The sequence below is a fragment of the Ponticaulis sp. genome (genome assembly GCF_029210165.1).
In the GTDB taxonomy this organism is placed as follows: Bacteria; Pseudomonadota; Alphaproteobacteria; order Caulobacterales; family Hyphomonadaceae; genus Ponticaulis.
Genome location: NZ_JARGNT010000003.1, coordinates 111,315 through 166,025, shown reverse-complemented (window position 1 = coordinate 166,025; position 54,711 = coordinate 111,315). Strand labels below are relative to the sequence as shown.

Sequence of the window (54,711 nt, the reverse complement as noted above, 5' to 3'; positions counted from 1 at the left end):
CTCCTTAGTGTTGCGACGCGGTGACTGCGCCTATGCCGAAAACAACCGCCGGAAAGGGCATCGGTTCCGATTTTTATTATTGGAACTTTCCTGAAGCTGCGGCGTTATTGCGAGCGTACACGTTTGTTTTAAAGGGAGAATTGTCCGGTCATTCGGAATCTCACATCCATGAAGTTCTCGGTCATTGTAAATACGCGCTCAGGTTCGGTTCCAGATAATGGAGATGTTCTGATCTCCGAGGAACTCACCGGTCTCGGGCATGAGTTCGATATGTATTCTGTCGAGGGCGCTGACCTCGAGGATGTATGGAGGCAGCAGGATTTGACGGGATGCGATGGCATCATCGTATGGGGCGGAGATGGTACGATCTCATTTGTCCTCTCGCATGCGTGCCGGGCAGACATTCCCGTATTGCCGCTGCCAGGCGGAACCATGAACCTTCTGCCGAAGCATATTCATGGCAATGACTGCGAATGGCGCGACTGCTTGAGTAATGCTCTGGAGAGCCGACAGACCAAGCCTCTCGCGGGCATGCAGATCGGGGATCAGATGTGTTATGTGGGAGTACTCATCGGTCGTCTGACGCGTCTTGCCCACTCTCGTGAACACTTGCGTACCGGAGCAGTTGGATCCGCCGTTGAAACACTTGTCGGGAATGACGTGCTAAATCTCAAAACCCGCCTCGAAGTGCAGGGTGAAGATGAAAACTGGGATGCGACAGCCCTCGGAATATTCGTTCCGGAAGATGATACGCCCGGTCTCGATGTAGCGAGTATTGATCCTGACAATCTCGCTCAACTCGTCGAGATGAGTGTCGAGAGTCTGATTGGAAACTGGAAGACGGCTAATGGCGTCGAGCATCGCACTGTCCGTGAAATCGATATTGCGACCAAAGACGATAAGCCGGTTTCTGTGACACTGGATGGCGAGCCGCGCGAACTGAAATCGCCGTTTTCTATCGCTTTTTGTCCGGAGGCTGCGACGGTCTGGAGCGCTCGAAGCTAATGATGAAGCTGATACAGGTCGCTGACCTTCACTTCGGCAGGGAGTGCAAGCCAGCTATCACAGCGGCCATCTCTGCAATCAATTCACTTCAGGCGGATGCTCTCATTGTCGCGGGTGATCTGACCCAGCGCGGCAAGACGAGTGAGTTTGAGGCTGCACGGGACTGGCTGTCTCAAATTTCGCTGCCGCAAATCGTAGTGCCTGGTAATCACGACACCCCCATGCTGAATTTGTATGCGCGGGCGCATGAGCCCTTTAAACGGTTCTGTGAACTGTTCGGCGAGGACATGCAGACGCTCAAATTCCCTGATTTGAAAATTGTGGGGCTGAACACGGCGCGTGGCTGGCAAGTGCGCAGAAACTGGGCCGAAGGCTCGGTGAATCTTGATGATCTTCAGGATGCACTCGGCGATACGCCAGAATTGAAAGCGCTTGTCTGCCATCACCCGTTTCGCCCGGTTCCGGGTGCGCCGCTCACGACACGCACAAAGCGCGGCGCGCGCGCCAGCCAGGCAATCGCGAAAAGTAACGTACGCATGTTGTTCACCGGGCATGTTCACCAGCCGGCGATCCAGAACTGGCGTGAAGAAGGTGGCCAATATCTTGCGATTGGCGCTGGCACACTCTCTGACAGGCTCCGCGAATGGCCACCGAGCTTTAATGAAATCCAGCTCAATAACGGGCAGGTACAGGTGATTGCCCATGCGTATGAGGGTACGCGATTTGCACCACGTAAATTAGGAACATTTACGCTCTGAAGCAGGGAACCATTGGCCCCCCTCCACGTTGATCAGATGCAACTTAAGAGGAGACATATCATGCTTTTACGCCCACTTCTTGTCGCTGGTCTTGCGCTTACAACAATTGCCGCATGCGACTCAAATGACGGTCCGCTCGAAGAAGCTGGTGAAAACCTTGATAACGCAGTTGAAGAAACAACTGACGAGATGGAAGAAGCAACAGACTAAGCTTTTTTCACTGCTTCAAACGCAAAAGATAACCCCGACGGCGATATGCCCTCGGGGTTTTTCTTTGGTCTGATGTCGTGCGTTTGAGACTTAAACCGCAGAGAATGGCTTCTTGGCTTCGGTTGGCTCCGGAATATCGAGCTGGACCACGTAATTTCCATTACCGTCCGGGCCACCCGACAGCTCTCCGCGAAGCTGTCGGGAGAATGCTGTCATGAGCTTGCTGCCAAGACCTGTAGAATTGGCCTCGTCTTCGTCTTCTCCGGCCGGGCGCGCAGTGTTCGTGATTTTCAAATTCAGCATGCGAGCTTCAGCATCACGCGTCATCTCGATATGAATTTTACCGCCATACCTCGGGCCGTGTTTGATGGCGTTGGTCACCGCTTCAAGGGCGAACAGCGCTAGCGGGATTGCATCATCGGCATCGCGATCTGCATCCTGTAAATCCCAGCTTGCTTCAAAACCAAGATCTTCAAAACCAAGCGCTTCAGACAGATGTTCCAGCAGGCCGCTCAGGAAGGGTTTCAGTGAAACCGCTTCCAGTCGTTCGTGCTGGTAAAGCGTCTGGTGCACAATCGACAGGGCGTCAATCCGGTGACGGGCTGATGCCAGCGCCGATTTTGCACCCTGGTCTGATACCTGGCGGCTTTGCAGATTGAGGAAACTTGTGACGATCTGAAGATTGTTCTTCACACGGTGATGGATTTCACGGACCGCGGCATCTCGCTTGCCGAGTGCTTCGCGTAGTGAGCCATCCCGGCTTTCGATTTTTTCAGCCATCTGATCGAGCGTCAGAGCGAGTTCGAGAATTTCTTCCGGTGCGCTGCTGAAGCTTTCGCCCGCACGAATTTTGTAACGCCCAGCACCATAAATGAAGGCAATCCGCTTCAGGCGTGCGAGCCATTTGAGCACGAGCCGGTCGACGGCGACCCATACGGCGGCAAGAACGAGAAGGAATGCCAGAAATGGCAGTCCGATTGCCGAAGCAGGTGCAATAGCGAATTCGCTGAACAGGCCAGGTGAGGAACGTGTAAGCAAAACATATACGCCGCCCTGACCAATACGTTCGATCACAACATCATAACGTTCGCTTCCAATCCGGACGTCCGGGAAGAGCGCATTACCATCATTTGCTTCGAGCTGGTTCAGCCAGTCCGGTTCAAACTGAGAAATGATGTCACTGCCAAAGACACGGCCATCACGAGAGGCGATCGATATGTCGATGTCCTCGTCACGTAGTTTTTCGTGAAGAAAATCACCCAGACGTTCGGCATTGATGCCGAAGCTCACAGAGCCGTCAAATGCGCCGAATGCTGTTTCAACGCGTGAGTGGATGGCAAAAAGCTGGGTGTGGCTGACCGGTCCCTCAAACGCGTCTGTGCGGACGACATCTGTCCCAAGCCTCAGGCGCTCGAACGCGGCTGGTCGGGTGACGGAAAATCCGGGCTCGCCAAGCGCGGTACATTCTGAAATCCCATCGATATTGAAGCGGACAACATTGTTCAGAGACGGGATAACCTCACGAAGCCTTTCAAATACCGTAGAGCAGCCGCCCTCCAGAATTTCAGGTTCGAAGAACTGGAGATAGCTTTCAGCGGTGGCAAGGTTTTGCGCAAGGTCGTCAATCGCGTCATCTGCTGTTTCCATCAGCTCGACGCGTCTTTGATCAAGGCTTTGCTCAGCGTTGATCCAGGCTTGAATCCCGCTGAGCAAAAAAATGGGTGTGAGTGCGACCGCAAGCGTAGCAAGAAGCCTCAGCCGGAGAGAACTCTTGGCTGTCCGTGGCTTTTCGCGTTGGTCGGTCACGCTGGTGTAGAACCTGACAGACTGTCTGCCTGAGCGATGAGGTCATCAAACGCTTCGCTGGCTGACATTGAGGAGTCTGAATTGAAGCCTACGGAATTGGATTCCATGATCACTGCCAGCGCAGTGCGTGCACGGTTTACGCGGCTTTTGATAGTGCCGACCGCACAGCCACAAATTTCCGCGACTTCTTCGTAAGGCAGACCGCCTGCACCAACGAGGATCAGTGCTTCTCGTTGGTCATCCGGTAGTTCGTTGAGCGCATTACGCAGAGCGAGCAGCTCCATTGAATCCGCCGGATTATCGTTAGATACCAGTGTGGCCTCTGCAACTTCAGGGTCCAAAGGCTGGCGACGCCAGCTTCTGCGTTTCTCTGAATAGAATGTGTTCCGCAGAATGGTGAAGCACCACGCTTTGAGATTTGTACCTTCCTGGTAGGACTCTCTGGCCTTCCAGGCGCGCATCAGGGTTTCCTGCGCCAGATCGTCTGCTTGCGTAGCATCAGAGCACAGGTTTCTCGCAAAAGCGCGAAGGTGAGGAATGAGCTCACTCAATTCGCGTTTGAAATTGTTATCGTCCACAATAATGCTCACTTCTCTGGCTGAGATGAAGAGGCATTAGCGCCACCAGCCCGGCCGGAAGTGGCCTCAGATGATTTGTCTGCTTCTTCGAGAAGGCGCAGAAAATCATCGGGGATTTCTTCAGAAATCACTTCGTCATAGAGCTGACGCAGCTGCAGACCAAGTCTACGCTGTCTTGCCCGTTGAGCGACTGAATCTTCCCGGGATTTTTCCATAATCATACCTATATAATGTTTCCCGTAAGGTGCGCCGCCAAAAAGAGCGGTGCGCGAATTACAAGAAGGAAATGCCCGTTCTGGCCATTGGTTCCAAAAAAATGACATTTATTATTTTTTTTCGGAACCAACTTCTTTCTGAGGAATTAATGCAGGACGTTTGGAGGGTATAAATGTCATTCGTAACTCAACTTGGTCCTCATCTCCCATTTCTCCGCCGGTATGCGCGTGCGCTTACCGGATCGCAGAGCAGCGGCGATGCTTATATTAAAGCATCACTGGCGGCGCTCGCGAGTGATACGGACGGTTTTGACAAAGGCGCTTCGCCGCGCCTCGCTCTATATAAATATTTCCACCTGATCTGGTCTCAGACGGGTGCGCAGCTTGAAGATAAGTTTGGCGGCGGTGATCAGGTCGCAGACTTCCGTCTGCAGGCGCTTGCGCCGATCCACCGACAGGCTTTCCTGCTGTCTTCTCTCGAAGGCTTCACGACTTCTGAAGTTGCTGAAATTCTCAACGCGTCGGCAGAACAGGTAGCGTCCTACCTTGCAGAAGCGCAGACAGAAATTGAAAGCGAACTTCGCACTCAGGTTCTTATTATTGAAGACGAGCCTGTGATTGCAGCGGATCTGGAAAGCCTCGTGACCGATTTGGGTCATGGCGTTACCGGTAATGCGACAACACATAAAGAAGCTGTTGAAATGGCGCGCAAGAACCCGCCAGGGCTCGTGCTGTGCGATATTCAGCTGGCTGATAATTCTTCAGGCATTGATGCGGCACACGACATCCTTCAGGACTTTGATGTGCCAATTATCTTTATCACGGCATTCCCGGAGCGCCTGCTGACAGGTGAGCGCCCTGAGCCGACATATCTGATCTCCAAACCATTCCAGGAATCTACAGTCAAAGCGGCAATCGCTCAGGCACTGTTCTTCCACCCGAATAAAGCGGAAGCAGCCGCGTAAGCGTTGCTTTCTCTCTGAGAGAGGCGAACCCGTCCGGATTTCCGGGCGGGTTTTTCTTTGTTGCGGACAGGGCCGGAACCGGCGCAATGTCGGTGCGTTAAAGCAGGCATGTCTAGCGCACCTCTACACGATATTCTCGATGATATTGAAGGCCTCGCCGAAGATGAAGGTAAGGTCGACGTCAAATCACTGCTCGAGTCTTTTCAGGCAAGATCATTCGGGCCGGTCCTCGTTCTTCTCGGCATACTTTCCATGTCGCCGCTTGGTGCTGTGCCTGGCATTCCGGTTGTGCTCGCTGGCATGGTGATCTTGTGGGCAGGGCAGATTCTCATCGGCCGGTCCCATCCGTGGACGCCCGAATTCTTGCACTCTATCGAAATTTCTGAAGATCAGGTCGGTAAGTTTCGCGACAAAGCCGAGCCTGCAACCGAGTTTGTAGACAGCTGGGTGAAGCCGCGTTTGAAATGGGCGGTAGGGAATGTTTCAGAATACCTTATCGCGGCGCTGTCTATCGCGCTTGCGCTTCTGATGATCCCGCTCGAACTCGTGCCTTTCGCGGTTGCTATTCCGGCAGGTGCACTGGTTCTCTTGGGGCTCGCGCTCATGGCGAAAGATGGAATCCTGACGCTGATTTCGATTGTCCTGGGCGGCATCGTTATAATCGGATCGGTCGCGGGATTTCTCTGAGAAAAAGCCGAAAAACTCGGAACTTCGACCGCTCCCCTTCGTTGGTTTGGTGTAGGCAATGAAGGAGACACACATGACACTGCACACTGTATCAAATCCCGCACCCGAAGCTGAAACAGAAGTCAAAGACGACGTTGAAAACCTGCGCAAGGACTTCGACTCGCTGAAAGACAATGTCAGCTCACTGATGTCTCACGTCGGCCAATTCGCTAGCGCTAAAGCTGGTGAAGTTCCGGAACAGACACGCGAACTCGCAGGTGAAGCGAAAGACAAAATCGAAGGCTACGGAAATGCTGTTTCAGACCGCATCCGTGAAAAGCCACTGGCAGCCGTAGGTATCGCCGCAGGTGTCGGCGTCCTGTTTGCAATGCTGACGCGTCGCTAATCACATGGAAAATGCCAAGCTCAGAATCATAGCTGGCGCAGGCGGAGTCCTTATGGGCTTCGCCGGCATTCTGTTCGTATCAGGTGCCTTGGCCGTATTTCTGGCCAGCGTCATGGGATGGGGTTTCGCCATCCTGACAATCGGCGCTCTGTTACTGCTCGGTGCCGGGCTTGGCATCGCGTATTTTGCGGAGCCGTTCCAGGATATTGATGAAGAGTTCCAGGAGCTGGAGGATGCTGCAGCCGATGCGCTCGCAGATCTGCCGTTCGATACATTAAAATCGATCGTAGACAAACGGCCGCTCACTTCGGTCAGCATAGCCGCAATTGCAGGCTACTCAGTTGCCAGTGATCCTTCAAATGCGACAAAGCATGCCCAGCGCCTGATGTTCGGACTGCTCTGACAGAAAACGCCATCTGAATCGATAAAAGCCGCCCGCCTCGGGTGGCTTTTTTGTTTTAAAACAGGTGGTTGATTGGTGCTCGTTCACACGTAAATGGGGGAACTTATGTGGCCGGTTAACGTTTTGTTTCCATAGAATTCAGGAGATCTGATAATGCGAAACCCACTTGTTTCCCTGCTCGTTGTGGCAGGTGTACTTTTCGTCGGAGCCATGGGCTTCTTCTACATTCAGCACGGCTCTATGGAGGGCGCTGGCGCAGAGATGGACGCAGTTCTTGCGGACGCCGCAGATGCAACAGCTGAAGCGGCTGACAATATCGGCGAAGCCACTGAGGACTTTGTTGAAGATGTCCGCGATGGCGAAGAGGCGTAAATCATGATCAGAACCAGCTTTATTGCCTGCGCGCTCGCAGCAGGCCTGTCGTTCAGCGCTGAGGCGCGCATCCAGTCCACACCGGAAGCGGTAATCGACTCTGTGTCATCAAGTGCGATGACGCACCTCGCGGACAACACTTTGTCTGAAAACGAAGCCAGCGACCTGCTGTCCAACGTCAATGTAGACGCGGTAAGCCGGTTTGCACTCGGGCGTTATGTTCGCACGGCAAGCGACGCGGAGCTGGAGAGCTATAACACGGCTTTTCGTGCCTATCTGGCAGACCAGCTGCAAACGCATCTGGGAAACTTCGCCGGCGGTAGCTTCGAGATCGTAGATACGGTTGAACGCGAGCCCGGTGATGTGGTTGTCGAAACATCTGTCACAAACGCTGACGGCGAACAGCTTCCTGTCAGCTGGCGCGTAAAGTCCTTTGACGGCGACTGGCAGATTATCGACGTCGAGTTCGAAGGTCTCTGGCTTGTCATTGAGCAGCGCGCTCAGTTCCAGGCAACGCTGGATGCAAATGGCGGTGACGTCGGAGCTCTCGCCGACAGCCTCTAAAACAGCTTTCAGCCTCAAAAGAAAAGCCTCGCAAATTGCGAGGCTTTTTTGTTGGGATCAGGATGTGGCCACTTCAGAGCTTCGCTTCTCCGCGAAGGCGCCAGCAGCATTCACAAACGCCCTGAAAATATCGCGCGCAAAGCGGCGGTAGAGTAAAAACTCGGGGTGGAACTGTATGCCCACGGCGAACTCATGGTCTGCGTGCTCAATGCCCTGTACCAGTCCGTTCGGTTCCAGAGCAGTGGCATGGAAGCCTTTGCCAAGATCATCGATTGCCTGAGTATGGATCGAGTTCACGCACAGCTCATCTCGCTCCACCATCTGGTACAGCTTAGACGAGGTGCGCACCTCAACGGGTTTGCGATAAAAGACCCGCTGCAGGAGGTCCGTCGGGTATTCCTTGTCATACGCGCTGAGGTCAGGATGCAGCGTGCCGCCCGCATACACATTCATCATCTGCATGCCGCGGCAGACACCCAGCATGGGGATCCCGTGCTCGAATGCCGCTTGTGCCCAGGAGGCTTCCATCTCGTCGCGTGCAAGATCATAGCGGACATGCTCTTTCGGCTTACCCTGATAGCGATCCGGATAGACATCAGACCCGCCGCCGAACAGCAGACCGTCGATTGAGTGAGGATCACGCGGCGCCGACGATGTGATGGCGACAGGTCGCCCGCCAGCCATCCAGACGGCAAGCTTCATGGCCTGGAAAGCAAAGAAGTCGCCCTTGTCGGGACGTGTAATGCCGATCACCGGACGTACATCCTCATTATTTTCGTGTACTGTTGGCTCTTCCGGTTCGTCTGCATCGAACTTCAGCTCAGGCGGGAGTTCGCCGTGCCGTACGAGCGAGCTAAGCGCGAACAGTATGCCGAGACCGGTTGCCGGATCGTGGTCCGCGGTAAATTCTGAGGGCAGCTCTTCATGGCGTTTCAGTTCGGCCCGCAGCTTTTTGATCGTGCCGGCGCTAAGTGCTGACTGGGAAAGCGCTTCAGGGAAATGGCGCAATGCCTGAAGGACATCGCCCTTCGAGGCGTCGGCCTTCAATGATTTCCAGGCTGAAGACGCGCTCTCCATATGCTCGTCAGAACCTGCAATCTCCTGCGCGACAGACAGGATCCATGCTGCGGGTGTGCGCGAGCGGAAACCAACATGGTCGTCTTCCAGCTGTTCGTCTTTCAGTGGGAGGCCTGCCGCAATGGCAAAGGCCAGCCACGGATAATCAATGCCGGACTCGGTTGAGTGGAACAGGCCCGCCCAGAAGCGTGGATTGATTTCGATCAGTTTTGCAGGCTGGCCAGAGTTTTCATCCCAGCGGAAATCGACCTCTGCAACGCCGTGCCAGCCAGAGGCCGCGACGAGCTTACGTGCGGTCTCTTCAAACGGTTCTGCGGATACGGTCTCGCGGATCGCGCCAGCTCCGGATTCTACAGGGAACTGCTTGATATTCTTATAGGCTGAAATGGCAATCAGATCGCCGCGACGTGCGGCGATAGCGACGCAATAGTCCTCACCATCAATGGCTTCCTGAAGAAGCAGGTTCTGCTTGCCTTTCAGTTCGTCGCGGTAATGGCTGACATCACTTTCATCTTTCAGAAGGCTTACGCCTCGACCGCCCACGCCATCCACAGGCTTCACGATGCGTGGAAGACTCATCTCCTCAATGCTCAGATCACGGAATTCATCCGGCGTCAGTATGCGTGTTTCAGGGGCCTGAAGCGCGTTATCTGTCGCGAACTCTGCGAAATTGTCTTTCGGGTGGATGAGGTCGATACACTCGGCCGGCGGTGCCGCTATTTTGATAAGCGGCTCGAACCGGTCGCGATTGCGGGAGAATAGCTTGGCGTCCCTGAAGCCTGGGATGAGCACATATGGTCGGTCATCTTCAGGCGCGTATTTGCGGATAGCTTCTTCAAACGCATTGAGGGCAGCTTCCGGCTCACGCTCGAAATGGGGATGGGTGAACGAGTCTTTGGTGTGTTTGGAGAATGAAAGCACAGTAAGGTCGACATCGTCACATCCGATCACCTCAATCCCGCGTTCGCTCAGTGAGCGTGCGATGACGAGGGACATGAGGCTTCGCCCATATGTAACAATAGCCCGACCTCTGATTTTCTGTTCAGAGCGGGCCTCAGGGGTTTGGTGATCCGAATTATCAGGCTTCGGACTAACGCCATGCGAGAGTGTGTCTGTCATGTTGTGAGAGTGCCACCCTGTACTGAGTACAGAGTGGCAAATCTATCCTACCAGCGTGAAGGGTCTGTTGGGTAGCGGTCGCTTACGTCAGCAACGCCATCATTGTCATAGTCACGCTCGTCAGCCTGGTCGTCTACGCCCGGCATGTCGCAGTCTTCAGCGTTCGTGCAACCACGTGCTGCGCCTGCCGCGCCGCCAACTGCCGCGCCAACTGCTGCGCCTGTCGCAGCATCACCGTCGCCGGTGTTGTTGCCGATGATGGCACCGGCTGCTGCGCCAATTGCCGCGCCGCCAAGTGCGTTGCGTTCTGTTTCGCCCGTGCTTGTGCAGGCTGCTGCACCAAGTGCGAGCGCGGGGATGATATACATCATGTGCTTTTTCATGGTCAGATCTCCGTTGTTGTGCCGAACTAACGTGACCCTTGTGATGAAGTTCCAAGATCGGGGGAGATTGGTGATTTGTCGTTGATCGGAAGACCTGTCGTGAAAATGTTACACGCTGTCATTGCGAGGAGACGGAAGTTTCAGGGCTTTTGGCTGCCGATGACAAAAATTTGTCGCGCTTATTCTGTTTTGCGGGGTTGCTTGTCTAAAAAGTTTCATACAGTTCGGGTAGCGAAGGGCTACGTAGAGTCCAGACGCCATCGGGAAGTACCATGAGCTTTTTCGGAATTGAGATGTTCGCCGCGATCGGCTTCCTGTTTGCGGCCTATGCCGTCGTCGGAAACGATGCGCTTCAGACTCTCGGTACTTTTATTAATTCTAATAAGCGCCTGCACTGGACCGTTCTATTCGGATTTGCAGTCACCGTGCTGGTGGTGACATTCGCCTACGGCTGGATCGTGAACGGCGGTGACCCATCTTACGGGCGTCTTTCGAATGAGAGCAAATATCCGCCTATGGATGTGCAGTGGTATCACGTGCTGCCGCCACTGGTTCTCCTGGTTATTACCCGTCTCGGTATTCCGGTTTCGACATCATTCATGGTTCTGACCATTTTCGCCTCTATTGGCGGCCTTGGCTCCATGATTGAAAAGTCGCTTTTCGGCTATGCGCTGGCTTTCGTCACAGGCGGTGTGGTTTACCTGATTATCGCGCGCACGCTGGAGCGCTGGTTCGAGCATAATCCGGTCGATGCGTTTATTCCGTACGGCATCATTGCGGCGGTCGGTTCTGCATTCTTCCTGTCGCAATACTATGTGTTTGGTACGACAAGCGACATGCAGTCTGTGCTGGTCGGTGTCGGTCTGTCTTTCTTCGCAGAAGCTGTTGCTCTGGCATTTTGCTTTAAGCACTCGCGGTCCATGTACTGGGTGGTCCTGCAATGGGTGACCACGGGCTATCTATGGGCTGTCTGGCTCATTCAGGATTTCGCGAACATTTTCGTCTTCCTGCCACGCGAGCTGACGGCGATTCAAGGCGTCCTCGCTATGGGCGCGATCGCGCTTCTGCTGGCATACACATTTGCTAACCGCGGTGGTCCGGTACAGCGTATCCTCAACACAAAGTCCAACGTCACCGATATTCGCTCGGCAACGATTGTCGACTTCCTTTACGCGTCACTTCTGTTCTTCTTCAAAGAGCTTAATGACCTGCCAATGAGCACAACCTGGGTCTTCCTCGGTCTCATTGCGGGTCGCGAGTATGCCTTTGCCCTGACGCATAAAGTCGTCACGATTGGCGCTGCGGTTCTCGATACTTTCGGTGATCTTGGCAAAGCCTTTATCGGCCTCGTTATCTCGATCGACCTTGCTGTCGGTCTGCCGCTTCTGGCGCGTATCGCCATCGGCGAGAATGTCGATCTGTCCATGATCTTCGCCACAGACATCTTCCTGTGGTTTGTCGTCCTGTCGAACCTGATGCTGGCCGTCACACTGTGGTTCCTCATGCGCAAGGATAAGCCTGCGACGACCGTGTTCGCGATTGTCATGGCACTGGGTGCGGCTGGATTCTTTGCGTCAGTCGATCAGCTGACAGCCTGAGTGATCAGCTATCGGCTGCGTGGCGCAAGCGGGCCATAAATCGGTAGCCGGCCTGCAGGTCGTCCTGACTGAGCTCTTCTTCGACACGTGATTGTGCGGCCTGCCAGAGCGGGTAGGCGGCCACCAGCTTTGCCTGACCTGCTGCTGTGAGACGGTGTGTGATAGCACGACTGACATTCGCTTTCTCCCGCTCGATCAAACCTGCATCAATCAGCGGTTTGAGGTTGCGAGAGAGCGTTGATTTTTCGATGTTAAGGGCATCACCCAGTTCGGAGATCGAATTGAAATTGTGAGAGCCGATCGCGACCAACAGGGAAAACTGCGTTCCTGTGATCCCGGCATTCTTAAGTGCCTGGTCGTAAAGTCGCGTGATCGAGCGGGCTGTCATCAGCGTTCGAACGCTGGCGCAACGGCTCGCTATGTCTGTGATCTTTTCTTTTTCAACCGTCATGGATTCCACAGGTAATGTTATTGCCCGAATGTGCAAGTAACTCTCAATCACGATCTCGGTTCCCTCCTACTGGCCAAATTCGCTCAGCTGATTTACAAGCCACGCCGGATCAGATGGCCGGGCGGCCGCTGGCGTGCTTGCATGCTGGAGGAAAGTCCGGGCTCCATGAGGACAGGGCGGCGGGTAACTCCCGCCCGGCGTGAGCCGAGGGAAAGTGCCACAGAAAGCAAACCGCCCCGATACGTCGGGGTAAGGGTGAAAGGGTGCGGTAAGAGCGCACCGCGGTTCTGGCAACAGGACTGGCAAGGTAAACCCCGCCTGGAGCAAGACCAAATAGGGAAAGCATGATGGCGTGTCTTCGCGTCGCTTTCCGGGTCGGTCGCGTCAGGTGATGAGCAATCATCATCGCAGAGGAATGGTCGCCAATCCGCGTTTACGTGGTGAACAGAACCCGGCTTACAGGCCATCTGATCCTTTTCTCTCATGGGCAAAACTGGGCGCGAGCGGGCAAATGTTCGCTGATTTGGGATTTGCGTGCCCATGGCTGCCCAATTTCCTCACTCTCACTGCAAAAAATTTACGCTTCCTGTTTAACCATCTGGGGATAAGTGTCTCTGCCGTGTCTCTGACACACGATATTGTTGGGCGATCATGGGGTGGCACAAGATATTGATTTCAGGGGTAGGTGGAGTGCTGCCGCCAAGCGACGATATTCGTCCTATGTTCCTATAAGTTCTGAATTTGTTCGGATTTCGGGTGTGGATTGTGTTAACAAACCCTGTCTGGCCCATTGTTGCCCACTTCTGCGCATGTTATCCCAATTTTAAACCAAAACACCCCAAAATGGGTGAGGTAGTTGGCTGTGGGTTGGTCATGTTCTTATCGACCGTTGAAGGAAGCATTGATGGGCGCGGACGGGTTCTCGTTCCGAGCAGCTTCCGCACGGCTCTCGAAGGGGCATCCCGTTTCTTCCTGTATCCGATCGCTGAAGGTGGCGGCTGTCTTGAGGGTGGCGGCATGGATCTGATGCAGAGCTACCGTAAAATATTCTCCAACCTGCACCCGAATGATGTGAACCGCCGAGCGAACGTTATGGCGATTTTCTCCAACGGCAGCGAAATCACGATGGATCAGGCGGGCCGCGCGAATATTCCGGCAAACCTGCTCCGTGAGGCGGGTATTGAGAAAGAGCTTCTCTTCGTTGGTGCGATGGACCGTTTCCAGATCTGGAATCCTGAGCGCTTTGCGTCCTATCGTCAGGAAATGTCGTCCCATGCGACACAGAACCCTGATGCGCTGGCTGTGCCGTTCTATCAGAGCCTCGGCCAAGACGGACAGGGAGGCGCGTAATGGGCCATATTCCTGTCATGCTGGATCACGTTGTTGAGCACCTCGCGCCTAAGTCTGGCGAGGTGTTTCTCGACGGCACGTTCGGTGGGGGCGGTTACTCGCGTCGTATTCTGGAAAGCGCTGAGTGCCATGTAATTGGCGTGGATCGTGACCCGGATGCGGAAACACGCTCTGCACCGCTTAAATCCGATTATCCTGATCGCTTCAGTTTTGCGGCTGGCCGGTTCGGCGAGCTCGACGAGATTGCTCGCGCTTGTGGTCATGAGCAGCTCGATGGCGTTGTTGTTGATCTGGGTGTCTCATCGTTTCAGCTTGATGAGGCTGATCGCGGGTTTTCCTTCATGCGCGATGGGCCGCTCGATATGCGTATGAGCCAGAGCGGGCCGAGTGCGGCTGATCTGGTGAACTCTGCGCCAGAGGCTGTTCTGGCTAACATCATTTTCCAATTGGGTGAGGAGCGTGACTCCCGTCGCATTGCGCGTCGTATCGTAGAGGCGCGCCAAGCCGAAGCCTTCACGACAACGCTTCAACTTGCAGAAGCCATCGAGAAGGCTGTCGGCGGTCGTCGTGGCAAGAAGACCCACCCAGCAACAAAGTCGTTTCAGGCGCTCCGCATGTTCGTGAATGAAGAGCTGGTCGAGTTGGCGAATGCGCTCGAAGCTGCCGAGCGCGCGCTCAAGCCAGGCGGTCGTCTCGTCGTTGTGACGTTCCACTCTCTTGAAGACCGTATGGTCAAAGCATTCATGGCTGAGCGGTCCGGCAAAACCGAAGGTGGCTCGCGCTTTATGCCGGTCGTGCAATCTGAGGGGCCAGCCGCGACGTTTGAAAAGGTTCGCCGCGTAACTGCGCCAGACGTCGCCGAGATTGCAGCGAATGTGCGTGCGCGTTCTTCTCGCCTTCGTTCCGCTGTGCGCACTGAAGCGCCGGTCTGGGATGCTGAAACCGATCTGTCCGTTGATCTGCCGTTACTGAGTGAGGTCTGCCGATGAACCGTTATGTGCTTCTGACTGGTATCGTTGTGATGGGCTTCCTGGCCGTCGGGATGTTTCAGGCAAAATCCGGCGCAGGCGAGAGCAATGATCGCATCCGCGCTCTGAATGCTGAAATCTCTCAGCTTGAAGGTGAGATTGAGCTCCTTGAAGCGGAGATGGATACGCTGACAGGCCGTGCGCGTATTGCGGAGCTGGCGTCCAGCCGCCTCGGCATGGGGCCTGCGCGATCCCGCCAGATGATCGATATCGAAACTGCTGATGCCTATTTCGGTCCGCTCACCGATTGGGAGAGCGAAGAATGAGCCAGAATCTGTTCGAAGCTGAACGCACATCTCCGCTCCGTGCCCGACTTGTGGCTGCCGGCCTTTGCTTTGCGTTTTGCGCGGTTGGCTTGCAGGGCGCAGTTGTTGCGCTGGCTGGAAGTGATAGCGCCACTACGCGCGTTGCCAGCTCGTCTCGCGATGCTGTCAGCACGCGTCGCGCAGAGATTGTTGACCGCAATGGCGAGCGTCTTGCGACGTCCGTTTCTGTTTACTCGCTTTACGCTGACCCGAGCGCGATCTGGAATGCCCATGATGTGGCGGCTGGTCTCGTGTCCATCCTGCCGGACCTCGATTACGACACCATTCTCGCGCGTCTGTCAGATGAAGATCGCCGCTTTGTCTGGTTGAAGCGTGGCCTCACGCCAAACCAGCGTCAGGCTGTGTTTGATCTTGGCTTTGAGGCGCTGGGCTTTCGTGAGGAGACGCGCCGTTTCTACCCGCAGCGCAGCCTAGCCTCACACATTCTCGGTTTCACCGATGTCGATGGCAACGGGATTTCAGGAATCGAGTATGCGCTGAATGATCGCCTCACCAGCACTGACGAACCGCTCCAGCTGACCATTGATGTTGGTATTCAGTACAGCCTCGAGGTCGAGCTGAGCGCGGCGGCTGTTCGCACAAACGCTGAAGGCGGCGCTGGTGTTGTGCTGGACGCGCGTACGGGTGAGGTGCTCGCAATGGCGTCCTGGCCGATGTATGACGCGAACCGTCCGCAGGATGCTGATGATGTTGCGCGTTTCAACCGCGCATCGTCCGGCGTTTACGAGCTGGGCTCTGTGTTCAAGCCGTTCACGATTGCCGCAGGCATCGACCTTGGCGAAGTGACGCTTCGCGAAACCTTCGACGTGCGCAATCCGATCCGCATCGGCTCTGACGCAATTCATGACGATCACCCGCTGCACAATGCACGCAGTGCTGATCTGACCACCATTCTCGCTCAATCCTCTAATATCGGCACGGTTCAGGTTGCAGGCCGGATCGGGCCGGAGCGTCAGGTGCGCTTCCTTGAGTCACTTGGCCTGTTCGATGCGTCTCCGGTGGAGCTTGGTTCGGCTGCGCCGCTTCTTCCGGACTATTGGTCTGAAGTGACATACGCGACGGCGAGCTTCGGGCACGGTATTGCTGTCTCTCCGATGTCATTTGCCTCCGCGTTTGCGACCTTTGCAAATGATGGCGAATATCTTGCGCCAACCATTCTGATGGAAGGTGACCCGCTGTCCGAACCTCGCGAGCCGCGCCGCGTCATGTCTGCGCCAACGGCTCAGGTCGTTGTCGAGATGATGCGCACAGCTGTTACCGAAGGCACTGGCCGAAATGCTGACGTCGTTGGCTACCGTGTCGCGGGAAAAACCGGCACGGCCGAAAAACCTGCTGCTGGCGGATATGATGACGACCGGAATGTGACGTCATTCTCCGCTGTGTTTCCCGCAGATGACCCGAATTATGTCGTATTGATCGTGCTGGATGAGCCTACCAATGAGGCTGGTCAGGCCATCTCTGCTGCTTTCGCGTCTGCCCCGGCAGTCGGAAATGTGATTGAACGCATCGCGCCGATTCTGGACGTGATGCCGAACTTTGAAGACATCAGACCGTCTGGACCGCCCGTGCGTATGATTGCAGACAGGAGGTCACTGTGAAGCTGAAAGATCTGTTCGAGGGGCAGAACATCTCAGCAGACGCTGATGTTAAAGGACTGACGGCCGATTCCCGCAAAGTGGAGGAGGGCTTCGTCTTTGCCGCTCTTAAAGGTGTTGCCCGTGATGGTCGTGAGTTTATTCCGATGGCGCTTGAGAAAGGCGCCGCGGCTATTCTCTGTGATGGGCCTGCGGAAACAGGTGACGCTGCGCTGGTGACCGCTGAAGAGCCGCGTCAGGCGCTCGCATATGCCAGCGCGAAATTCTATCCGCGCCAGCCTGAGAATATTGTGGCGGTGACCGGCACGAATGGCAAAAGCTCTACCGTCGATTTTCTTCGTCAGATCTGGGCGCATACAGGCCTCAAAGCAGCCAGCATGGGCACGCTCGGCGCGGTTGGTCCGAACGGTCATATCGACCTCGGCCACACAACCCCTGATCCGGTTATGATTCACGAGACGCTGGACACGCTGGCGGGTGAGGGCGTCACGCATGCCGCGATGGAAGCGTCTTCTCATGGTCTGGTTCAGTACCGTCTTGATGGTGTGAAGCTGGCCGCTGTTGCGTTCACGAACCTGACGCAGGACCATCTCGACTACCACGCGGACTTCAACGACTACCGGTCTGCCAAGCTGCGATTGTTTTCAGAGCTCGCGCCTGAAGGTGCGCTCGCGGTTGTAAATGCTGACAGCCCGGAAACGCCTGTATTCGAAGACGCTGCGCGTGAAGCAGGGCTGAACCTGTTCTCTGTTGGCTGGCGCGGCGCAGATCTGAAAATTCGCGAGCTTAGCCCGCGTGCGACAGGTCAGGTGATGGACGTGCTCTATCAGGGCAATGCGTATGAAGTGCATCTGCCGCTGATCGGTGAGTTTCAAGCGCTCAATGCGCTGACGGCCGCAGGCCTCGCGATTGGTCTTGGCCTCACTCCGGAAGCGGTGTTCGACGCTATGGCCACGCTGACGACTGTTAAGGGGCGACTTGAGCTGGTCGGTGAAAAATCCGGTGGCGGCGCTGTCTTCGTGGACTATGCGCATACGCCGGATGGTCTGGACGTGCTTCTTCGCGCTGCGCGTCCGCACACTGCCGGTCGTCTTATTCTGGTGTTCGGATGCGGCGGTGATCGCGATCCATACAAACGCCCGATGATGGGCGAGATCGCTGCAAAGCATGCCGATGTCGTCATCGTGACAGATGATAACCCGCGCACCGAAGACGCTGCGTCTATCCGATCATCTATTATGACGGCATGCCTCGAAGCGACCGAGATCGCTGATCGTGCTGCGGCGATCCAGTCTGGTATCGCTCAGTTGAGAGCTGGCGACACACTGCTTATCGCAGGCAAGGGACACGAAACCGGTCAGATTGTTGGCGCTGAAGTTCTGCCATTCTCAGATCAGGATACAGCCGCCCAGGCTCTGGAGAGCGCCGCATGACAAAGCCACTCTGGACCTCCGAAGAGGCTGCCAAAGCAACGGGTGGCCGGGCCGTTGGCCGCTGGGCGATTTACGGTCTGTCCATCGATACGCGCAGCATCCAGCCGGGCGACATGTTCGTGGCGCTGAAAGATGTGCGTGACGGTCATGACTTTGTGCCGAACGCCTATGAAGCTGGTGCCGGTGCGTGTCTGGTGTCGCGCCCGATTGAGGATGTTCCAGCGCTTCAGGTTGATGACACGCTGACAGCGCTGGAAGCCATGGGGCGGGCCGCCCGTGCGCGCACGGATGCTTTCTGCTGCGCGATCACAGGCTCAGTCGGCAAAACCAGCGTGAAGGAAATGCTGGCGCAAATCTTCCGCGCCTTTGGTCCTGCACATTGGTCCGTCAAATCCTTCAACAATCACTGGGGCGTGCCGCTGACGCTTGCGCGTATGCCGCGGGACACGACACGCGCTGTGTTCGAGATTGGCATGAATACACCAGGCGAGATTGAACCTCGCTCTGAAATGGTTCGCCCGCATGCGGCGCTGATCACCAAGATTGCACCAGCACACCTGGAGGGCATGGGGTCTGAGGACGCGGTTGCGCTGGAAAAGTCTGCGATCTTTGCGGGCCTGCAGTCCGGCGGCTATGCGATCCTGCCTCTCAGCGACAATTTCTACGAGTTTCTTCGCGACAAGGCAGTAGAGTATGCGCCAGACGCGAAAATTCTGACGTTTGGCAGTGAGGGCGGTCAGGCCTTCGTAACGGATTACGAGACGGACGGTGTGTCCTCACGGTTCACCCTCGAAGTACTTGGCGAGACGGTTGACGTCTCCGTCGATGCAGTGGGCGAGCATTGGGGGCAGAATGTTGCCGCCGCTTTGCTCATGGCCAATTGTTCCGGCCTTGGCGTGATCGAGGCGGCAAAAGCCTTGAACGGTTATGCGCCACCTGAAGGGCGCGGCAATGCTGAATGGTTGAACCTTGAGGGCGAAGGCCGCGCTTTGATGGTTGATGACGCTTACAATGCGAACCCTGAAAGCATGCGCGCTGCGCTTGCCGGTTTCGCGATGCGCCCTGCAAAGCGTAAACTAATTGCACTTGGTGAGATGAAAGAGCTTGGCCCGGATGCCGACGCACTTCATGCAGGCCTCGCACCCGAGATTCTGGATTGCGAGCCAGCGCGGGTTTTCCTGTCAGGCGAAGGCATCAAGCCGCTTGCAAAAGCGCTCGACGGGAAGGTGGAAGTAAGCTGGGCAATGAAAGCCGGCGATCTTCATGAAATGGTTAATAAGTCGTTAATAAATGGCGATGCGCTCTTGATCAAAGGCTCGAATGCTTCCGGAATGGGAACACTAGCCGGAGCGCTTCGACGCTTCAGCGCGCAGAATAACGATACCTCAAAGGGCGCCGGGGAAGAGTAATGCTGTACGAAATTTTATCATTATATACAGAGGACTACTCGTTTCTGAACGTGATGAACTACGTCACTTTCCGGACGGGACTTGCCTTCGCGACGGCGTTTATTCTCTGCCTGATTATGGGCGCGCCAATGATTAACTGGCTGCGCAAGCGTCAGAAAAAGGGCCAGCCGATCCGCGAAGATGGTCCGGAAAGCCATTTGCTCACGAAAAAAGGCACGCCAACCATGGGCGGTTTCCTGATTCTGATGGGCATTTCAGTTGGCACACTTCTTTGGGCGGATCTGTCCAACGAATATATCTGGATCGTGCTCTTCGTGACGGTCGGCTACGGCCTGATCGGCTTCCTGGATGATTTCACGAAAGTCACCAAAGGCCATGCCGGTGGTCTTTCCGGCAAGGCGCGTCTCTTCGCCGAGTTCGTGATTGCGATCGTTGCGGTGGTCTGGGTAGCCCGTTACGCGCCAATCGCTGCAGGCCAGTCTGCACTTGAACGCGAAGCTGCGAACCTGCTGCCGGTGCTGATCCCTGAAAACTTCGAGACATCTCTGACCATTCCGTTCTTCAAGGACGTTCTGATCAATCTGACGATTTACGGCTTTGCGATTTTCGGCGCGTTCGTTGTCGTGGGCGCTGCAAACTCTGTGAACCTGACGGACGGGCTTGATGGCCTTGCCATTGTGCCGGTCATGGTTGCAGGCGGCACATTTGCATTGATTGCTTATATCTGCGGAACGCCGCGCTACGCTGATTATCTCTATCTGATCAACACGCCGGGTACGTCTGAGCTGACTGTACTGTTCGGTGCGCTGTTCGGCTCAGGCCTCGGCTTCCTCTGGTACAACGCACCGCCTGCGAAAGTCTTCATGGGCGATACCGGCTCACTCGCCCTCGGCGGCATGGTCGGCACGGTTGCTGTCTGCACCAAGCACGAGATCGTTCTTGCAATTGTTGGCGGCATTTTCGTCATGGAGGCTCTCTCCGTATTCGTACAGGTGGGCAGCTATAAGCTGACCGGTAAGCGCGTTTTCCGTATGGCGCCGATCCACCACCATTTCGAAAAAGCGGGCTGGGCTGAATCCACCGTCGTGATCCGTTTCTGGATCATATCCGTAGTTCTGGCCCTTATCGGCCTTGCGACACTCAAGCTGAGATAGAGGTCTGATCAGGTGATCCCTATTCGTGAATTCGCAGGACAGTATGTCGCCGTATTCGGTCTGGGCCGCACAGGCCTTGCGACCGTGCGCGCGCTGCAGGCTGGCGGTGCGAAGGTTCACGCGTGGGATGACAATCCGGTTGCGCGCGAGCGGGCGACCGAGCAGGGCTTTGATCTTGTAGATATCAATAAGCGCGACTGGCAGCAGTATTCTGCGCTGGTTCTGTCGCCGGGAATTCCATACCGCTATCCGGAACCGCACCGTCTGGTTCAGATGGCCAGAATGGTTGGCGTTGAAGTCATCGGAGACATGGAGCTGTTTGCCCGCGCGGTGAACGCCATGCCGGAACACTCACGGCCGAAGATTATCGGCGTCACCGGAACGAATGGTAAGTCCACCACGACCTCTCTCATTGGTCATGTGCTCAAGAAGGCAGGCAAGGACGTACGCGTTGGCGGCAATATCGGGATTGGCGTTCTGGACATGGCGCCGCTTCATGCCAATGCCGTCTATGTGCTTGAGCTATCATCCTATCAGCTTGATCTGTGTGAAAGCTTGAAATGCGATGTCGCAGTGCTGCTCAATGTGACGCCGGACCATTTGGAACGTCATGGCGGCATGCAGGGCTATATCAACGCCAAGACCCGCATCTTCGATAACCAGTCAGAAAAAGATCTCGCAGTCATCGGTATGGACACCATGCCGACGCAGATCCTGATGGCTAAAATGGCGGCCAAGCGTCACCAGCGCTGCGTGGGCGTCTCTTCCGCCTATGCGCTTGGTCGAGGTGTAAGCGCTGTTCACGGTCGTCTGTTTGATAGCCAGAGTGGCCGCGCCATGATGATTGGTGACCTCAGCAAGATCCAAACTCTGCCGGGCGCGCACAACCATCAGAATGCTGCCGCAGCGTATGCAGCCTGCCGTGGTGTCGGCGTGGATGCGACCGTGATCATGGAGGCGATGGCGACCTTTCCGGGCCTCGCGCACCGTCAGGAAGTTGTCGGTAAGGTTGGCGGTGTAACGTTCGTGAATGATTCAAAGGCGACGAATGGTCAGGCGGCTGTTCAGGCGCTGAAAAGCTACCCGAAAGTCTACTGGATTGGTGGCGGTGTGGCCAAATCTGATGGCCTCGCAGATGTCCGCCCGTTTTATGGCCACATCACGAAAGCTTATCTGATCGGTGAAGCACAGAAGCAATTCTCCCGCGAGTTGGGCAATGACGTTCCGCACATGAATTGCGGCACACTCAAGCGCGCTGTTGCGGAAGCCATGCATGACGCAGCGAACTCAGGTGATGAAGATCCTATCGTTCTTCTGTCGCCAGCCTGTGCGAGCTTTGACCAGTTCAAGGATTTCGAGGCGCGCGGCGACGAGTTCAAAGAGCTCGTACATGGCCTGATGAGCGATACTGAAAGACTTCGGGCAACGGTATGACGACACTCGCACGTTCTGACACATCCATGTTGGCAGAATGGTGGCGCACGGTGGATCACGGCATCATCATTGGCGCCATGGTTCTGCTTGCTTGCGGTATGCTGTTGTCACTGGCTGCAGGGCCGACAGCCGCAGAGCGTATCGGTTACAACAACACCTTCCATTTTGTATTCCGTCACGCCGGGTTCGTCGTTGGCGCAATTATCATCATGCTGGCCACGTCCATGCTGACTGAGAGCTGGGCGCGTCGTCTCGCCCTGCTGATATTCATCGGTGCGTTTCTTCTGATGGCCGTGCTTCTGGTGATCGGGCACGAAGTAAAAGGCAGTCAGCGCTGGATCAGTCTGGGTGGCTTTTCGATACAGCCTTCGGAGTTTGTAAAGCCTGCGCTGATCGTGCTGGCCTCATGGTTGCTGGCGCAGCGCCAGCGCCTGAAGACTGTGCCTTGGGAAGTTCTAACCTTCTTCCTGTTTGCGCCGACTGTTGGTCTGCTGCTTCTTCAGCCTGATGTGGGACAAACGGCGCTGCTGACGGCGGCTTTCCTGATAGCGTTCTTTGTGTCCGGCCTGCCTCTCATCTGGGCAGCGGCCTTCGGTGTGGGCGGCGTGCTGACAGGGCTCGGGCTCTATTTTTCGTTCGAACACGTACGCTACCGTATTCAGAGTTTCCTCAATCCGAATGAGGCGAGCTATCAGCTGGATCAGGCGCATGAAGCGATTGCGCGAGGCGGTCTTCTGGGCGTTGGCCCGGGCGAGGGGCGTATCAAGGAAGACCTTCCTGACCCTCATACCGATTTCATCTACTCGGTCGCAGGCGAGGAGTTCGGCTATATCGCCTGTCTTGGCTTGCTCATCATTTTCGCAGTCATCGCGCTTCGCGGCGTGATGGCAGCATCCCGCAGGGCTGATCCATATCCGCGTGCCGCAGGCACGGCGCTCTTCTTCATGTTCGGCCTGCAAGCTGTCATCAATGTGGGCGTGAATGTCGGTATGCTGCCAACCAAGGGAATGACGCTGCCATTTATCAGCTATGGTGGGTCCTCGATGATAGGCACGGCGCTCACACTTGGCCTCGGCCTTGCTTTGACCCGTAAAAGGGCTGAATTTCACCCCGGAATTAAGTAATCGTTTCGGCCTGAGACACGGCTGAAGGAGTATCTCATGTCAAATGCGCCACTCGTTGTGATTGGAGCCGGAGGCACTGGTGGCCATATGTTTCCGGCATCGGCCTTTGCTGCGGAAATGAAACAGCGTGGCTGGCGCGTGGGGCTTATGACCGATGAGCGTGGTCAGCGCTATACGGGCGGTTTTCCGGCTGACTGGATCATTAATGTGAAGGCGGCGACTTTCGCCAGCAAACGACCGGACAAACTGATTGCCTCCGGCCTTAAAATTCTCGCCGGCATCAAAGAGGCGCAAGCCAAACTCAAAACCGAGCAGGCAAGCCTCGTGGCAGGTTTTGGTGGCTATCCGGCCTTTCCGGCTCTCGCAGCGGCCAGCCGCGAAGGTGTTCCGATCATCATCCACGAACAGAATGCTGTGCTTGGGCGTGTGAACCGTGTCTTCGCGAAAACGGCTAAAGTCGTCGCCTGCGGGTTTGACCGGCTGGATCGTCTGCCGAAGGCCGCAGAGAAGAATAAGCGCGTTGTCGGTAACCCGGTTCGTGGGCCGATCCTCGCCGTACGTGACGAGCCATATCCTGAAGCGGGCAGCGATGCGCCGCTCCAGCTTCTCGTCATTGGGGGAAGTCAGGGCGCGCGGCTGTTCGGCGAGGTTATTCCTGCTGCCGTGTGTGCGTTGCCAGAGGATATTCGCAGCCGGTTGAAGATCGTTCAGCAGGTGCGTGAAGAGCAGATTGAGGCCGTGCGCGCGCTCTACGCCGAAGCGGGCGTAAATAGCGAGCTGGCGCCGTTCTTCTCCAATATGCCGGAACTGTTGAGCGGATCGCACATGGTGATGTCGCGTTCTGGCGCCTCAAGCGTGACCGAGCTTGCAGTAGTAGGCCGCCCGAGCCTGCTCATCCCTCTGGCGATTGCCATGGATGATCACCAGACCGGCAATGCGGAAACGCTCCGTGATGCAGGCGGAGCCGATGTGCTGTCGGAAGTTGAGTTCACGCCGGAGCGGGTCACAGCCCTGCTTACAAAGCGTCTGAGAGACGGGGCAGGGCTTGTTGCCCGCGCGGAGGCCGCGAAGTCTGTAGGCCGCTTTAATGCGTCCAGTGATCTGGCTGATCTCGCTGAAGCGGTGGTCGGTAAAGCCTAGTAGGTATCTGATCCGTCGAGGCGGAAGGTCGCCCACGGTGTAGACCGTGTGAAGATCAGCGTCTCGTTCAGGCCATGCAGGCGGACATGCACAATGTTCGTCTGGTCTTGATGCACATCCATCAACTCATTGGAACGCATGACATACAGGCCGTCTGCCGGCATTTCCGGCGTGGTCTGATAGATCCAGACAAAGCCGTCTTCAATCTCGCCGCCGACCAGTTCGAGCGGCAGAGCCTGGCCATTGTGTGAAATGGAAAAGCGGCTCTCGACATATTCGCCAAACAGAGCCTGCGCGCGCGGGTCTGTCATGATGGAGAGCGATGTGTCTCCGTGCACGCGGTGCAGCGTGCTCTCAGAATCATGGATGCGGTAGCGGTGAATGATTTCAACGCGGTTGGCATTCTCGTTGTAGCTGATCTCTGTCTCGGCTTCCTTGCGCGGATGCGCGTCAGCAGACATGGCCGATGTAAAAGCAATCATGAGACAAGCAAGCGCGGTGAAGGCAATGCGCATGAAAGCAGTCATTTGATCAGAGCGAGCGTTGGCCTGAGCGGGCTGTGAAGTCTTCAAGGAAACGGTTTTCATTCGCTGCATGTGGTGCACCAAACGTCACTCCGTCAAGATTGATTTCGCAGCGAAACCGCGCTTCACCCATTCGTGCTTCCTGGTTGAAGAAGGCATTGGTGAGCCACAGCTTGTCTTCAAAGATACAGCCTTCAAATGAGGCCGGGCCCTCAAAGCGTGATTTCTGAAAGCTAACCACGTCTTCGAAGACGCAGGATGAGAAATCAGCGCCTTCACTGAAGCGCGATGCGTTAAAGCTGACATTGCTCTCAAAGCGCGCATACGCCGCTGTCACGTTTTCCATAAAGCGGCAGCCAGTGGCCCAAATTTCATTTTGCGCCAGAAGTTCGGACAGGTCTGTTGTACGAGCGATGACGGAGTTGCGCATTTCCAGACGGCCATCAATCTGTGAGCCACGCAAACGCAGGCCACCATAGACTTTCATCTGATCGAGCCAGACGCCATCTTCGGCGATATAGGCGTTACGCATGTTGAAATCGCCGAACACTTCGCAGGCGCTGAAATAGCCGCCCGCGATCAGGCTGATATCGTCTGCGTGTACACTTCCGGGAAACAGGCAGCCGGCAAGATCGAGGCGCTCGTCGAAGGTATGGCGTTCCCAGTTTGTGGTGCAGGCAAAATCGATGAGTTCATTGCCCTGATTTTCAAAGCGCAGCTGCATCATTCGGGTCGCCCAGCGGTTCCAGAACTCGCTGCCATATTCGGCGCGTTCAATGCTGGCGCGGCGACGGCGTGACGCCATTATCGTCCGATCGAATGAAGACAATTCTCCGGCATTGAGGAATTCCTCAATCCAGGGGCAAAGATCTGCCAAATCTTGATGCCAGAGTGTGGTTGTCGACACGATTCAATCTCCAAGTGTTAAAATTTTTAACACATTGAAAAGAAGCGAGTCATCCATAGCTTATGGTAAACGAGGGATTAAAACGAGTTTTGCACTATTTTCCGCGCACGGCGTGCTTTCTGAGCACACTAAGTGCGTCACGAAGATCCGTGCCCGGCATAAGAACGAGTTCTTGCGGTGATGCTGCGTCACTGTCGTTTGCAACAGGCGCTTTGTGCTTGTTTCGCGCCTGAACCTGCCTTTGAGACATGTGTCTTCTCCTTCGCGAAGAAGGTCGCGCTGGCCGGTTAAAGAAGACCTAAATGTACCAGAAACAAAAACGCCGGACACATGGCCCGGCGTTTTCCTGATGATTTGAGAAGCGCTTATTCAGCTGTTGCTGCTTCGGCTTCTGTGTCTTCGCCTTCTTCCTCGTCGTCAGTATCAAGCTCGGTTGTGATGTCGTGCATGATGTCGCGACGCTCGAAGTTGAAGCCACGGCTCGGGCTGTAAGCTTCGATGCGGGATGGCATGATCTGGCGCGGGAAGCTGTTGTTTGTGATGTCAGCATCAGCAGTTTCCCACTGAGGGTCGACAGTCACCTGAACCAGTTCCTGACCACGGTCGAAGACCAGCAGCTTGCGTACGTTGTGTACGTTGCGACGCCAGATTTCAGCCGGGATGTACATGCGCTCTTCTGTGCCGTCAGCAAACTCGAGACCGAGAATGATTGGCATAACGAGGCCACCTACGTTGGAGAATTCGAGAACATAGTAGTTCTTGTCTTCTTCAACAGCGCGTTCGAACGCTGTGCGCTCCCAGTCCTCAAGGCCTTCAAGCCATGAATTGTACTGGTTACGCTCACGGTTTGTGACCGTGTAGATGGAGTTGTCGTCGTAGAAGTCACGAACGTCAGGGAAGCGGTCAACCCAGAGCTCCAGGCCTTCTTCTTCGTTCAGCTGAACACCGATTGGCGTTGGCTTGTCCGCATTTTCCTGTTCGCGACGTGCGAAGTCGATGTCAGGATTTTCTGTGTCGATGCGGAGCTGGTAGACCATGTCGAGAGAGATATCGACGTGGTCGGTCGTGTAGAACCAACCGCGCCAGAACCAGTCGAGGTCAACGCCGGACGCTTCTTCCATAGTGCGGAAGAAATCGGACGGTGTCGGACGACGGAACTGCCAGCGACGTGCATATTCACGGAACGCGAAGTCGAACAGCTCACGGCCAAGGATGGTGTCACGCAGGATGTGAAGCGCTGCAGACGGCTTGCCGTAAGAGTTAGCACCAAGGTTCAGAATGGAGTCTGACTGCGTCATGATCGGCACCTGATTAGATGACGTCATATAGCTTGTCAGATCGCGCGGCAGAGAGCGGTTCCACTCCATGCTTGGATCCCACTCATAGCCCGCGACGCTGTCGAGGAAAGAGTTCAGACCTTCGTCCATCCATGTCCACTGGCGCTCGTCGGAGTTGACGACCATTGGGAAGTAGATGTGACCCACTTCGTGGATCACAACGCCGATCAGGAATTCCTTCTCTGCGCGTGTCCAGGTGCGTGTGCCATCATCCTGCAGCGTTGTGCGTGGCCCGTTGAATGTGATCATCGGGTATTCCATGCCGCCAACAGGACCGTTTACGGACTGTGCTGTCGGGTATGGATAGTCGAACGACATGCGGGAATAGACATCCATTGTGTGGATGACAGAAGCTGTAGAGTAAAGCTCCCAGAGCTCGCCGCCTTCTTTCGGGTAGAAAGACATCGCCATGACAACGTCATGCTCTGCGCCCGGCTGCGGGTGGCCTTGCGCATCCCATGCGAATTTACGCGAAGATGCCCATGCGAAGTCACGTACATTTTCAGCGCTGAAGCGCCATGTGACGTTACCTGTCGGATTTGAGCTCTCGTTTGCGAGCGCTTCTTCAGGCGTCACAACGAACATCGGACGTTCAGCCGTACGGGCTTCACGCAGACGCTCACGTTGAACAGGTGTCAGAACCTGGTTCGGGTTCTGCAGTTCGCCTGTCGCGGACACGATGTGGTCGTTAGGAACTGTGATGGCGACGTCATAGTCACCGAATTCCAGTGTGAACTCGCCGCGGCCAAGGAATTCCTTGTTGTGCCAGCCTTCGAAGTCCGAATAGGCGACCATGCGCGGGAACCACTGCGCGATCAGGAAGATGTCATTGCCACCTTCGCGCTCGTCGTCTGGGAAGTGCTCATAGCCTGAACGTGCGGACACGGCGTCTTCTTCAACAATGTTGAATGCGAAGTCGATTTCAAATGCTGTGGACTGATCCGGACGCAGAGCGCGCGGCAGGTCGATACGCATCAGCGTGCCAACGATTGTGTATGGCAGCGCGTTGCCGCGTGCGTCGGTTACAGAATTGATCTGATAGCCGTACTCGTTATCAGCCATTGCCTGCTGACGACGCAGCTCGCCCATTGAAAGGCGTGTCGGATCGTCCAGTCCACCTGCGGATACAGCTGGTCCACGGCGGCCTGCGCCACCGAAATCCTGCGCAACGTTCGCAATCGAGTCAGAACGGAAAATGTTCTGATCGAGCTGAAGCCAGAGGAAGTTCAGCGTGTCCGGGGAGTTGTTGTAATATGTGACGGTCTGGGTCGCGGTGAGGCGGCGTGCCTCTTCGTCCAGAACCACGTCAATGTCATAATCGGCTTCCTGCTGCCAGTATTGGTGGCCCGGAGCACCGGAAGCGTTGCGATAGACGTTTGGAGTTGGAAGAACTTCGTCGAGCTGACGGAAGCGGTCTTCAAAGTTACCGACGGTTTGCTGGATGCCCTGTCCAGCTGCCGTCCCCGTTATGAGGAGAGACGCCACCACAGCGCCGAAAGTTCTGATCATATTTTTCCCAATCCTTGGAATATCGCCCCCGATATTCCGCTTCTAACCCACAGTGCGCATCTTCATGCCACGCCGGGGGAAAACTGCAATGATATGTCACCGGGGCGTGAAGACAATGAACAATATTTAATCTTCTCACCTGTTCTGGGGATTGGGTGCGTATCGAGCATGAGTAGAGTGGCCAAAGGAATTCAAGCACTTCCGGGAGCTGACTGATGTCATTCTTGATCCGAACCCTGACAATCGCTGCAACAACTGCAATTGCTCAATTTAGCGGCGTTGCTGCAGCCCAGCCGGCGCCCGAATCCTATTTTGACTATGCGCTGTCCTCCTTTGAAAATGGCCAGACGACCGAAGCGCTCAATGCGCTAAAGACAGGCTGCATACAGGGAACAGAAAGCGGGTATCAGCTTATGTGTGATGCGGTGCTCGACTATTATGAGAACGGCACAACCGGTTTTCGTGTTGAGCCGGACAGTGCCGCACATGACGGTGAACCTGAAGCCTTCCGCCGGCATGCGACAGATATTTGCCAAAGCGGTTATAGCAATGCGTGTAGCCGTCTGGCCCGCGCAGCACCGGGGTCGGCGACTAACATGACAACTGCCGCAGACGCGTATTACACGGCTTGTGAAAACGGGGACGCCGACGCGTGCGCCTTAAACGGGTATAACTGGATGGACGGTTCGTATGGCGCGGTAAACCTTCAGCGGGCACGTCAGGCCTTTGTCATGGGCTGCGACCTTGTTGATGCCTTGTCCTGCCGCCAGCTCGCCGACCTGATGATCACCAATCGCGGCGGATCGGTGAACCCCGAAATCGCGATGCTCGCAAATGATTTGTCGTGTCCCGAAGACCTCGGGTCGGCCGATGCGACTTACTGCCTGGATGCAGCCGGATTTGCAGCGACGCATGGCGCTGGCGATGTGCAGAGCGTGCGCACGATCATGCGGTATCTGTCGAACGCTTGTGACCTGAGAAGCGCTGAAGGATGCCTGCAATTTTCCCGCGTGGCAGAAGCATATGTAGCGGACAACCTTCCAGCTGGCTCAGATCTCGCAAGAGATATGCTGGAGCTTGCAGCCGTCAGCCGCCGCCTCGCTTGTAGCTATGGGAATGGGCAAGCCTGTAAGTGATTTAAACTCCGCCATTTCGGAATCGTGAAAGCTGGTCTATCAAGCCAAATTCTGAACACATCTGTCTGATTGGCTTGGCTTTCTATGCGTAACCCATCTCCTTTTGAACTCGGCCCTGTGCATTTTGTCGGTATTGGCGGCATTGGCATGTCGGGCATCGCAGAAGTCATGCTGAACCTCGGATATGAGGTGCAGGGCTCGGACATTCGCTCAAACGCCAATGTTGAACGCCTCAGCGCGCTAGGTGCGACTGTGCATATCGGCCATAAGCCGGAAAATGTGCGCGGGGCAGGGGCGGTCGTCATTTCTACCGCCATCAAGTCCGGCAATCCGGAAGTCGATACCGCTCGCGCCATGGCCATCCCCGTTGTGCGCCGCGCAGACATGCTGGCTGAGCTCATCCGCCTGAAATGGACGGTCGCGATTGCGGGCACGCACGGCAAAACGACAACGACCTCAATGGTTTCGGCACTTTTGGACGGTGCGGGCATCGACCCGACCGTGATCAATGGCGGCGTGATCAATGCGTATGGCTCCAATGCCAAGCTCGGCGCGGGCGACTGGATGGTCGTCGAGGCGGACGAAAGCGACGGTACCTTCACCAAGCTGCGCTCCACCATTGCTATCGTCACCAATATCGACCCGGAGCACATGGACCATTATGGCGACATGGATAAGCTCCGCGCGGCCTTTGATACCTTCGTTGAGAATATCCCGTTTTACGGCTTTGCGGTTCTCTGCACCGATCACCCTGAAGTCCAGTCGCTGGCTGCGCGCGTCTCAGACCGTCGCCGCATTACATATGGCTTCAACCCGCAGGCAGACATCCGCGCACTGAACCTTCGCACAGATGCTGACGGCGTTCATTTCGATCTGGCGATCCGCTCGCGTATCGGGAATGCGCATACGATTTCAGACATGCTTCTGCCAATGGCTGGCCGCCACAACGTTCTGAATGCGCTTGCGGCGATTGCCGTCGCGCTGGAGCTGGGCGCTGAAGCCGATGGCATCCGCTCGTCTCTTTCCCGTTTCGGCGGTGTGAAGCGTCGCTTCACCAAGGTGGGCGAGTGGAATGGTGTGACCATCATTGATGATTACGGCCACCATCCGGTCGAGATTGAAGCTGTCCTGAGAGCGGCGCGCGACATGCAGGGCGATAAGCGCGTCATCGCTGTGGCCCAGCCTCACCGTTACTCGCGTCTCAAAACGCATTTTGAAGAGTTCAGTACATGCTTCAACGAGGCGGACTCTGTGGTGATCACGCCGGTCTACCCAGCGGGCGAAAGCCCGATTGAAGGAATCGACCATGAGGCGCTTTCCAAAAGCCTTCTCGTGCACGGTCACCGCCAGACACAGGCGATTGCAGATATTGATGCACTGCCCGCGACGCTGAAAACTATGGTTGAGCCAGGTGACATGATTGTCTGCCTCGGCGCGGGCGATATCACCGCTCACGCTGCCAAGCTCGCTGATAAACTGGAGGCTCTGGACTAGTGGAGCTGAAAGCCGACCAATTCACCGTTCGCGGCAAGCTGATCGAGAACGCGCCGCTTGCGCCTTATACATGGTTCCGCGTTGGCGGACCGGCAGACTTGTTTTTCATTCCGGCTGACGAGGAAGATCTCTCTGATTTCCTGAAACAGTTGCCGGAAGACCTGCCGGTGACGACGCTCGGCGTTGGTTCCAACATCATCATTCGTGATGGCGGCGTTGAAGGCGTGGTGATCCGCCTTGCCGGTGGCTATTGGGGCCAGATCGAGCAGATTAACGCGACGACCCTGTTCGCGCGGTCCGGTTCGCTTGATCTCTCGGTTGCACGGTTTGCGGCGAAATCCGGCATTGCGGGGCTCTCATTCCTGTCCGGTATCCCAGGCTCTATCGGCGGCGCAATGCGCACTAATGCGGGCTGTTATGGCAATGAACTGAAAGACGTTCTCAATCAGGTTGAAGTGATCGACCGCAAAGGTGAGAAACATGTCTTTCAGGGCGAGCTGGTCGACTATGGCTATCCGGCGGTCGGGTTCAGCTATCGCCACACTGACTTTCCAACAGACCTTATTGTCACGGGCGCTCTCCTGAGCGGCGATGATGTTGGCGACCCTGAAACGCTCAAAGCCGAGATTGAGGCACATCAGGCACGCCGTGCAGAGACCCAGCCCATTAAGGATAAGACCTCGGGCTCAACCTTCGCGAATCCGGATCCGCCGGGCACGCCAGGCCAGCGTTCTGCCTGGAAGCTGATTGATGCCGCAGGGTGCCGCGGGCTTCGTGTCGGCGGGGCGCAGGTCTCGGAAAAACACTGCAATTTCTTAATCAATACGGGCGATGCTCGCGCCAGTGATCTCGAAGCGCTGGGCGAACTTGTCCGCGCGCGGGTTCTCGAAACAAGCGGGGTCGAATTGCGCTGGGAAGTCAGGCGTATCGGCCGATATTAAGTTGTGTCATCCCGTGCGCACTGCGGCACAGAGTGACGCTGTGCAGACACGGGACCCGAAACGGTTTCGGTGTCTCAGGTCCCGGAGCAGCAGCGCATCATTTCATGCTGCACAGCATCCGGGATGACAAGAGGAGCGGTCCAAATGTCTTATTCTTCCCCAACTCTCGAATTCTCACTCGATATTCTGAACGGCGCTGAGTTCGACCTGACCAAAACCTACGGCGAGGGCGAGACCGAGCGCTGCGTTGAAACGCCTTGGGCTGCCGAAACGCTCGCCAAAGCGACACGTGTTCTGGATATCGGCCTTGCCATGTCGCATCCTGATTATCTCGGCCTTCTGATGGGCTTCCTTGAAAAAGGTGGTAAGATTGAAGCGGCGGACATTATTCGGCCAGAGCGCGTACAGTCGCGCTACCCTGAAGGTTGGCGTGAACGTATTCTGGAAATCCCTGTCCATATTGGCGATGTGCGCCAGATGGATTTCTCCGCTGACCCGTTTGACGCGATTACCTGTATCTCCACGCTGGAGCATATCGGCTTTGATGCGCCATCAGACCGCGCAGATACCGCATTTGATCGCCCGACAGAGCTTGATGACCTGCCAGACCGTTCTGCTGATGCAGACCGCGACGCACTCGCCGCTTTCCGTAAGGCGCTGAAGCCGGGCGGCCTACTTTGCCTGACAGTTCCTGGCGGCGTTGGTGCGACCCGCAAGATCAAGGATTCTACTGGTCGCTGGGCAGCTTATCTCGAGTACGGGCCGGAAACCTGGTCCGCGCTCACATCGCTACCGGGCTTTGAACTTGTCTCTCAGGTTGGCGTCGCTGAAGGTCCTGAAGGCTGGCAAAAATGCGAATCGTTCGAGGATGTCTATCAGGCGACGGTCGGCGATAACGGCCTGCCACGTGGCTGCTTAATGAGCGTTCTGAAAGCGGTTTAGCTTGCGTTATGGAGCCTCAACATTAGGCTCCATGACATGCACCACGCTTTTTGTATTCTTCTGGGCATTGCGATGATCCCATGCGGCTTGCTGCTCATTGTATCTGCAACGTCCTGGAACGCCTTTGATTCGCCTGCGATCGCTTTTCCGGGTGTGATGGTGCTCTATTTCCCGATGTACCTTTGGTATCGCATGGGGCGCATGAAGAAGGATTATTTCATTCTGAGCGCGTTTGGGCTTTTCACTTTCGCTTTAGCTGCCCCTATCGTCTGGTCTATGTTTGGTGACGTACCTGAAGACGTCGATCATGCCGTCCGGTTTTGCCTGATCGGTTTCATGATCTTCTATTATATTGCATGTCGGACCATTTCTACGGACCAGAATTTTGGTCCTGGCGACCCGCTGTTGAAGACGTTCAATATCAGGATCATGCCGTTTCAAAACCACCCGTGGATTCCACCGGGCGACAGGTTGAACAGGGTCGGCATAGGTCAGTCAAATAACGAGAAAAGAAGTTGGGCCATTTCGATGTGGCCTTTCACGGTCGCGTTTCTCTATTTCGAAATGACGGGCGATAGCGACCGCGTGAAAGAACGTGAGGCATGGCGGCGCGGCGAGGAATAGTCGCCGCGATTAAAACCCCAGGCGCTGTTCAAGACGGTTTGAAAACCAGGTCAGGATTTTGCGCCAGAGTTCGTCTTTCAGAACCTGACCTTCCACATCGAAATCCATGCTTGGGTTATCGTTGATCTCGATCACGACGACGCCATTTCCAGTGTCCTTCAGATCCACGCCATAGAGTCCGTCGCCGATTAATCGTGCTGCTTTCACAGCAACGTCCACAACGTTTTCCGGCACGTCTTCAATCGTGAAGGTTTTGTGCCCACCAGCAGTCATTTTGCCGTCTTTGCCATGCTTGACGATCTGCCAGTGGCCACGCGCCATTTCATACTGGCAGGCATAGATTGGCTCGCCACCAAGAACGCCCACGCGCCAGTCATAGGTTGTTGGCACAAAGGATTGCGCGATCACGAGGGCGGTGTCCTCGAACATTTTCTTAGCGCCAGCTTTCAACTCATCCAGCGTTTTGGCTTTCACCATATTCGCGCCGAATGAACCGTCCGGCGTTTTCAGAATAACAGGCGAGCCGAGCCGCGCCATGACGCCTGCAAGGTCTGTCTTTTCGTCCAGAATTTCAGTCGGCGGAATAGGCAGGTCGGCATTCTCGAGGATTTCCTTCAGATACACCTTGTTGGTGCAACGGATCATGCTGGTGGTATCGTCGATAACGGGCATGCCTTCCTGCTCGGCGCGGCGGGCGAACCGATAGGTGTAGTTGTCGATGCTCGTTGTCGCGCGAATGAACAGGGCGTCGAATTCGGACAGGCTCGGCAGATCGGTCGGATCAATAATCTCGACTTCAATCCCCATCTTGTCGGCAACGCTGGCAAACCGCTTCATGGACGCGTGTGAAGATGGCGGTGTCTTTTCCTTGTCGTCCATCAAAATGGCGAGCGACCATTTCGCCGGCGTGCGGGATTTCTCTGCTTTGATACGGCCAGAGGTATAAGCCTCCATCGCCTTCAGGAAGAAAGCGCGGCGCTCATCCTTCAGCTTGTGCGGTGGCACAGGCCGGATGCGCGCAATTTGGAACGGGGCTTTCTTCTCGAATTCGATCTCAAGCGCAGGTGAGCGAAACCAGTCAGAGACTTCACGGGCAAGGCGCTCATAGGCTTTGTCCGGTGTGTGGGAGAAGGCGATGAACAGCGTCTCAACCGGCTCGGCGCCTTTTGAGCGCGCTTCCTGCAGACGGGCATTCAGCTCCGGTAAGGCGTGTGCGTAAAGGCTTTTCTGCGACAACTCTTTCATGGTGAGAATGGTCGGGCTGACACGGTGCCCACGCGCCTCGGCCAACAAGGACGCGTAATAGCCCTCTGACTGATAGCCATAAGAGCGTGCAAGGTTCAGCACATACGGGCGCCGCGCCGTGAAGAGTTTCGGATTGGTCAGATAGTCTGAAATCCGCATGACTTTATGCGGGGTTTCAGCCTGTCCGATATCGCTGAGGGACTCAACGAGGATGAGCCAGTCACTCATGCTTTCTGTTCCTGTCTGGAGGTCAGAAAGCGTTCCATGCGAACGGCGTCCTCACCATCTCCATAATAAGCGACCTTGCGGTCGAACGGGACAAATCCTGCGCGTGAATAAAGCGCGATGGCGGACTCGTTTGACGCGCGGACTTCAAGGCGTACGCGGTCGCAGTCGCGTTCGCTCGCCGCGTCGATCACAGCGTCGATGAGGGCGCGGCCAATGCCCGTGCCCATGGCCGTCTGATGGACCGCGATAGAGTAAAGGCGCGCGGCGCTCTGGCCCTCACGATAAAGCACGATGGCGGCGCCCAGAACGGTGCGCCGCTGGGCTACGATACAGTCGCAGCTATCGCTTCGCAGCATGCGTAGAAGGCTTTGTCGTGAGATACGGTCAGCGACCGGAAAGCGCGTTTCGAGATCAAGAATGGCGCTTGCGTCTGCCGCAGTTGCGCGGCGAATAAGGGTCGGGATCAACTAAGTCTGAGTCCAACAAAATGAGGTCGCTTCAATTACTCTTTTTCGTGGGGTCTGTCATTCAGATTCAGCGGTCTGAGATCCCAAGCGCGGACAAAAGTTTTTGTTCTTTTTCTTCGGGGGCGAGCCTGTTCCAAATGGTGTGTGTCGCTATGGGCAGATCGATCATTCTTACCGGCGGTGCATCATCTCGTGTCCAAAGCTCAGAGACGCATTCGCAGGTCGGGCAATAGGGATCGCCTACTATCTTATAAGGCTTTCCATCCGGAGACGTGTCGCAGCAGACCCAGCCAGCAATGGCCTGAAACAGAGCGGCGCTCTCCCGTGATTTGTGTTTCAGCTTGGGTAGAGCTTCATGAAGTAGTTCTGAGACCTCGTCGGCCACCTCAATTTGAAGCGTATCTAAAATGGCATATTCGTTTGAACCGGCCCGCAGTAATAGAGCGCCGTAATGGTAAGGATGCATTGCGGGCTCTTCGGCTTCTCCACCGCAGATGTCACAGCGAAATCGATAAACGCCGACCTGCATCTTAACCTCGTCACTGATCATATGTGTTGAGGGCGACCCTAACACGGTTTATCGATGAGCTTATGAAATATCTCTTTTCCGCTTTTTTCGCGTTCGCACTGTCGACAACCAGTCTTGCCGCTTCCGCTCAGGATGACTGGGCAAATCCGGACCCTGAAATTGATGCACTCGTCGAGGCCTGCATGGAGCAGGAAGGCGTGGACTTTCTGCCGGATACAGATGTCATTTGTTACAACTCTGCGATCTTTCCGGAAGAGTTTCTGAAGCTGAACGATCTTGGTCCTGCCAGCCGGGTTGTCATCACCAGCCCGGGCGGCAATGTCGTCACTGCGCGCGGCATGAGCACCATTCTGGATAATCGCGGCGAGCCTGCCATCATTGCAGGGCCGTGCATGTCAGCCTGCGCGATGGTCATCCTGCCGGGCCTTGATGAGGTCTATATCCACCGCACAGCACACATCGGCATTCACGGCATTACCATGATCCCGTTCGGTCGCTGGTATGGCTGGCTGGAAGATGATGCAGAGCCGAACCAGTTCGCTATTGTGACTGCACAGATGGGCTATAATTTTGATTTCTCGATGCACTCGTCTGGTACTACGCAAATGCGTGCGCATCTGGAAGGGCAGGGGATTGATGTCGATTATATCGATGTGATGTCAGACCTGATGGAGGCGGATGCCCGCGCCTATACAAGCTGCCGTGTCGATGTGAAGGATTATTGGGGCATTGTCGATGCAGATCATATCCGCACCTATCTGGGCGATCAGGTCACCGGTATGGAGCGGTTTGTGCAGTATTGGTCCGACCCTGTGAACGAGGGCTATCAGCGCTGGGGACAGCCAATCTCAGAGCGCACTTATATCATGCAGCGCAACTTTGAGGCGGCGGACTGCTAGGCGTCTGTCAGTGATTTCGGATTGAAGAATTCGGAGAGTTCAAAGTTATAGACGTTGAACGGGTCGTCTTCTTTAGCAGTGAAGACTGCCACTGAGGCTGTCGGGAATTTGACGCGTAGCTGCTGGGCGGCGCCAGAGTTTTTGAACCCGCCAAATTCTGTCAGGCGTAGCGCCAGATCGTGAATGCCCGGGTTATGGCCGACCACCGCCACACAGGCGTGATCGGGAATGCTTTCCAGGCAGGACGCGATGTCTTCCGGCTCTGCCAGATAGAGCATGTCGTTGAATGTGTGCGGCAGGTTGCCGAACACTTTCTGGATTTCTGCAAACGTCTCGCGCGTGCGGCGCGCGGTGGACACCAGCACATAATCCGGCGTCAGGCCCATGGATTTCAGCTGGATGCTGATCGCCTGAGCATCTTCATGACCACGTTCCGTCAGCTTGCGAGATTCATCCGTACCGGTCTCGGCATAGGGCTCGGTTTTGGCATGTCGGATGAGTATCAGCTTCTGCATGGACGGTGTTTTAATCTGTATTTTCTGAATTTGGAAACCGAATTCGTAAAAAGCCCGCCACGGTGATTACGAGGCGGGCATACGATCAAATGTATTCTTCAGGCTGAAAAATCAATCAGCATGCAGTGTATTTATGTCGGAAAATCAGGCGCGTGCGTTGACGGCGATGCCTGACGCACGGGTTTTACCGGACGTTTTACCGTGTGCGCCATAGCCTTGAGGGCCATTTGTTTCAGCAGCAACTTCACGTGCAATATTCTCGACCAGCCCCTCTGTGATTTCGCGCATGGCGGTCAGTGCCTTGTTGTGTTCAGCCAGAATGGACTGGAATGTGCGCACCCGCTCGAACAGGATTTTACGAAGGTTTGCATTCGCGGCGACGAGCGCGTCCGGCGTACGCGCAAGATCGGTCATTTCGAGACGATATGTGTGCGCCAGCTGTTCTTTCTCGTTCCAGTCCGTAGAGGAGGCATCCAGCTTGCGCGCTTTGAGCGCTGCAATCTCTGCGGTCATCAGCTCGCTCAGCCGTTCGGTGACAGAGATAAGCTGTTCGATACGGTCATTAATGTCGTGTGCAGCAATGGTCATCTGAGTTCTCCCTAGTCAGTCAGACCCTGCATGCGCAGGATTTCCGAATAGACCTGATCAGCAAGGCCGATTCCGCCCTGAGCCGCCATTTCATTGGCATATTGTTCGACCAGCATAGGCCGGAACGCGCGTTCCGCTTCGCCGCCGCCTGTCAGGCCGTCCGTCTCCAGCGCTTCAAACATGGGCGCGAGCATTTGCGAGATGAACATGGCTTCGAATTCTTCAGCGATTTCACGCGCAGCTTCGCGTGTCTGAACATTGGCGACATTCGGCATGTTGCGCGGTGTGGTGGCTGCGATGGTTTCGAGTTCGTTCATGGCTACATTACCTCGATATCGGCCTGAAGCGCTCCGGACGCTTTCAAGGCTTGCAGGATAGAGATCATGTCACGCGGGGTGACGCCGAGTGCATTCAGGCCGTCGACCAGATCGCGCAGCGGAACGCCGCCTTCGAGCATGGCAAGGCCTGTGCCGTCTTCCAGCACCTCAACACCGCTCTGTGGAACGACGGTGGTTTCACCATCGGAGAATGGGGCAGGCTGGCTGACAGCGGGCTGTTCTGAAATCTGGATAGTCAGATTGCCCTGAGCAATCGCGACCGTTGAGACGCGGACATTCTCGCCCATGACAATGACGCCAGAGGCTTCGTCGATCACGATACGGGCTGGCTGGTCCGGTTCAACAACGAGGTTTTCAATCTCGGTGATGAGCGTCGTCATATCCATGCTTGGCGGGCGCACTATGCGCACCGTGCCGGAGTCTTCGGCCGTTGCCAGATCCATGCCCATATAGGCGTTGATCGCGACTGCGATGCGCTGGGACGTTGTAAAGTCCGGATTGCGGAGGGACAAGCGCAGCGTGCTCTGATTGGCAAGGTTGAAGCCGATTTCGCGCTCGATCAGCGCGCCGTTTGGAATACGGCCAATGGTCGGAACGTTACGGATGACCGATGTGCCGCTATCGCCGCTGGCTGCGAAGCCGCCGGCAGCAACAGGGCCCTGACCGACAGCATAGACCTGGCCGTCTGCACCGAGAAGCGGCGTGACGAGCAGAATGCCGCCGGACAAAGAACTTGCATCACCAAGGCTGGACACGCTCACATCCATGCGTGAGCCGTTCGTCGCGAACGGTGGAAGGTTTGCCGTGACCATGACCGCGGCCACGTTTCGTGTATTGAGGTTCTGGTCACGTGTGTTCACGCCGAGACGCTCGAGCATGGCTTCAAGGCTCTGGCGTGTGAACGGAGAGTTCCGCAGAGAGTCGCCCGTGCCGTTCAGGCCGACAACAAGGCCGTAACCGATGAGCTGGTTTTCACGTACGCCCTCAACATCGGTAATATCTTTCAGGCGTGATGCAGCCTCGGCGGACGGCAGAAAAAATGCAGCCATGCCAAGGCAAAACGCTGAAAAACCGGATACAAAAGATTGGCGCATACTCGAAACCCCATTGGATTTGAGTAAAATTTATCAGTGCCACCCGAAGAAACGGTTAACGCCTCTTTCACCAAAGCGTATGCATAACTGTTTCTTAACGAACGGAGCAGTGCTGCGTTCGGGCTTCGGAGTTTGTGGTTATGCGTATCGAAAAAACGCGGTCTACACAGGCATCACGCGCGGGCGGAAAATCATCTGCCGGCGGCGATGGCGCTGCATTTTCTCAGGCTCTTGGTGGTTCAACATCCGCGACACCGGTTGGCACAACCGGCGGCACGGTAGGTGTCGGTTCTGTTGCTGCGCTCATGGCGCTACAGGGCGCAGAAGATCCATTAGAGCGTCGTCGCAAGGCCGAAAGACGCGGCCGTCAGCTGCTGGAAGGCCTCGACCGTCTCAAAATAGACCTGTTAGAGGGCGGAAACGCTGGCCCGACACTTGCACGCCTCAAAGATGCGCTCGAATCGGAGCGCGCGCAGAGTGACGATCAGGAGCTGGAATCCATCATTGATCAGATTGAACTGCGGGTAGAAGTAGAACTGGCGAAACTCGAAACTGCACAACGCAGAAGCAATCTCTGATTATTCACAGCTTTTACTTTCTATTCACTAATTGAATCTGAACAACATAAGGGATATAGAGCCTGCGAATAATCTGCCCTGCATCGGGAGTCGAGTATGAGTTCGATTGATCTAGAAGGCTACAAACCAGCTGCTGACGAAGAGTTCATGAACGAACGTCAGATGGCTTACTTCCGGAAAAAACTGGAAGACTGGAAGCAGGATATCATTGACGGGTCGAAGACCACGATTGGTAATCTGCAGGAAGATTCAGCGTCTCTTCCGGACCTCGTGGACCGCGCGTCTGCTGAGAGCGATAAAGCGCTGGAACTTCGTACGCGTGACCGCCAGCGCAAGCTGATCAACAAGATTGATGCTGCGATCCGCCGGATTGATGACGGCACATATGGCTATTGCGAGATGACGGGCGATCCGATCTCTCTTGGCCGTCTGGAAGCGCGTCCGACAGCGACATTGTCTCTGGAAGCTCAGGAAGCTCATGAGCGTAACGAGAAGACACTCCGGGACGACTGATCTTCCGGCCAGAATATAAAAATCAAACGGCCCGCCTTCTTCCAGATGGCGGGCTTTCTTTTGGGGAGAGAGACGCCAGCATGATTAGTTTCGCAGAACTGGTTCGTGAGTTTCAAACGGGCGGCGATAATGGCCTTAGCTTCGATGCGCCGGAAAGCTGGGCTCAGGGGCGTACGCTCTATGGCGGTTTATCTGCAGCGCTATGTCATGTGAGCGCACGCGAAACGCTGGAGATCGACAAGCCTATCAAGTCTGCCGTTGTGGCGTTTGTTGGTCCGTCGTCAGGGCATTTGACGGGCGAGGCGACCCTGATGCGTCAGGGCAAATCCACGATCATGATGGATGCTACTCTGAACGGAGAAAAAGGCATCGGCACGAAGACCCTATTAGTCTATGGCGATGACCGGGCGAGCAAGCTCGACCAGTCCGATCTCACCTCGCCAGACGTGCCTCCGCCGGAGGACTGCGAGCCATTCTGGGGTGATCGCAAGCCGGCCAATTTTGCGCGCAACTTTGAAATCCGCCGCGCAGGTGGCCTCAAGCCAATGGGCGGGGGTGATCGTGGTGATATGCTCGTCTGGGTGCGTCATGCGACGGAGACGGGTGATGATCACACCGCTGCATTGCTGGCGCTAGCTGATGTCATTCCGCCAGCCTGTTTCACCATGATGGAAGAGGGCGCACCGGTCAGCACGGTGACATGGTCTCTTGAGTTTCTGCGCTCTGATATTGAGGTCGGCAATGAGTGGTTTCTGCTGAGCTCGGTCGCCGAGCATACGGCGAACGGCTATTCCAGCCAGGCCATGTATATGTGGGACCGCGAAGGGCGCCCTGTCATCGCTTCGCGCCAGAACGTAACGGTCTTCTATTAGGGAAGGCGGGTCCGGATGTAAGTGCGGCGGTCTCTCAATGGGACCGCCGCTTACACCCAACGCTCGGCGTTGCCCGCCAGCAGGACTAGTTTTACGTTGAGAAAGAAAACAGGCGGTTACCACGAAGTTTTCAAAAGGTTACTTTGAAAGAAAACTTCTTACCGATTCCGTTTACCATAGTAATGAATCGATCGGGTAAATAAAAAGCCCGGCAAGTCTTGCCTGCCGGGCAATTTGTGCCGGATTTAAATTTCCGGCTGGTGTGTTCTGTTTAATATCTACCCTTCGCGGGCAGGTGCCTGCTCTAGAATGGCAGGATGGAATTCGCGACACGCTGGCCAACGCGTGGTCGCTGAACCGAGCTCAGGTCGCCGCGGCCGCCATAAGAAATGCGCGCTTCGGCAATTTGCGTGTGCTGGATTGTGTTCGTAGCGGAAATATCTTCAGGGCGGATGACGCCAGAGATGATGAGTTCACGCACTTCAGAGTTCACGCGCACTTCCTGAGACCCTGCGATCACGAAGTTACCGTTCGGCAGAACATTGGTGATAACCGCTGCGACGGACATCTGGATGTTTTCAGAGCGGTTAACCGTGCCAACGCCCTGAGAGGAGCTTGTCGAACTTGTGCCCAGGCCTGTTCCGAGATTGTCAGTGCCTGGAAGGAAGCGTTCGATAGGTTGTTCAAGGCCAAACAGACCCGTGACGGCTGCATCCTGACTGCCAGTGCGGCTGGTAGACGTCGAATTGTTCAGCGTTGCTGTGTCGGTGATGTCGATGTCCACGGTCAGGATATCGCCCACCAAGCTTGCGCGGTGGTCGTTGAAGAAGCCTGTCGCGCCTGTGCGCCAGAGAGAATTCATGGACGTATCGTCAACGATTGGCGGGGGCGTTGGGGCAGACACCGGCATCGCGCCGACAATCATCTGCGGATTGGTGATCGGCGTCAGCTGCGGCTCTTGAACAGCGTCGCTGACGGTGGCGCAGGCTGCAAGGCTTGCGGCGAGCGCAATCACTGCGAAGGGACGGGAAGCTTTCGGGAACATGACTAGCCTTCCTGTGAAAAGAGTGAGCTGACGCGTGCTTCGCCCGGTCCCCAGGCGATTGCGTCCATTGAACGGTTGGATTGAAGGTTCTGTACGCGGACCGGTTCGCCCTCGGCGGCATCATTGAGTGCGCGCGCGCTGACAACGAGGCGCAGGGCACCGCGCTGATAAACCAGCTGGATCGGATCGCCCTGACGAACGACTGAAATGGGGCGGATATCGCGCATCGCTATCGGCTGACCCGCGCGGATAGTGCGGGTCGCTTCCATGCCATCCAGAACGTGAGCTGCGCGGATGAGCCCTTGAATGCGACGGTTCGGGTTCATCGCCTCATAGCTAATCATGTCGGGCGTGATTTCGTCGCCGCGACGCACATCCGTGATCAGCATCGGGACTTCGTTTTCCGCTGGTTCGTCCTGATAAATGGCTGGTGCTGGCTGGGCTTGTTGCGGCGTAGCTGCAACGGGTTGCGGTGTCGCCACGGCACTTGCAGACCGCGTCACCCACACCATCTCGCCATCTGGCAGATCGATCGGAAATCCAGCCGCAGCTGCCTGCGCTTCAATAAATTCGGATGCGAGCGGAAGGCGCTGGCCGGGCAGGGGCGCCGCCGCAATCTGGCGGTCGCCGGGTGCGCCTGTCACCTCGGAGACATCGGCAAGACGTACCCAGTCGCCCGAAATGACGACGTCTTCGGCGGCGACAGATTGTGTCAGCGCGAGGCCTGTCAGTGCGAGTGAGGCGAAGAGTGTGCGGCTTAGCTTAGTCATGGATCACCTTAGCGGAGCTGGCTTGTGACGCCGAGCATCTCGTCAGCTGTTGTGATGACTTTCGAATTCATTTCGTACGCACGTTGCGCGATGATCAGCGCACTGATCTCGTTCACAGCGTTGACGTTTGATGTCTCAAGGAAGCCCTGAAGGACTGTGCCGAAACCTACGCTGCCCGGCGTTGCGATATTCGCAGGGCCGGAGGACGGGGTTTCAAGGAAGAGGTTGTCGCCAATCGCATCAAGGCCCGCCGGATTGATGAAGCGGGCAAGGTCGATCTGGCCGAGTTCCTGATATTCTACTTCGCCAGCGATACGAACCTGAACCATGCCGACAGCACTGATCGACACGTCGACGGCTTCTTCCGGAATAGCAATGCCCGGAGAGACGACAAAGCCGTCTTCGGTCACGAGCTGGCCGTCCGGGCTGACCGAAAAATTACCTGCGCGGGTGTAAGACTGTGTGCCATCCGGGTTCTGGATGACGAAATAGCCTTCGCCCTGAAGTGCGAGGTCGTAAGCATTTTCAGTCTGCGTCACATTACCCTGACCTGTAATGCGGTAAACGGAGCCGGCTTTCACACCCGTACCGACCTGCACACCGGTTGGTACGATTGTGCCGCCATCTGATGAGGTGACCCCCATCCGCTCGACATTCATATAGAGCAGATCCTGAAATTCGGCGCGCTGGCGTTTGAAGCCAGTCGTATTCATGTTGGCAATGTTGTTCGAAATGACTTCAACATTGAGCTGTTGAGCCTGCATGCCGGTTGCGGCTGTGCTGAGTGCGCGCATCACATCACCTTAAAAATACTTATTACTGAGCAGAGCCCAGCTTGTTGATTGCGGTTTTGCGAAGCTCGTCTGCGTCTTTTACGAGGCGGCTTGCTGAGGTGTAGGCCCGGGAAATTTCGATCATCCGGGTGACTTCAAGAATGGCGTTGACGTTGGATTGCTCCACAACACCCTGCTGCACTTTTGGCAGCTCCACAGCTTCTGCTTGTTGGTCTCCAGGAGACCAGAGGTTATTTCCAACCTTCTCTAACGCACCTGGTGTTTCGAACCCGTAAACACCAAGACGTCCGATTTCGATATTTCCCTGACGGATAATGCCTGTGTCGCTCACGGTTGGCGGGCCGCCTTCCGGATCGAACACCATTTCATTGCCGGCATCATCCAGAACGAGTGCGCCTTCATGCGTTACAAGTCTGGAAAGTTCATCAAGCGCGAACTGTCCGTCGCGCGTATAATAAGTCTCACCACCTACACGGACGGAGAAAAAGGCGTTCGCTTCTTCAATCCCGAAATCGAGCGAATTTCCCGTCGGGCGAAGTGTGCCGGTGGTCATGTCTCGCTGCATCCGGCCAACGGATGTGAAGCGGATATCTTCCGGCGTATCGTTTGCGTGAGACGGGCGCTCGATGATCAGATCGTTAAGAGCGACCTCCGCCTTGAAGCCGGCTGTGTTCATATTCGCAAGATTGTTGGCCACCACGTCCATCCGGCGACGGAGGGATTGTTGGGTGTTAATGCCGACAAGAAGCGTATTATCCATGAAAAATACCAGCCCACTTTGGTTCAGGCCGAAGATAATCCCTTCAAGGTTAACGCTTTCCTGCGATCCGATAACCAAAATGCCAACTGTAATTAGGCCGGTAAAAACTTCCTATCTCCACGCTTCCTTAACCAAGCTGGGTCATTTTTGCCGAGTTGATCAACAAGGACTCTGGAACCATGGCCGACGATATCGAAGGTGAAATGGACGGTGAAACCGACATTGATGGTGTCGGTGAAGGTGGCACAAAAAAGAAGAAGATGTCTGGTAAGACACTGATTCTTTTCATTGTTTTGCCAGCCCTGCTGATTCTTGGCGGTGGCGGCGGTGCTGCTATGATGCTGTTTGGCGGCGGATCTGCAGAGGCTGCAGCATCTGAACCGCCAGCCGATTCTCATGGCGAATCAGATGATCACGGTTCAGACGATGGTCATGGTGAAGGCGGCGACGATCATGGATCGGACGACGGCCATGGTGAATCTACTGTCGGCCATGCAACAGAATCAGATGGCAATGGCGCAGTCATCCAGATCGGCTCGCCGGGTAATCCGTCTTTCTATACGCTCCCAGACCTTATCGTGACCGTGAATGCGGGTGGCGGACGTCGCTCCCAGCTCCTGCTGAAGCTGACGCTCGAAGCAAACGATCCTGCTGTGTTTGATAGCCTGGATGCTTATCTGCCGCGCATTACAGACCAGTTTCAGATGTTCCTGCGTGAGATGCGTATTGACGATCTGAGCGGATCAGCCGGTGACTATCGTATCCGTCGCGAACTTTTGCGCCGCGTAAATATGAGCGTTTATCCTGAAACCATCGATGCCGTGCTCATCGAGGAATTTATTGTTCAATAGGCCTTAGTATGTCTGACGATAAAACAGATGAAGAACTGGCCGCAGAATGGGCTGCGGAACTGGAGGCTGACGAAGCTGCCAATGGTGGCGGCGATGACGATATGGGCGACGACTTTGCCGCCGAATGGGAAGCATCGCTCGCCAACGAAGAAGAAGAAGCGAAAACCAATCTCGCGACTGCTGTCATTGGTAATGGTCAGACCACAGAACGTATTCTCAATCAGGATGAGATCGACAGCCTTCTCGGCTTCTCTCTTGATGATGAAGATGCAGACGACACGTCCGGTATCCGGGCAATCATCAACTCGGCAATGGTCTCCTATGAGCGTCTTCCGATGCTCGAGGTTGTCTTTGACCGTCTCGTCCGTCTTCTCACCACCAGCCTTCGGAACTTCACGTCTGACAACGTCGAGGTCTCTCTCGACGCGATCACATCGATCCGTTTTGGCGACTATCTGAACTCTATTCCGCTTCCGGCGATCCTGTCTGTCTTCCGCGCCAAGCAGCTTGATAACTTCGGCCTGCTCACAGTCGATTCAAACCTGATCTACTCCATCGTGGACGTTCTGCTCGGTGGTCGCCGCGGCACAGTGGCGATGCGTATTGAGGGGCGTCCTTACACGACTATTGAACGCTCGCTCGTGACGCGTCTGGTCGAGGTGATCCTGCAGGATGCGAAACAGGCGTTTGCGCCGCTGACGGAAGTTGATTTCGAACTCGACCGTATTGAGACAAATCCGCGTTTTGCGGCGATTGCGCGCCCTGCGAACGCGGCTATCCTCGTCAAACTGCGTATCGACATGGAAGATCGCGGCGGTCGCGCCGAGCTTCTCATGCCGTATGCGACGCTCGAGCCGATCCGTAAAATGCTTCTCCAGAACTTCATGGGCGAGAAATTCGGCCGTGATAACATCTGGGAAAGCCACCTCGCATCCGAGCTCTGGGCTGCTAAAATCGAAGTTCAGACCGTGCTCGATGAAATGCAGGTGCCGCTGAAGAAAATGCTCGATCTCGAAGTCGGCGATACGATCTTCCTGAACGCAGCGCCAGATTCAAAAGTGCAGCTTAAATGCGGTGACATTCGCCTGACAGATGGACGTGTGGGCCGAATGGGCCACAAAGTTGCTGTACGGGTTGAGAGCCCGATCTCTGATCGAGCCAAAGCGAGCGTGCTGAAAGAACAATGAGCGATTACGGACTCTTCGTAGAAATCGGCCTCGCAGTGCTGCTGCTGTTAACCATCGTTTATTGCTGGCGGTTGGATCAGCGTCTCAACCAGCTGCGTAAAGGCAATGACGGTATGATTGAAGCTGCGCGCGAGCTGGCAGAGACCATCGCGCAGGCTGAAATGGCCGTGCAAGGGCTCCGCAAATCGGCAACCGAAACCGGCAAAGAGCTTCAGTCCCGTATTGACGAAGCACGCACTCTTTCGAATTCACTTCAGCGTGGCACGACACGCAGGGGGTATTGATCATGGCTAAGTCTCAGGTCCGGCTTCTTCCGGTGATTGGCATTTTTGCAGCGTGTGCTTTCGCGATTAAGGCAGTGTCCATCGCGGAAGCTGCGGGCGAAGCGACGGCCAATGCGCAGGCCGCCTCGGCTCAGGCGCAGCAGGCTCAACAAAACGAGTCCATTCCTGCTTCTGAGACGACAGAAACAACTGCCCCGGCTGACAGCGAAACCTGTCCGGCGCCAGATATTCTCGCTGAGCAGGCAGGTCTTTCTCAATATGAAATTCAGGTGCTTCGCTCTCTGTCTGAACGCCGTGAACGCCTTGAGGCACGCGAAGCCACGCTTGATACGCGCGAAATGACAATCTCTGCCGCAGAGGCGCGTCTCGACGACCAGATTGCTGAACTTGAGCGCCTTGAAACCAGCATTGCAGGACTGCTGAATACGCTGGACGAGCAGAATGAAGCGCAGCTTGCCTCTCTCGTGACGATTTATGAAAGCATGCGGTCTGACGATGCGGCACGCATTTTCAATACGCTGGATGACGGGCTAATGCTTGAGCTCGCGCACCGTATGAAGCCTGCACCAATGGCGGCAATCCTCGCTGACATGGAGCAGGACCGCGCGCGCACGCTGACAACGCTTATGGCGACCCGTTCGGAGCCACCTGAGACACTTGCTGATCTGGAGGCGCGTACGAATGCCCCTTAAGGGGTCCTTCCTCTCTACTGCGTCACTCATTTGCTTGGGCGCAGCATCGCTGACCGGCCACTCGGCCTGGGCACAGGGGAGGGCTTTGTCTCTCGATACGGCTCAGCAGGCTGGGTATGCCCGCATTGTCGCAAGCTGGGCGGACGGAGACGAAGATAATCCGGACATTTCTGCGCGTATGGCGGGGCCGGTGCTTATTCTTCGCTTTGATGAACCTGTTGATCTCGATCTGGATGCACTGCGTGAAGAGCTTCCATCTCACATTGCTGTTGCCCGGCTGAGTGAAGATGGACGCGAGGCGCGCATCGCGCTGGCGCGTGAATATCGCGTGCACATGTCTGAATCGATTGATCTCACTTCCATCGATCTTGTGTCTGAAAGCATGACCAGCGATCCGCCGGATGTGGTTTCGCCGCTGGTTGCCGTCTATGAAGCCCGCGCAGAAGAGCGCGCCGCTGCTGCAGAGGCCGCTCGGATCGCTGCGCTTCCGCCGCCGCTCGATGTAACGGTGCGCGGTTCTGAAGGGCTCGATTTCACGACGCTGGCATTTTATTGGCCGCAGCTGGTCGGCTTTGACATGCAGGATACCGACGAAGGCGTTCGCCTCACCTTCGACCGGCGCGCCAACGCAGACCTTTCTCGCACACGTGTGGACCCGCCTCGCGGTCTTCTCGGCATTGAGGCCGAAAATACAGAAGAGACGTGGATCGTAGATCTCGACCTGTCTGAAGGCTTCTGGGCGAATGCGGTTGCGGCTGATGATGCTGTGCTCGTGCGCTTCCGCGAAGGTTCTCCGCCGCCGGAAACACCAGAAGAAGATGTTGTGCTGCCAGAGGCGCTGGCTGCGCTCGCGGCTGAACTGCCACCTGCCAACTATCTCGCGGCGCCAAGCCGCAAGCCATATGAGGAGAGCCCTGTTCTCGCAATGGTTAGTGAGGATGGCGATAGTGTTGAGGCGCCTGTCAGTGAAGAAGCACAGCGCGAAGAGGATATCGCCTCCCAGCTTATGGCTGAAGTGCCTATCACCCCGCCGCGCGTCTGGGCTGAAGCTCTGCCACGATCCGGTGTTGTAGACGTTGATGGCTCTTTGTCGGGCGGCGTCATACAGCTCGAGCTGAATTTCGCCAATCAGGTGCCTGCGGCCGTGTTTCGACGGAACAATGTTTTGTGGCTGGCTTTTCCGGCGAATGGTCATTTCGATCTGAATGGCATCCAGCAGGCTACGGGCGTTCGCGTTGACGAAGTCACGTCGGAAACAGGTATGGCTATCCGGCTATTCCTTTCGCGAGAACGTCTCGTGCGGATCACGTCCAGTGGTCGTACATGGGCCATAGAAGCGGGTGGGCCGGGTGAACTTGCTGCGCGCCGTATCCAGCCGGCGCGGACAGCGCATTCGGGCGGTTCCGGTATTCTGGCTGTCGTACCCGACGCGGGCACGGTGTTTGCACTGGCTGACCCCGAAATCGGTGACCAGCTGGTGTTTGTGCCCGCGTTCAATCCTGCGACCTCTATGGTGCAGGAGCTTTCTTTCGTAGAAGCCGCATTCCCGGAAACACTCCATGGTCTCGTTGTCGTGCCGCGCGCAGACGATCTGAACTTCATTCAACGCGAAGACAACGTTCTTATTGGCCGTGAGGATGGTCTCGCGCTTTCAAGCTGGGGCGTTGATTCCCAGTATACGGGTGGTCAGACGCTGACGCCGGGCTTCCTCGATGTAGCTGCATGGCGTCATGGCGACCTTGGCAGCTTCTGGGAAAACTATTCAGCCTATTCGCGTGCAGCTGCGGCGGCTGATCCGGACGAATGGTCTGGCCAGTCTGCGCTTCTTGAACTCGCGCGTTTCCTTCTTGCCTGGGAACTTGCCGCAGAGGCTTACGGTCCGCTGGAAGTGGCACGGGCAGGCGATGGTCTTCTCGGGCAGGACGCGCAATGGCTGACCATGAAGGGCGCTGCCGATGTCATGACGGGCCGCTATCTTGCGGCTGTAGAAACACTCGATCACTCTCGCACGCGCGGCGATGCTGCGGCCAATGCGTGGCTTGGACTTGCGCTTACCGAACTCGGGGACTGGCGCCGTGCTCGTGAAGCTTTTATCGCGGCTGACCCTATGCTGAATGCGCATTCGTCTGAATGGGCGGGCCGCTTCCACGCGGCTGCCGCACGCGCCATGATACGCATGGGCGACGGCGCGGCGGCTGAACGACACGCTGCAGCGGCCAACCGGAGCGGCGACCCGACAGCAGAAGGCCATGCCCGCCTGACGCTTGGCGAACTGGCTATTGCCGACGAGCGATATGCCGACGCGGCGACAATCTTCGAGCAGCTGATGAACCATCGCAGCCCGAATGTACGTGTGCGCGCTGAGCTTGCTCATATCCAACTGGCGCTTGGGCAGGGGGATATGTCTTATCTCGAAGCGAGTGACCGGCTTGATGCGCTGCGTTTTCGCTGGCGCGGTGATGCGCTGGAGCTGGAAATCGTGGCTGAGCTCGCCAAAGCCTATTTTGAGCTGGGTCAGTATCGTGAAGCGCTCGTGCTCGCACAGAACTTCGCAGAAGACTTCCCTGATCTTCCGGGCTCCCGTGAGCTACGCATCACATTGATGGAGTTCTTTGAAGATCTGTATCTGCGCGGGCAGGCGGATAATCTCGACCCGATTTCATCTCTTGCGCTTTTCTATGAGTTCCGCGATCTGACGCCGATTGGCCCGGATGGCGACCGTATGGTGCGTATGCTGGCGAACCGTCTCGTTGATTTCGACCTGCTTGATCCGGCTACCGAGCTTCTCTCCTATCAGGTTGAGAACCGGAACCTGATCGGTATAGGCCGTGCGCAAATCGCTGCTGATCTGGCGTCTATCTACCTTTTGGATCGCCGTCCGGAGCAGGCTCTGCAGACACTGAATGCGTCACGGGTTCCAGGATTGAGTGACGAATTGCGTATCGAGCGCCGTCTTCTCGAGGCTGCAGCCCATATGGAGTTGCAGCGGTACGGCCACGCAATCGAGCTTCTGGAGCCTCTGGATGACCAGCGCGCGTTGGACCTTCTTGCGGAGGTTCATTGGCGTGCGCGCACATGGGGCGCAGCAGGCAGAGCGCTTCAACGTACGCTTCCGGAGCCGGGGTCTCGTCTGTCTCAGGCACAGATTCAGACAGCTGTTCGCGCGGCTGTCGCGTACCGTCTCGATTCCAATTATGACGGGCTTGCGAGCCTGCGTAGCGAGTATGCCGCGTCCATGGCCGGTACAAACGAGGCTGACACATTCAATCTGCTGACCGGTAGCAATCAGGTCTCTTCGAGTCGCCTGAGCGATACTGTGCGTCAACTCGCGGACACAACGACGGCTGATGCTTTCCTCGCCGGCCTTCGTGAACGCTTTAACGCGGCCGCGGGTGAAGACGCCCTCTGATCGCGGACGTTATAAAGTCGCATTGCCAATCTCACTAAAACCTCTTATCCGAAAAAGTGTGAGAGTTTTGTCTTCCATAGGTGCTGCGCTTAATGCGGCGTTTGCTTTCGCCCTGACGCTCAGTCTGGTCGCTCGGGCGATTGTGCCTGACGGCTATATGCTGGCACAGGACGAGCAGGGCGCGATGACGATGCAAATCTGTACCGCTGGTATGGAGATGCGATACGTCAGCGTCGATCCGGCAACTGGCCTATGGGTAGAAAGCGATGCGGGCGGGCATATTCCGTCTGAACCTCACGATGATGACGGGTCCGAGGTCTGTGAATTCTCGATCCTGACATCTGTAGCTGACGCGCCATCTGACAACGCCATTGCCCTTCCGGTTGCGTTCGGCCTGCCGATGCTTGGGAGCTCAGTCTACATTGCTGCGAGCCATGTAAGACCGGTTCTGCCACCTCTGCCTGCTCGAGGTCCCCCGACACACGTCTGATTTTTCAACCAAATCTAATTGACGTTTTAGAGCGCGCCCGAAGAGGTGCGCCGGGGAAAAATACAAATGAGTACGAAAATGATTTATGGCGTCAGCCTTGCTGCGCTGCTGGCGGCTGCGGGACCTGCGTTCGCTGAGGATGACGCACCTGCGCTTCAGGACGTTGTCGTCGTAACCGGCCAATCGAATTCAACGGAAACCGAAACCCAGATGACGCCGGACTATCTTCCACTGGAAGGGCCGGACATTACCCATTTGCTGGCACGAACGCCGGGTGGTGCGCGTATCGGGAATGGCGCGCTGTCAGGGCAGGTTCAATATCGCGGTCTGTTCGGGGAGCGCCTGAACCTACGCGTGGATGGTCAGCGCTTTTCTTCTGGCGGGCCTGGGCTGATGGACCCTGTTTTCCACTATGCGCCAGCGCCGCTCATCGCGCAGGTGGTGATTGACCGCGGTGTCAGCCCTGTCAGTGCGGGCCCGGGGCTTGCGGGCGGTTCGGATGCCGTCTTTAAACGTGTCGACTTTTCAGACGATGCTGAGCCGACGCTCGGTTATGATTTGTCTTTCAGCACGCGCTCGGTGGACTCCAGCTATGCCGGTGGCGGCGTCATCGGCCTCTCCACAAATAGCTGGCGGGTGAATGTCATCGGCTCGACAGAGCAGGGCGAAGACTTTGACTTCGCGGACGGCACTGTCGGCGGCAGCGAGTATCAGCGCGACGTTTACGGCCTTTCTGCAGGGTATCGCACCGGCGCACACACATTCAGTTTTGATGTGCGTCGCCAGAACACAGGCAAGTCCGGCAACCCGCCATTTCCGATGGACATCCAGTTCTTCGATACGGACTTTGCGCGCGCTGGATATGAGGGCGACTTTGACCGCTTTGATGTGAAGGCCAGCCTCAATTATATCGATGTCGCTCACCTGATGGACAATTACACGCTCCGTCAGGACCCGCCGCCTGACCGTCAGCGATTTACCTATGCTTATGCGACGACAGTCGGTGGTGATCTGTCCGTCAGCTTTGCGCATTCTGGTGGCGTAATGGAGGTCGGTCTTGATGGTGAAACCGTTGAACACGACGTCACCATCTATAACCCGAACAATGCCAACTTCTTTGTCACGCCGATGCCGGACATTGAGGAATCCCGCATTGGTGTCTTTGCCGAATGGACAGGCTTTACGCGCGGTGTGAATGCCCAGTTCGGCCTGCGCGTTGACGATTACTCGACGGAGGCGGGCACAGCTGTAACGGGGCCTGCACTGCCTATGGCGCCGCAAATGCTCGCTAACATGTTCAATATGGCTGATCCGGGGGCGGACGAGACGACGGTCGACGCGGTTGCTCGCTTCTGGACCGAGGAGATTAACTGCTTTACCTGGCGCGGAACGATCGCCCGCAAAAATCAGGTGCCGAACTATGTGCAGCGTTATGGCTGGCTGCCGCTGACAGCGAGTGGCGGTCTTGCGGACGGCAATATCTATGTGGGTGATCTGGACCTTGATCCGGAAACTGCGTGGATTTTCGAAGCAGGCTTCGATTATTTCGGCCAGTCATTCTATGCGCGACCGACACTCTTCCTGCGTGATGTAGAAAACTATATTCAGGGCGTTCCATTCGATGACACCATCGGTGTCGCCGACAGTATGGTCGAGATGGTTGCCGGTATGAGCGGCGACCCGACGCCGTTGCGGTTTGCAAACACTGATGCGCGTCTTTACGGGCTCGATCTTGATTTTGGATACGACTTTGATGGCCCGTGGCGTGTGGATGGCGTCTTCAGCTATGTACGCGGCGAGCGGACGGACATTGATGACAATCTCTATCGTGTGGCGCCGCCTAACCTGACGCTGGCGGCGACCTATGAGCAGGCCGACTGGTCTGCATCGTTTGAAGTGCGCGGCGTCGCTGAACAGTCCGATGTGTCGCTCACAAACAGCGAACAGGAGACCGGCGCCTATGCCATCGCCAATCTCTATGGCGACTGGACCATTCGTGATGGTGTCCATCTGAGCTTCGGTATCGAGAACCTGTTCGACGAAGTCTATCGCGATCATTTGTCCGGTTATAACCGCAACGCGGAATCTGATGTCGCGCTTGGCGAACGCGTGCCGGGGGCAGGGCGTAGCGCGTTTGTTCGTATCGGAATTGTTGGCTGAACTCCGTAACAGCCAGCATAGGCGCGTCTTCGTCCTGTTCCCCAACCTATGCCAGATTGCCCTCAGGACGGGGCGCGCTGAAAACGAAACCCCGCCGGTTATTGGCGGGGTTTCTGCGTTTGTTGAGAGCGTGTTTGGAGGTTAGAGAGTGTCGAGCATCTGCGCGACGAGCGGGTGGCGAACCACATCCTCGGCTTGCAGGCGAACGACGGCGACATCCGACATGGCTTCAAGCTTGTCTGCGGCTTTAGCCAGTCCGGAAATTTCAGGAAGAAGGTCTGATTGGGCAGGGTCACCTGTCACAACCATTGTGGAGTGCCAGCCCAGACGGGTAAGCAGCATTTTTAGCTGTGTGTAGGTGCAGTTCTGCGCTTCATCGACGACAACGAAGGCATTGTTGAGCGTCCGTCCGCGCATGAA

General features: G+C 56.1%; 58 protein-coding genes and 1 other RNA gene (1 of these 59 cut by a window edge). 37 read left to right on the top strand and 22 right to left on the bottom strand.

The window, feature by feature from the left end:
- Positions 1-168: 168 nt before the first annotated feature.
- From P1U45_RS15440 to P1U45_RS15430, 3 genes are read left to right on the top strand one after another with little or no spacing between them, the layout of a single operon-like run.
- Entirely contained in the window at positions 169-1,005 is an 837-nt protein-coding gene (locus tag P1U45_RS15440; protein WP_301059865.1) for a diacylglycerol kinase family protein, read from the top strand.
- The gene (locus P1U45_RS15435) at positions 1,005-1,763 is read left to right on the top strand and encodes a metallophosphoesterase (protein WP_301059863.1); all 759 of its coding nucleotides are present in this window, start codon (positions 1,005-1,007) and stop codon (positions 1,761-1,763) included. The genes P1U45_RS15440 and P1U45_RS15435 overlap by 1 nt, the downstream gene beginning before the upstream one ends.
- A gap of 60 nt (positions 1,764-1,823) precedes the next feature.
- On the top strand, positions 1,824-1,973 hold the full coding sequence (locus P1U45_RS15430) for a hypothetical protein (RefSeq protein ID WP_022696093.1): 150 nt from the start codon (positions 1,824-1,826) through the stop codon (positions 1,971-1,973).
- A 90-nt stretch (positions 1,974-2,063) separates the two neighbouring features.
- Here P1U45_RS15430 and P1U45_RS15425 read toward each other — a convergent pair whose 3' ends face one another.
- The 3 genes from P1U45_RS15425 to P1U45_RS15415 form a co-directional block, all read right to left on the bottom strand.
- Positions 2,064-3,620: a sensor histidine kinase gene (locus P1U45_RS15425; protein ID WP_301059862.1), complete on the bottom strand. Its 1,557-nt coding sequence runs from the start codon at positions 3,618-3,620 to the stop codon at positions 2,064-2,066.
- Between the two features lie 155 nt (positions 3,621-3,775).
- Entirely contained in the window at positions 3,776-4,357 is a 582-nt protein-coding gene (locus P1U45_RS15420; RefSeq protein ID WP_293608749.1) for a sigma-70 family RNA polymerase sigma factor, read from the bottom strand.
- An 8-nt stretch (positions 4,358-4,365) separates the two neighbouring features.
- The gene (locus tag P1U45_RS15415; RefSeq protein WP_293608748.1) at positions 4,366-4,572 is read right to left on the bottom strand and encodes a NepR family anti-sigma factor; all 207 of its coding nucleotides are present in this window, start codon (positions 4,570-4,572) and stop codon (positions 4,366-4,368) included.
- A gap of 173 nt (positions 4,573-4,745) precedes the next feature.
- On the opposite strand from P1U45_RS15415, the gene P1U45_RS15410 reads away from it, so the two are divergent.
- The 6 genes from P1U45_RS15410 to P1U45_RS15385 all read left to right on the top strand — a co-directional run bounded on the left by P1U45_RS15410 (position 4,746) and on the right by P1U45_RS15385 (position 7,948).
- On the top strand, positions 4,746-5,537 hold the full coding sequence (locus tag P1U45_RS15410) for a response regulator (RefSeq protein WP_293608747.1): 792 nt from the start codon (positions 4,746-4,748) through the stop codon (positions 5,535-5,537).
- 108 nt (positions 5,538-5,645) lie between these two features.
- Positions 5,646-6,224 carry an exopolysaccharide biosynthesis protein gene (locus P1U45_RS15405; RefSeq protein ID WP_293608746.1) on the top strand — a complete coding sequence of 193 codons (579 nt, stop codon included), beginning with the start codon at positions 5,646-5,648 and terminating at the stop codon, positions 6,222-6,224.
- A gap of 73 nt (positions 6,225-6,297) precedes the next feature.
- Positions 6,298-6,609: a hypothetical protein gene (locus tag P1U45_RS15400; protein WP_293608745.1), complete on the top strand. Its 312-nt coding sequence runs from the start codon at positions 6,298-6,300 to the stop codon at positions 6,607-6,609.
- A gap of 52 nt (positions 6,610-6,661) precedes the next feature.
- Positions 6,662-7,012, top strand: coding sequence for a hypothetical protein (locus P1U45_RS15395; RefSeq protein WP_301059861.1), 351 nt, complete (start codon positions 6,662-6,664; stop codon positions 7,010-7,012).
- Positions 7,013-7,165: 153 nt separating this feature from the next.
- On the top strand, positions 7,166-7,384 hold the full coding sequence (locus tag P1U45_RS15390) for a hypothetical protein (RefSeq protein WP_293608743.1): 219 nt from the start codon (positions 7,166-7,168) through the stop codon (positions 7,382-7,384).
- 3 nt (positions 7,385-7,387) lie between these two features.
- Positions 7,388-7,948, top strand: a complete 561-nt coding sequence (locus tag P1U45_RS15385) for a phospholipid-binding protein MlaC (RefSeq protein WP_301059860.1) — start codon at positions 7,388-7,390, stop codon at positions 7,946-7,948.
- A 57-nt stretch (positions 7,949-8,005) separates the two neighbouring features.
- On the opposite strand, the gene P1U45_RS15380 is transcribed toward P1U45_RS15385, so the two are convergent.
- Both P1U45_RS15380 and P1U45_RS15375 read right to left on the bottom strand, forming a co-directional pair.
- A complete protein-coding gene (locus P1U45_RS15380) occupies positions 8,006-10,021 on the bottom strand; it encodes a gamma-glutamyl-gamma-aminobutyrate hydrolase family protein (RefSeq protein WP_301059859.1) in 2,016 nt (671 codons plus the stop codon).
- A 170-nt stretch (positions 10,022-10,191) separates the two neighbouring features.
- A complete protein-coding gene (locus tag P1U45_RS15375; RefSeq protein WP_293608740.1) occupies positions 10,192-10,527 on the bottom strand; it encodes a glycine zipper domain-containing protein in 336 nt (111 codons plus the stop codon).
- Positions 10,528-10,799: 272 nt separating this feature from the next.
- Here P1U45_RS15375 and P1U45_RS15370 point away from each other — a divergent pair, with 272 nt between their 5' ends.
- Complete coding sequence (locus P1U45_RS15370; protein ID WP_301059858.1) at positions 10,800-12,125, top strand: hypothetical protein; 1,326 nt, start codon at positions 10,800-10,802, stop codon at positions 12,123-12,125.
- A gap of 4 nt (positions 12,126-12,129) precedes the next feature.
- Here P1U45_RS15370 and P1U45_RS15365 read toward each other — a convergent pair whose 3' ends face one another.
- Positions 12,130-12,576 carry a MarR family winged helix-turn-helix transcriptional regulator gene (locus P1U45_RS15365; protein WP_301059857.1) on the bottom strand — a complete coding sequence of 149 codons (447 nt, stop codon included), beginning with the start codon at positions 12,574-12,576 and terminating at the stop codon, positions 12,130-12,132.
- Positions 12,577-12,685: 109 nt separating this feature from the next.
- Here P1U45_RS15365 and rnpB point away from each other — a divergent pair.
- The 11 genes from rnpB (at position 12,686) to murG (ending at position 24,569) form a co-directional block, all read left to right on the top strand.
- An RNA gene (gene rnpB, locus P1U45_RS15360) (RNase P RNA component class A) lies at positions 12,686-13,051 on the top strand.
- A gap of 398 nt (positions 13,052-13,449) precedes the next feature.
- Positions 13,450-13,926 carry a division/cell wall cluster transcriptional repressor MraZ gene (locus P1U45_RS15355; protein WP_022696106.1) on the top strand — a complete coding sequence of 159 codons (477 nt, stop codon included), beginning with the start codon at positions 13,450-13,452 and terminating at the stop codon, positions 13,924-13,926.
- Positions 13,926-14,915, top strand: coding sequence for a 16S rRNA (cytosine(1402)-N(4))-methyltransferase RsmH (rsmH, locus tag P1U45_RS15350; RefSeq protein ID WP_301059856.1), 990 nt, complete (start codon positions 13,926-13,928; stop codon positions 14,913-14,915). Before P1U45_RS15355 ends, rsmH begins: the two co-directional genes overlap by 1 nt.
- Complete coding sequence (locus P1U45_RS15345) at positions 14,912-15,220, top strand: hypothetical protein (RefSeq protein ID WP_293608735.1); 309 nt, start codon at positions 14,912-14,914, stop codon at positions 15,218-15,220. Before rsmH ends, P1U45_RS15345 begins: the two co-directional genes overlap by 4 nt.
- Positions 15,217-16,878, top strand: coding sequence for a penicillin-binding protein 2 (locus tag P1U45_RS15340; RefSeq protein WP_301059855.1), 1,662 nt, complete (start codon positions 15,217-15,219; stop codon positions 16,876-16,878). Before P1U45_RS15345 ends, P1U45_RS15340 begins: the two co-directional genes overlap by 4 nt.
- The gene (locus P1U45_RS15335; RefSeq protein WP_301059854.1) at positions 16,875-18,308 is read left to right on the top strand and encodes a UDP-N-acetylmuramoyl-L-alanyl-D-glutamate--2,6-diaminopimelate ligase; all 1,434 of its coding nucleotides are present in this window, start codon (positions 16,875-16,877) and stop codon (positions 18,306-18,308) included. The genes P1U45_RS15340 and P1U45_RS15335 overlap by 4 nt, the downstream gene beginning before the upstream one ends.
- Positions 18,305-19,717, top strand: a complete 1,413-nt coding sequence (gene murF / locus P1U45_RS15330; protein WP_301059853.1) for a UDP-N-acetylmuramoyl-tripeptide--D-alanyl-D-alanine ligase — start codon at positions 18,305-18,307, stop codon at positions 19,715-19,717. Before P1U45_RS15335 ends, murF begins: the two co-directional genes overlap by 4 nt.
- Positions 19,717-20,871, top strand: a complete 1,155-nt coding sequence (gene mraY / locus P1U45_RS15325) for a phospho-N-acetylmuramoyl-pentapeptide-transferase (RefSeq protein WP_293617237.1) — start codon at positions 19,717-19,719, stop codon at positions 20,869-20,871. Before murF ends, mraY begins: the two co-directional genes overlap by 1 nt.
- Positions 20,872-20,883: 12 nt before the next feature.
- Complete coding sequence (murD, locus tag P1U45_RS15320; protein ID WP_301059852.1) at positions 20,884-22,305, top strand: UDP-N-acetylmuramoyl-L-alanine--D-glutamate ligase; 1,422 nt, start codon at positions 20,884-20,886, stop codon at positions 22,303-22,305.
- Positions 22,302-23,429: a putative peptidoglycan glycosyltransferase FtsW gene (locus P1U45_RS15315; protein WP_293617239.1), complete on the top strand. Its 1,128-nt coding sequence runs from the start codon at positions 22,302-22,304 to the stop codon at positions 23,427-23,429. Before murD ends, P1U45_RS15315 begins: the two co-directional genes overlap by 4 nt.
- A 36-nt stretch (positions 23,430-23,465) precedes the next feature.
- Positions 23,466-24,569 carry an undecaprenyldiphospho-muramoylpentapeptide beta-N-acetylglucosaminyltransferase gene (gene murG / locus P1U45_RS15310; RefSeq protein WP_301059851.1) on the top strand — a complete coding sequence of 368 codons (1,104 nt, stop codon included), beginning with the start codon at positions 23,466-23,468 and terminating at the stop codon, positions 24,567-24,569.
- Here murG and P1U45_RS15305 read toward each other — a convergent pair.
- The 4 genes from P1U45_RS15305 to P1U45_RS15290 all read right to left on the bottom strand — a co-directional run bounded on the left by P1U45_RS15305 (position 24,566) and on the right by P1U45_RS15290 (position 28,846).
- Entirely contained in the window at positions 24,566-25,096 is a 531-nt protein-coding gene (locus P1U45_RS15305) for a DUF6702 family protein (protein WP_301059850.1), read from the bottom strand. The genes murG and P1U45_RS15305 overlap by 4 nt on opposite strands.
- 4 nt (positions 25,097-25,100) lie before the next feature.
- On the bottom strand, positions 25,101-26,000 hold the full coding sequence (locus P1U45_RS15300; protein ID WP_301059849.1) for a pentapeptide repeat-containing protein: 900 nt from the start codon (positions 25,998-26,000) through the stop codon (positions 25,101-25,103).
- Positions 26,001-26,094: 94 nt separating this feature from the next.
- The gene (locus P1U45_RS15295; protein WP_301059848.1) at positions 26,095-26,250 is read right to left on the bottom strand and encodes a hypothetical protein; all 156 of its coding nucleotides are present in this window, start codon (positions 26,248-26,250) and stop codon (positions 26,095-26,097) included.
- A 115-nt stretch (positions 26,251-26,365) separates the two neighbouring features.
- The gene (locus P1U45_RS15290; RefSeq protein ID WP_301059847.1) at positions 26,366-28,846 is read right to left on the bottom strand and encodes a M1 family metallopeptidase; all 2,481 of its coding nucleotides are present in this window, start codon (positions 28,844-28,846) and stop codon (positions 26,366-26,368) included.
- A gap of 215 nt (positions 28,847-29,061) precedes the next feature.
- Between P1U45_RS15290 and P1U45_RS15285 the strand changes: the two genes are divergently transcribed.
- From P1U45_RS15285 to P1U45_RS15265, 5 genes are all read left to right on the top strand, one after another.
- Positions 29,062-29,982, top strand: coding sequence for a hypothetical protein (locus tag P1U45_RS15285; RefSeq protein ID WP_301059846.1), 921 nt, complete (start codon positions 29,062-29,064; stop codon positions 29,980-29,982).
- Positions 29,983-30,066: 84 nt separating this feature from the next.
- Positions 30,067-31,476 (top strand): UDP-N-acetylmuramate--L-alanine ligase, encoded by a 1,410-nt coding sequence (gene murC / locus P1U45_RS15280; protein WP_301059845.1) that lies wholly within the window; start codon positions 30,067-30,069, stop codon positions 31,474-31,476.
- Positions 31,476-32,417: a UDP-N-acetylmuramate dehydrogenase gene (gene murB, locus P1U45_RS15275; protein WP_301059844.1), complete on the top strand. Its 942-nt coding sequence runs from the start codon at positions 31,476-31,478 to the stop codon at positions 32,415-32,417. Before murC ends, murB begins: the two co-directional genes overlap by 1 nt.
- A gap of 144 nt (positions 32,418-32,561) precedes the next feature.
- Positions 32,562-33,359: a class I SAM-dependent methyltransferase gene (locus P1U45_RS15270; RefSeq protein ID WP_301059843.1), complete on the top strand. Its 798-nt coding sequence runs from the start codon at positions 32,562-32,564 to the stop codon at positions 33,357-33,359.
- A 36-nt stretch (positions 33,360-33,395) separates the two neighbouring features.
- Positions 33,396-33,983: a hypothetical protein gene (locus tag P1U45_RS15265; RefSeq protein ID WP_301059842.1), complete on the top strand. Its 588-nt coding sequence runs from the start codon at positions 33,396-33,398 to the stop codon at positions 33,981-33,983.
- A gap of 9 nt (positions 33,984-33,992) precedes the next feature.
- Here the strand turns inward: P1U45_RS15265 and P1U45_RS15260 are convergent, their stop codons facing one another.
- The 3 genes from P1U45_RS15260 to P1U45_RS15250 form a co-directional block, all read right to left on the bottom strand.
- Positions 33,993-35,456, bottom strand: coding sequence for a RimK family protein (locus P1U45_RS15260; RefSeq protein ID WP_301059841.1), 1,464 nt, complete (start codon positions 35,454-35,456; stop codon positions 33,993-33,995).
- Positions 35,453-35,923 carry an N-acetyltransferase gene (locus tag P1U45_RS15255; RefSeq protein ID WP_301059840.1) on the bottom strand — a complete coding sequence of 157 codons (471 nt, stop codon included), beginning with the start codon at positions 35,921-35,923 and terminating at the stop codon, positions 35,453-35,455. The genes P1U45_RS15260 and P1U45_RS15255 overlap by 4 nt, the downstream gene beginning before the upstream one ends.
- A 67-nt stretch (positions 35,924-35,990) precedes the next feature.
- The gene (locus P1U45_RS15250) at positions 35,991-36,473 is read right to left on the bottom strand and encodes a hypothetical protein (protein ID WP_301059839.1); all 483 of its coding nucleotides are present in this window, start codon (positions 36,471-36,473) and stop codon (positions 35,991-35,993) included.
- 41 nt (positions 36,474-36,514) lie between these two features.
- Between P1U45_RS15250 and P1U45_RS15245 the strand changes: the two genes are divergently transcribed.
- A complete protein-coding gene (locus P1U45_RS15245) occupies positions 36,515-37,351 on the top strand; it encodes a hypothetical protein (RefSeq protein WP_301059838.1) in 837 nt (278 codons plus the stop codon).
- Here P1U45_RS15245 and P1U45_RS15240 read toward each other — a convergent pair.
- The 4 genes from P1U45_RS15240 to P1U45_RS15225 all read right to left on the bottom strand — a co-directional run bounded on the left by P1U45_RS15240 (position 37,348) and on the right by P1U45_RS15225 (position 39,841).
- The gene (locus P1U45_RS15240; RefSeq protein ID WP_301059837.1) at positions 37,348-37,866 is read right to left on the bottom strand and encodes a histidine phosphatase family protein; all 519 of its coding nucleotides are present in this window, start codon (positions 37,864-37,866) and stop codon (positions 37,348-37,350) included. The genes P1U45_RS15245 and P1U45_RS15240 overlap by 4 nt on opposite strands.
- Before the next feature lie 144 nt (positions 37,867-38,010).
- Positions 38,011-38,454 (bottom strand): hypothetical protein, encoded by a 444-nt coding sequence (locus P1U45_RS15235; protein WP_022696128.1) that lies wholly within the window; start codon positions 38,452-38,454, stop codon positions 38,011-38,013.
- Positions 38,455-38,465: 11 nt separating this feature from the next.
- Positions 38,466-38,771 (bottom strand): rod-binding protein, encoded by a 306-nt coding sequence (locus P1U45_RS15230; RefSeq protein WP_301059836.1) that lies wholly within the window; start codon positions 38,769-38,771, stop codon positions 38,466-38,468.
- A gap of 2 nt (positions 38,772-38,773) precedes the next feature.
- On the bottom strand, positions 38,774-39,841 hold the full coding sequence (locus P1U45_RS15225) for a flagellar basal body P-ring protein FlgI (protein ID WP_366145013.1): 1,068 nt from the start codon (positions 39,839-39,841) through the stop codon (positions 38,774-38,776).
- 185 nt (positions 39,842-40,026) lie between these two features.
- On the opposite strand from P1U45_RS15225, the gene P1U45_RS15220 reads away from it, so the two are divergent.
- The 3 genes from P1U45_RS15220 (at position 40,027) to P1U45_RS15210 (ending at position 41,849) form a co-directional block, all read left to right on the top strand.
- Positions 40,027-40,464 (top strand): flagellar assembly protein FliX, encoded by a 438-nt coding sequence (locus P1U45_RS15220; protein WP_293608715.1) that lies wholly within the window; start codon positions 40,027-40,029, stop codon positions 40,462-40,464.
- Between the two features lie 96 nt (positions 40,465-40,560).
- Positions 40,561-40,977, top strand: a complete 417-nt coding sequence (gene dksA, locus P1U45_RS15215) for an RNA polymerase-binding protein DksA (protein ID WP_022696132.1) — start codon at positions 40,561-40,563, stop codon at positions 40,975-40,977.
- 80 nt (positions 40,978-41,057) lie between these two features.
- Positions 41,058-41,849: a thioesterase family protein gene (locus P1U45_RS15210; protein WP_301059834.1), complete on the top strand. Its 792-nt coding sequence runs from the start codon at positions 41,058-41,060 to the stop codon at positions 41,847-41,849.
- A 304-nt stretch (positions 41,850-42,153) separates the two neighbouring features.
- Here the strand turns inward: P1U45_RS15210 and flgH are convergent, their stop codons facing one another.
- From flgH to P1U45_RS15190, 4 genes are read right to left on the bottom strand one after another with little or no spacing between them, the layout of a single operon-like run.
- Positions 42,154-42,894, bottom strand: a complete 741-nt coding sequence (gene flgH / locus P1U45_RS15205) for a flagellar basal body L-ring protein FlgH (protein ID WP_301059833.1) — start codon at positions 42,892-42,894, stop codon at positions 42,154-42,156.
- 2 nt (positions 42,895-42,896) lie between these two features.
- Positions 42,897-43,664, bottom strand: a complete 768-nt coding sequence (gene flgA / locus P1U45_RS15200) for a flagellar basal body P-ring formation chaperone FlgA (RefSeq protein ID WP_301059832.1) — start codon at positions 43,662-43,664, stop codon at positions 42,897-42,899.
- 8 nt (positions 43,665-43,672) lie between these two features.
- On the bottom strand, positions 43,673-44,458 hold the full coding sequence (gene flgG / locus P1U45_RS15195) for a flagellar basal-body rod protein FlgG (protein ID WP_301059831.1): 786 nt from the start codon (positions 44,456-44,458) through the stop codon (positions 43,673-43,675).
- A gap of 22 nt (positions 44,459-44,480) precedes the next feature.
- Positions 44,481-45,218 (bottom strand): flagellar hook-basal body protein, encoded by a 738-nt coding sequence (locus P1U45_RS15190; RefSeq protein WP_293608710.1) that lies wholly within the window; start codon positions 45,216-45,218, stop codon positions 44,481-44,483.
- Between the two features lie 179 nt (positions 45,219-45,397).
- Between P1U45_RS15190 and P1U45_RS15185 the strand changes: the two genes are divergently transcribed.
- The 7 genes from P1U45_RS15185 to P1U45_RS15155 all read left to right on the top strand — a co-directional run bounded on the left by P1U45_RS15185 (position 45,398) and on the right by P1U45_RS15155 (position 54,291).
- Positions 45,398-46,069, top strand: coding sequence for a flagellar basal body-associated FliL family protein (locus P1U45_RS15185; RefSeq protein WP_293608709.1), 672 nt, complete (start codon positions 45,398-45,400; stop codon positions 46,067-46,069).
- A gap of 8 nt (positions 46,070-46,077) precedes the next feature.
- The gene (fliM, locus tag P1U45_RS15180) at positions 46,078-47,256 is read left to right on the top strand and encodes a flagellar motor switch protein FliM (protein WP_293608708.1); all 1,179 of its coding nucleotides are present in this window, start codon (positions 46,078-46,080) and stop codon (positions 47,254-47,256) included.
- Positions 47,253-47,540, top strand: a complete 288-nt coding sequence (locus P1U45_RS15175) for a DUF6468 domain-containing protein (RefSeq protein ID WP_301059830.1) — start codon at positions 47,253-47,255, stop codon at positions 47,538-47,540. The genes fliM and P1U45_RS15175 overlap by 4 nt, the downstream gene beginning before the upstream one ends.
- Before the next feature lie 2 nt (positions 47,541-47,542).
- Positions 47,543-48,232 carry a hypothetical protein gene (locus P1U45_RS15170; protein ID WP_301059829.1) on the top strand — a complete coding sequence of 230 codons (690 nt, stop codon included), beginning with the start codon at positions 47,543-47,545 and terminating at the stop codon, positions 48,230-48,232.
- An 85-nt stretch (positions 48,233-48,317) separates the two neighbouring features.
- Positions 48,318-51,641, top strand: a complete 3,324-nt coding sequence (locus P1U45_RS15165) for a hypothetical protein (RefSeq protein WP_301059828.1) — start codon at positions 48,318-48,320, stop codon at positions 51,639-51,641.
- Between the two features lie 67 nt (positions 51,642-51,708).
- Complete coding sequence (locus tag P1U45_RS15160; RefSeq protein WP_301059827.1) at positions 51,709-52,131, top strand: DUF2946 family protein; 423 nt, start codon at positions 51,709-51,711, stop codon at positions 52,129-52,131.
- Positions 52,132-52,197: 66 nt separating this feature from the next.
- Positions 52,198-54,291 (top strand): TonB-dependent receptor, encoded by a 2,094-nt coding sequence (locus P1U45_RS15155; protein WP_301059826.1) that lies wholly within the window; start codon positions 52,198-52,200, stop codon positions 54,289-54,291.
- 141 nt (positions 54,292-54,432) lie between these two features.
- On the opposite strand, the gene P1U45_RS15150 is transcribed toward P1U45_RS15155, so the two are convergent.
- Positions 54,433-54,711 carry the final stretch of a PhoH family protein gene (locus P1U45_RS15150; protein ID WP_301059825.1) on the bottom strand. 528 nt of this gene lie beyond the right edge of the window, so only the last 279 of its 807 coding nucleotides appear in the window; the start codon falls outside the window, past its right edge — the gene reads right to left on this strand; it ends in the stop codon at positions 54,433-54,435.

Excerpts from the sequence above, each read along its gene's own strand:
- P1U45_RS15440 (WP_301059865.1), top strand. The coding sequence starts at position 169 with ATGAAGTTCTCGGTCATTGTAAATACGCGCTCAGGTTCGGTTCCAGAT.
- P1U45_RS15435 (WP_301059863.1), top strand. The coding sequence starts at position 1,005 with ATGATGAAGCTGATACAGGTCGCTGACCTTCACTTCGGCAGGGAGTGC.
- P1U45_RS15430 (WP_022696093.1), top strand. The coding sequence starts at position 1,824 with ATGCTTTTACGCCCACTTCTTGTCGCTGGTCTTGCGCTTACAACAATT.
- P1U45_RS15425 (WP_301059862.1), bottom strand. The coding sequence starts at position 3,620 with ATGGAAACAGCAGATGACGCGATTGACGACCTTGCGCAAAACCTTGCC.
- P1U45_RS15415 (WP_293608748.1), bottom strand. The coding sequence starts at position 4,572 with ATGGAAAAATCCCGGGAAGATTCAGTCGCTCAACGGGCAAGACAGCGT.
- P1U45_RS15410 (WP_293608747.1), top strand. The coding sequence starts at position 4,746 with ATGTCATTCGTAACTCAACTTGGTCCTCATCTCCCATTTCTCCGCCGG.
- P1U45_RS15405 (WP_293608746.1), top strand. The coding sequence starts at position 5,646 with ATGTCTAGCGCACCTCTACACGATATTCTCGATGATATTGAAGGCCTC.
- P1U45_RS15400 (WP_293608745.1), top strand. The coding sequence starts at position 6,298 with ATGACACTGCACACTGTATCAAATCCCGCACCCGAAGCTGAAACAGAA.
- P1U45_RS15395 (WP_301059861.1), top strand. The coding sequence starts at position 6,662 with ATGGGCTTCGCCGGCATTCTGTTCGTATCAGGTGCCTTGGCCGTATTT.
- P1U45_RS15390 (WP_293608743.1), top strand. The coding sequence starts at position 7,166 with ATGCGAAACCCACTTGTTTCCCTGCTCGTTGTGGCAGGTGTACTTTTC.
- P1U45_RS15385 (WP_301059860.1), top strand. The coding sequence starts at position 7,388 with ATGATCAGAACCAGCTTTATTGCCTGCGCGCTCGCAGCAGGCCTGTCG.
- P1U45_RS15380 (WP_301059859.1), bottom strand. The coding sequence starts at position 10,021 with ATGTCCCTCGTCATCGCACGCTCACTGAGCGAACGCGGGATTGAGGTG.
- P1U45_RS15375 (WP_293608740.1), bottom strand. The coding sequence starts at position 10,527 with ATGAAAAAGCACATGATGTATATCATCCCCGCGCTCGCACTTGGTGCA.
- P1U45_RS15370 (WP_301059858.1), top strand. The coding sequence starts at position 10,800 with ATGAGCTTTTTCGGAATTGAGATGTTCGCCGCGATCGGCTTCCTGTTT.
- P1U45_RS15365 (WP_301059857.1), bottom strand. The coding sequence starts at position 12,576 with ATGACGGTTGAAAAAGAAAAGATCACAGACATAGCGAGCCGTTGCGCC.
- P1U45_RS15355 (WP_022696106.1), top strand. The coding sequence starts at position 13,450 with ATGTTCTTATCGACCGTTGAAGGAAGCATTGATGGGCGCGGACGGGTT.
- rsmH (WP_301059856.1), top strand. The coding sequence starts at position 13,926 with ATGGGCCATATTCCTGTCATGCTGGATCACGTTGTTGAGCACCTCGCG.
- P1U45_RS15345 (WP_293608735.1), top strand. The coding sequence starts at position 14,912 with ATGAACCGTTATGTGCTTCTGACTGGTATCGTTGTGATGGGCTTCCTG.
- P1U45_RS15340 (WP_301059855.1), top strand. The coding sequence starts at position 15,217 with ATGAGCCAGAATCTGTTCGAAGCTGAACGCACATCTCCGCTCCGTGCC.
- murF (WP_301059853.1), top strand. The coding sequence starts at position 18,305 with ATGACAAAGCCACTCTGGACCTCCGAAGAGGCTGCCAAAGCAACGGGT.
- mraY (WP_293617237.1), top strand. The coding sequence starts at position 19,717 with ATGCTGTACGAAATTTTATCATTATATACAGAGGACTACTCGTTTCTG.
- P1U45_RS15315 (WP_293617239.1), top strand. The coding sequence starts at position 22,302 with ATGACGACACTCGCACGTTCTGACACATCCATGTTGGCAGAATGGTGG.
- murG (WP_301059851.1), top strand. The coding sequence starts at position 23,466 with ATGTCAAATGCGCCACTCGTTGTGATTGGAGCCGGAGGCACTGGTGGC.
- P1U45_RS15305 (WP_301059850.1), bottom strand. The coding sequence starts at position 25,096 with ATGACTGCTTTCATGCGCATTGCCTTCACCGCGCTTGCTTGTCTCATG.
- P1U45_RS15295 (WP_301059848.1), bottom strand. The coding sequence starts at position 26,250 with ATGTCTCAAAGGCAGGTTCAGGCGCGAAACAAGCACAAAGCGCCTGTT.
- P1U45_RS15290 (WP_301059847.1), bottom strand. The coding sequence starts at position 28,846 with ATGATCAGAACTTTCGGCGCTGTGGTGGCGTCTCTCCTCATAACGGGG.
- P1U45_RS15285 (WP_301059846.1), top strand. The coding sequence starts at position 29,062 with ATGTCATTCTTGATCCGAACCCTGACAATCGCTGCAACAACTGCAATT.
- murC (WP_301059845.1), top strand. The coding sequence starts at position 30,067 with ATGCGTAACCCATCTCCTTTTGAACTCGGCCCTGTGCATTTTGTCGGT.
- P1U45_RS15270 (WP_301059843.1), top strand. The coding sequence starts at position 32,562 with ATGTCTTATTCTTCCCCAACTCTCGAATTCTCACTCGATATTCTGAAC.
- P1U45_RS15265 (WP_301059842.1), top strand. The coding sequence starts at position 33,396 with ATGCACCACGCTTTTTGTATTCTTCTGGGCATTGCGATGATCCCATGC.
- P1U45_RS15260 (WP_301059841.1), bottom strand. The coding sequence starts at position 35,456 with ATGAGTGACTGGCTCATCCTCGTTGAGTCCCTCAGCGATATCGGACAG.
- P1U45_RS15250 (WP_301059839.1), bottom strand. The coding sequence starts at position 36,473 with ATGATCAGTGACGAGGTTAAGATGCAGGTCGGCGTTTATCGATTTCGC.
- P1U45_RS15245 (WP_301059838.1), top strand. The coding sequence starts at position 36,515 with ATGAAATATCTCTTTTCCGCTTTTTTCGCGTTCGCACTGTCGACAACC.
- P1U45_RS15240 (WP_301059837.1), bottom strand. The coding sequence starts at position 37,866 with ATGCAGAAGCTGATACTCATCCGACATGCCAAAACCGAGCCCTATGCC.
- P1U45_RS15235 (WP_022696128.1), bottom strand. The coding sequence starts at position 38,454 with ATGACCATTGCTGCACACGACATTAATGACCGTATCGAACAGCTTATC.
- P1U45_RS15230 (WP_301059836.1), bottom strand. The coding sequence starts at position 38,771 with ATGAACGAACTCGAAACCATCGCAGCCACCACACCGCGCAACATGCCG.
- P1U45_RS15225 (WP_366145013.1), bottom strand. The coding sequence starts at position 39,841 with ATGGCTGCATTTTTTCTGCCGTCCGCCGAGGCTGCATCACGCCTGAAA.
- P1U45_RS15220 (WP_293608715.1), top strand. The coding sequence starts at position 40,027 with ATGCGTATCGAAAAAACGCGGTCTACACAGGCATCACGCGCGGGCGGA.
- dksA (WP_022696132.1), top strand. The coding sequence starts at position 40,561 with ATGAGTTCGATTGATCTAGAAGGCTACAAACCAGCTGCTGACGAAGAG.
- P1U45_RS15210 (WP_301059834.1), top strand. The coding sequence starts at position 41,058 with ATGATTAGTTTCGCAGAACTGGTTCGTGAGTTTCAAACGGGCGGCGAT.
- flgH (WP_301059833.1), bottom strand. The coding sequence starts at position 42,894 with ATGTTCCCGAAAGCTTCCCGTCCCTTCGCAGTGATTGCGCTCGCCGCA.
- flgA (WP_301059832.1), bottom strand. The coding sequence starts at position 43,664 with ATGACTAAGCTAAGCCGCACACTCTTCGCCTCACTCGCACTGACAGGC.
- flgG (WP_301059831.1), bottom strand. The coding sequence starts at position 44,458 with ATGCGCGCACTCAGCACAGCCGCAACCGGCATGCAGGCTCAACAGCTC.
- P1U45_RS15190 (WP_293608710.1), bottom strand. The coding sequence starts at position 45,218 with ATGGATAATACGCTTCTTGTCGGCATTAACACCCAACAATCCCTCCGT.
- P1U45_RS15185 (WP_293608709.1), top strand. The coding sequence starts at position 45,398 with ATGGCCGACGATATCGAAGGTGAAATGGACGGTGAAACCGACATTGAT.
- fliM (WP_293608708.1), top strand. The coding sequence starts at position 46,078 with ATGTCTGACGATAAAACAGATGAAGAACTGGCCGCAGAATGGGCTGCG.
- P1U45_RS15175 (WP_301059830.1), top strand. The coding sequence starts at position 47,253 with ATGAGCGATTACGGACTCTTCGTAGAAATCGGCCTCGCAGTGCTGCTG.
- P1U45_RS15170 (WP_301059829.1), top strand. The coding sequence starts at position 47,543 with ATGGCTAAGTCTCAGGTCCGGCTTCTTCCGGTGATTGGCATTTTTGCA.
- P1U45_RS15155 (WP_301059826.1), top strand. The coding sequence starts at position 52,198 with ATGAGTACGAAAATGATTTATGGCGTCAGCCTTGCTGCGCTGCTGGCG.